Here is a 56,603-nt window from a genome sequence, read left to right as displayed (position 1 = left end):
GGCGGCCTGGACGGCGAGCAGCCACCACGCCCTGATCCGCAACAGGTAGACGACCTGCACCCCGAACACCGCCACCGCGATCGGCGCACCCGCGACAACGTAGACGCTCGCGAGCGCGGCCAGCACAACGACGACGATCATCCGCGCCAGACGCACTCAGATCCCTTCTGCAAACGATTACCGATCCGGCGTCGCGCGGCACCACGCAGCGGCGCCTGCTCTCCGATGCCTCTACCTGGTCAGGAGACGACGAAGGCGGTCACGACCAGGGCGACCGCGGCGGCGACGGCCGCCAGGGCGGACGGCGACCAGGTGACGCGCGTCTCGCCGGAGGAGCTCTCCCGGCGTGACCGGCTCATCTCGGTGAGCTGGTCGGCCACCCAGTCGGCGTGGGTGCGGGCGCCGACGGCCTCCGCCGCCGCCCGCTCGGCCCGGTTCGACGACCTCGCCGCCTTGGCGGCCCGCCCCGCGGCCTTGACCCGTTCGCGGGCCGTCGCCTGGGGCGTCCAGCAGCGCACGGTGGTGTCACCCGACTCGATCACGATGGCGTTGGTCACGGACACGTCGTCCACACCGCCCCAGGGGACGTAGGCGTTCTTCAGCACGTTGCGCACGCGGACGCCGCCCTCCTCCAGGACGACGGCGGGCCGCAGCGCCATCACGAAAACCAGTGCCGTGATGACGCCGAGCACCGCGCCCGCGATCAGCGCGCTGGGAATGCTGCCGTGAGCGGTCAAATCCCAGACGTTCCAGGCGGCGAACAGCATCCAGGCCCAGCCGAACAGCCAGGCCGCCTTCGACCGGTAGACCCGCGGCTTCACGCGCGCCACTTCATCTGCGCGTAGCCGGGTTTGATCACGCCGTTGATCAGCGCGAGCCGTTCGTCGAACGGGATGAAGGCCGACTTCATCGCGTTGACCGTGAACCACTGCAGGTCGTCCCAGTCGTAGCCGAACGCGTCGACCAGCTTGGCGAACTCCTGCGACACGCTCGTCCCGCTCATCAGCCGGTTGTCGGTGTTGACCGTCACCCGGAAGTAGAGGCGGCGCAGCAGGCCGATCGGGTGCTCGGCGATCGACGGGGCCGCCCCCGTCTGCAGGTTCGACGTGGGGCACATCTCCAGCGGGATGCGCTTGTCGCGGACGTACGCCGCCAGCCTGCCGAGCTTGGTCTCGCCGTCGTCCGGCACCGTGATGTCGTCGATGATCCGCACTCCGTGACCCAGCCGGTCGGCGCCGCACCACTGGATGGCCTGCCAGATCGACGGCAGCCCGAAGCCCTCCCCCGCGTGGATCGTGAAGTGGGCGTTCTCCCGCTGGAGGTACTCGAACGCGTCCAGGTGCCGGGTGGGCGGGTAGCCGGCCTCGGCCCCTGCGATGTCGAACCCGACCACGCCGAGGTCCCGGTAGCGCACGGCGAGCTCGGCGATCTCCATCGAGCGGGCCTGGTGGCGCATGGCCGTCAGCAGGGTGCCCACCCGGATCCGCGGCCTGCCGTCGGGCCCGGCCGAGCCCAGCCGGAAGCCCTCGAGCACGGCCTCCACGACCTGGTCCAGCGACAGGCCCTGGGAGGTGTGCTGCTCCGGGGCGTACCGGACCTCGGCGTACATCACGCCGTCGTCCGCCAGGTCCTCGGCGCACTCCGCGGCCACTCTGACCAGTGCCTCGCGGGTCTGCATCACCCCGACGGTGTGCGAGAACGTCTCCAGGTAGCGCTCCAGCGAACCGGAGTCCGCCGCCTCCCTGAACCAGACCGCCAGCTCGGCGGGGTCGTACGTGGGCAGCGTGTGGCCGCAGTCGCGGGCGAGGTCGACGATCGTTCCGGGGCGCAGGCCGCCATCGAGATGGTCGTGCAGAAGCACCTTGGGCGCCCTGCGGATCTGCTCCAGGCTGGGCCTGCTCATGCGCCCTCCTCGCCGCGGTCGTTCACCTGGCAATCCTAGCCGTGGACCGGACGGGGGCGGATTCCCAGGACCTGCCGATCGTCACTCCTCGCGGTTGGCGGTATCCGGGGAGAACGCGGGCAGGCAGACGGCCACGTACTCCGCGCCGGACGGCCCGGAGCTGTAGCGGATCTTCTCCCCGGGCTCGCTGACGAACGCCTGGCCCGCCTCGACCACGGTCGTGCCGCCCGCGTGCTCCACCACGACCGACCCCTTGAGCACCAGCGTGTACTCGGCGAACCCGGGGGTCTGGGCGGGCTCCTCCCAGCCGGCCGGGGCCACCATGTGCGCGATGGAGACCTGCTCGTCGCCGCTGTTGACGCGGCCGACGTACTCGTCAATGACCTTGCCGCCCGGCACCGGGATGCGGGTGGGGCCCTCGATCCTCCTGACCATGCCGACCAGTGTGGCAGTTGATCAAAAATCCCGTTATATGGGCACATCCGCACTACGCTTGAGCAGCCGCAGAGGCGAGAGAAACCGCCGCGCCGGGGGTGGACACGTGAACCAGACACGACACGCGCCTCGTCGCCGTACGGGCGAGGAGCCACGGTGAGAGATCTGCCCGGCTTCGACGCCTTCGCCGTCGACCAGGCCAAGCCGCTCGCCCGCACAGCCCTGTCGCTGACGGGAGACCCGGCGGCCGCCCGCGCGCTCGTGGTGACCGCGCTCGCGGCCGTGGCGGCCAAGTGGAGCACCGCACGCTGGTCGTTTCCGGCCCATGCCGCCCGCCAGGCGATGTATCGGGCGTACCTGAAGCGCTCGCGGGCCCGCGGCTCCACACGTGGGCCCGGCCCGCATGCGATCGTCACCCACGGCACGGACACGGCGGCCCTCGCGCAGGCGCTGACCGGGCTGACGCCGCGACGGCGCGCCCTGGTCGTGGCCTGTTTCCACGACGGGCACACCACAGGGCAGGCGGCCGACCTGTGCCGCATGGACGCGCCCACTGCCGGCACCGAGATCGTGCTCGCCGTCGCCGAACTGCGAAACCGCCTTCCCGCCTCGTTCGTCTCGGGCACGGCGCGGGAGGCCGGGCAGTCCCCGTCCGCGCCGGAGAACGAGGACGCGGACACAAACAACCCGAACGCAACCGACGCGGACACGAGCGGCGCGGACACAAGCAGGGCGGACACAAGCAGGGCGGACACGAGCAGGGCGGACACGAGCGGCCCGGACACAAACAGCGCGGACACAAACAGGGCGGACACGAGCGGCCCGGAAACGAGCGGCGCGGCGACCGATCCCTCGCCCGCCCCGGGGGCGTCCCCGGCAGTGGCGGCCCGCTCCTCGCACGCCCCCTGGGCCTCGCCGTCGGAGGCGGGCCCGCAGAGCTCCTGGGCGTCGCCGTCCGAGGCGGCCACGCAAAGCCCCTGGGCCGCGCCGTCGGAGGCGGCCGCCCCCTCCCGTGTCCCCTGGATCTCCCCCCACGAGATGAGCCCGGCCGCCGGACCGTCAGCCGAGCCCGCCGCCTTCGCCCTCGCATCGGGCCGGACGGCGCCGTATCACGCCACTCCCTCCTTCGGCCCACCGGAGGCCGCGCCTGCCGCGGCGCCGTTCGCCGTCTCCGCCTCTCCCGCCTTCCCCGGCGCACGCACCGGCGCGGACGGCCGGGGCGACGGCCCGTGGGAGGCGGCGCTGCGCAGGGAGCTGGCCGCGCTGTCGGCGGCGACGCCCGCGCCCGACCCCCTCCCGCTCGCCGCCGAGGCCGCGCGGACCGGCCGGCAGCACGGCACACGTCGTCGCGCCGTGGTCACCGGCATGAGCGTCACGCTCGCCGCACTGGTCGTCGTCCCCCTCGCCTTCGCAGCGGCGGGCCTGGCCGGGCGCGTGGGGCGGAGCACGGCCGGCACCCCCGGAGCCCCTGACATGAGCGCCGCGAGTCCCGCGCCGCTGCCCGCCTCCCTGCCCGCCCCCGTACGCTTCGCCTACCAGGGGTATTGCACACGGCGCGACTGGGACCCGGTCACCGAGGAGTTCGCGGACGGCTGCGACCAGTGGCGGGTGGTGACGACCACGGGTGAGCAGTGGCGACTGGCGGACCCGGTCCCCGACCTCAGCGACGGCTGGCAGCCCCTTGTGGCGATCAGCAGGGACGGCGACCGCATGGCCTTCTTCAGCGAGGCGTCGTCCGATTTCGCCGTTTTCGACCGGCATGACACCACGGCGAAGAGGACCGGAATGGTCCCACTCCTTGACGAGGTGTCGCCGGAGGACATCCACCTGGCCCTCTCCCCCAACGGCCGGTGGATGGCCGCCGACTTCGGCCCGGACGCCGGCGCGGTCTCTCCACGTGTGCAGAACCTCACCAGCTATCGCGTCCGGACGTTGCCCCGGCGGATGCGGGTCCTGGCGGTCGCGGACGACGGCACGGTGACGGGCACGGCCACGTGGGACACCAACGCCGTTCCCGGCCGGGTCAGCACGACCGTCCTGCTGCGGGTGCGGCCGGACGGGCGGACGCTGAGCCGTGCGCCGATCGACCCGGCGCTGTTCGAGGCCGGCGCCGCCGTCTCCCCGGACGGGCGTGCCGTCGCCGTGACGGCCGAGCGCTCCCACCCGGCCGAGGGCGACCACGGCCTGCTGGTCACCCTCGACTCGGTCACCGGGCGCGTGCTCACCCGGCGCGAGGCGGCGCTTCCCGAGGGCGCCCACATCATCGGCGTACGCGGCTGGGCGGGTGACCACGAGGTGATCGTCGAGGCCGCGCGTCCCGGCGAGGACGACGACGAGGACTACTCGGTCCACGCCGTCGACGTGCGCACCGGCGCCGCCCGGCAGATCAATCTGGACGAGGCGGGCGGTGTGCCCGGCCTCTGGGCCCCAGGCGCGCTGCGCTGACCCCCACGACCGCTGCTAAGGCCACCGATCCGTACAGCCACTGATCCGTACAGCCACTGTGATCCGTGCGACGCCGGCCCGCGCGGTGACGCCGACGGCGGAGAGGAGAGCCCTCTCCGCCGACGACGACACGGAACCGGCGGACGATCAAACCGCCTCCAGCACCGGTTCCTCCCGCGCCCCCTCGACCGGCTCGGCCGGCTGCCGCCCGAACCGCAGCCCGGTGAGGGCGACGACCAGGCCGACAAGGGCGAACCCGGCCGAGACCACGATCGCGGCGCGGAAGCGGGCGATCGGGTCGCCGCCGTCCGCCCCCGAGGTCAGGACGGCGGTGACGATCGCCAGCACCACGGCTCCGCCGACCTGGCCGGAGGTGTTCAACAGGCCCGAGGCGAGCCCCTGCTCCTCGTCGCCGACCCCGGCGGTCGCCTGGATGTTGAGCGAGGGGAACGACAGCGCGAACGCGATGCCCAGCAGGACCATGCCCGGCAGCACCATCGTGAGCAGGCTGGGGTGGAGGTCCACCCGCAGGAAGACCGCGTACCCCGCGAGCAGCGCCACCGAGCCCACCACGATCAGCCGCGCGGTGCCGAAGCGGTCGGCGAACCCGCCCATCTTGGTCGAGCTGATCGCGACCAGCAGCCCGGACGGCAGGAACGCGAGGGCGGTCTCCAGGGCACTCCAGCCCAGCAGATTCTGGAAGTACTGCATCGCCACGAACTGGAAGCCGACGTACGAGCCGAACAGGATGACCAGTCCGAAGTTGGCCCGGGCGAGCGGCGCGGAGCGCAGGATGCCGAGGCGGACCAGCGGGTGCCGCACCCGGCGCTCCAGCCAGACGAACAGGCCGATCAGGGCGGCGGCCGCGGCGAGCGACAGCACGGTACGCACCACGCTCACCTTGGGTGCCTCCACCACGGCGAAGACCAGGAGCAGCATGGCCGCGGTGATGGTCGCGGCGCCGAGGAGGTCCTGTCCGCCCTCGCCGCGCTCCTCACCCCGCTGGAGCAGCCGCGTCCCGGCCACCAGAGCGATGATCGCGACGGGCACCGGCATGAGGAACGTCCAGCGCCAGCCGATCTCGGTGAGCACGCCGGACAGGACCAGCCCGAGCGAGAACCCGCTGGCGCCGCAGGCGGTGAAGATGCTCAGGGCCCGGTTGCGTGCGGGGCCCTCGGCGAAGGTCGTGGTGATGATGGACAGCGCGGCGGGCGCGGTGAACGCGGCGCTGACGCCCTTCACGAACCGGGCCGCGATCAGCAGCGTCCCGTCGCTCATCAGCCCGCCGAGCAGCGAGGCGACCGCGAAGACGGCCAGGGCGGTCAGGAAGACCCGGCGGCGGCCGAGCAGGTCGGCGGTCCGGCCCCCGAGCAACAGCAGACCGCCGTACCCCAGCACGTAGCCGCTCACCACCCACTGCAGTGAGGAGGTGGACATCCCGAGATCGGCCTGGATGGACGGAAGCGCCACCCCGACCATCGACACGTCAAGGGCGTCGAGGAACACGACGGCGCAGAGGACGGTGAGGGCACCCCACAGGCGGGCCCCCCAGCGCTCGTCCTGAATGGAGGAAGACATGGCACTGGAACTTACATGCACATGCATTCAATGCACAAGCAATTAATGCGTTTGCATCTAATGTGTGCGCATGGTATGGTCGCGCCAGAAAGGCGGTCTCGCATGAACGACATCGACACCGGCTTCGTGGTCATGGCCTGGCGCGAACTGCTCGCCCGGCACGCGCAGGTGTCGTGCGCGCTGGAGCGGGAGCTGAGCGACAAGCACGGGCTCGGTGTGAGCGAGTTCGAGGTGCTGGAGCGCCTGGTGGAGGCGCAGTCGACCTGCGCGGATCCGGGGGCGGTCAAGTTCCGCGTGCAGGAGCTCGCCGACCAGGTTCACCTGAGCCAGAGCGCGCTTTCGCGCCTCATCGCCCGGCTGGAGCGTGAGGGACTGGTCGCCCGCGCGATGTGCGAAGCGGACAGGCGCGGCGTGTTCGTGCACGTCACCGAGGAAGGGCGGCGGCGGCACGCGGAGGCCACCCCCACTCACCGGGCCGTCCTGTCCGCGCACCTGTTCCCGCACCTCGTGAACGCCGGTTTCGCGCCTCCCGCCCCGGACGAGGCGGCTCGCCCCGCCTGACCGCATCCATCGCCCGCCTGACCTGGCTCGCCTGACCGCGACCACCCCACCCCCGCCCGCTCGGCCTGGTCCGATCCGCCCGGCCGAGCGCGCCGCTTCGCCGGGACCCGCACGACGATGCCGCTTGACGGTGCCGCACGACGGTGCCGCTTGTTGCGGTCGGTGACGGCGGGCGGTCCGGAGAGGGGGGCCGGCGCCGCGTACCGCTCGGCGTCCGCGCGCCGGCGGACCACCGCGATGCTCCCTCGCGGATCACTGCGGCGCGGGTTGGGCACCCCTCCCCGATAACGGCATCACCACAATGGCCGCAAATCTCGACCTTTACCCACTTTTCCGAGCACCCTGAGACCAGGCAGGAACGTGAAAGCGGGGGCGCGATGGCGTGGGCAGCCCGTGCGGCCGCCGTCGCCATGGCGGTGGTGTCCGCGGTGCTCGTGGTCGCGGCGCTGTCGGCCCTCGCGGAGCTCCCGCCGGAGTGGCGGGTATCGGAGACGGTCACGCCGATGATGCCGGCGGGGGTGACCTTCCCTGCGGTCGGCGCGTTCCTCATCGCCTACCGGCCCCGGCTCACGCTGGCCTGGCTGATGTGCGCGGGCGGGCTCGCCGGCGCCGTCTACGACTTCTGCCAGCTCACGATGCTCGCGTCGATGGCGCGCGGGAACACCGGGGTGGCGGAGCTCCTGAGATTCCCCGCACAGGTCGGCTGGGCGGTGAGCGGCATCACGCTGGAGACGCTCCTGCCGTTGTACTCCCCGGACGGCAGGCTGCCCTCGCCGCGCTGGCGGGGGGTGGTGCTGCTCGGGGTGGCGTCCGTCGGAACCAGGTTGGCATGCCAGTTCGTGCGGCCGGACCCGCCCCTCGAGGGCTACCCGCTCCCCGCGGTCATCCACAATCCGCTGCAGATCCCGGCCCTGGCGCCGTACATGGCGGCGACAGAGATAGCGGTCTGGACGGCGATCGCCGTGTCGCTGGCGCTGGCGGCGCTGTCGCTGCTGCTGCGTTTCCGCCGGGCCGATCCGGTCGGCAGGCGACAGATCGGCTGGCCGCTGTTCGCGTTCGCGGGATACGTCGCCTTCTCGCTCGTGGGCGTGGCCGCGCCGGAACTGTACTGGCTGTCGGTCGTCTGGGCGGCGTTCATCCCCGTCGCGTTGGTGTTCTCGGTGACGCGCCACCGGCTGTACGGCATCGACACCGTCATCAGCCGGGCCTTCGTCGCCGCGGGACTGCTGACGGTGGTCGGCGGGGTCTACTTCGGTGTGGCCGCGCTGTCGAGCCTGATCGTGTCCGGGTACGACCAGGTCGCCGGGCTCGTCTCCGCTCTGCTCACAGGCGCGTTCTTCCGGCCGTTGCGCCGGATGCTGCAAAGGGCCGTCGACCGTCTGCTCTACGGTCCGGTGGGCGACCCGCGCCTGCTCGCCGAGCGGCTGGTTCAGGAGGTGCGCCAGGGCGATCCGGCGCAGGCGCTGGAGTCGGTGATCGGCGTGCTGCGTGAGGGCCTCGCGGTGCAGGGCGTCGCGGTGGAGGTGACCGAAGACGAGCAGGGGCGCGCGGTCAGCGTGATGAGCACGGTCAGCGGCCGGGTGGGCGACTCTCCACGTGAGGTGCCGCTGGTCTGGCACGGCGAGCGGGTGGGACGGCTGCTGGTCGGCCCACCCGCCCCACGGCGCTTCCCCGCCGCACACGACGAGCGGGTGCTGGCCACGCTGGCCCCCTACGCGGCGGACGTTGCGCACGCGGCGCGGATGGCGGCGGACCTGCAGCGCTCCCGGGAGCGCATCCTGGCCGCCCGGGAGGAGGAACGGCGGCGGCTTCGCCGCGACCTGCACGACGGTCTGGGCCAGACGCTCGGCGCGATGGCCATGACCGTCGCCATGGCCCGGGTCAGCCTCGAGACCTCTCCGGAGACCGCGGACCGGCTGTTGCGCGAGTTGCGTTCCGGCATGGACGCGGTCACGAGCGACGTCCGGCAGCTCGTGTACGGCCTGCGCCCGCCCGCCCTGGACGATCTGGGCCTGGCCGCCGCCGTACAGTCGCTGGCCGGGCCGGACGCTCCCGAGGGCCCGGCCACGGTGGTGAGCGTCGAGGGTGAGCTGAGCGATCTGCCCGCCGCCGTCGAAGTGGCCGTCTACCGGATCGCGCAGGAGGCGCTGACCAACGTCCGGCGCCACGCGCGCGCCACCCGTGTCCGGGTCGAGCTGCGCCGCGAGCCCGCGACGCTGCGCCTGCTGATCAGCGACGACGGCGTGGGCCTGCCGCCGGAGCGCCGCCGCCCGGGCGTCGGCCTGGCCTCCATGCGCGAGCGGACGGCGGAGCTGGGCGGGGTCTGCCTCGTCACCGGCGAACCGGGAGCGGGCACCACGGTGGAGGTCGTGCTCCCCATTCCGGCGACCGGCACGCACACGGCCCCCTGAGAAGCGCGATCAGAAGACAGCGGGATCACCGGGCAGAGGAGCCACAGAGCGCAGGACAGGTGTCACAGCACAGCGGGGTGTCACAGGGGCGCGAGGGGCACGCCGTCGGGGTCGACGAGCAGACCGTCCGCCGCGACCCGCGCACCGGCGGCCACCAGCCGCCCGGCCTCCTTCTCCGGGTCCTCGACGGCGACGGCGAGGTGGCGGAACCCGTGCCGGCACGGATCGGGGGCCCACGGACTCGCCGTCGTGGGAACGGCGAAGGTGAACACCTCCAGAACCGCGTCACCCGCCAGCAGATACGTGATCAGGAAGCCTCGTGGGTCCTGGTCCTGCACGATCTGGCCGATCACCTCGTACCCGAGGGTGTCCCGGTAGAAGGCCAGCGCCGCGTCGAGATCGGCGGACGTGACCGCCACGTGGTCGAAGACCGGCGGCGCCGTGCGCGGTCTGCTCAGGGCGGCCAGCCTTTCCCTCTCGGCCAGTTCGGGCGAGGCGACGCGGTGATACCGGAGGTGGTTGTCGGTGATCTCCAGGTGCGTGCCGTCCGGGTCCTGGAAGAACGCGATGCGCACGCCGCCGACCGCGTCGAGCGGCGGCAGCGTGAAGGGCACCCCGGCGTCGCGCACGCGCTCGGCCCGCAGATCGACGTCGCCGACCTTGAAGCCGATGTGCCGGATGCCGCGCTGGAGGTCGTCGTTCACCCAGCCGCCGAGATCGCCGCCGCCCGTCTCGACCAGTTTGAGCAGCACGGATCCCGCCGCCAGCCATGCGACACCCGGGCTCCCGGCCGACCCCTCGGCCGGGGTGAGATCCAGCAGATCGCGGTAGAAGTCGATCGAGCGGGTCAGATCGGCGACACCGATCTCGACATGCCGGATGCCTCGGTGATCGGCCATGGTTCTCCCCTCTGCGCGTCCGGCCGGGTCCGGTACGGCAGGACCAACCCTGACACAGCGACCCTCGATGACGGCGATCAGGCCGCCCTCCCCGCAGGTGCGGCGGCGCGGACCTCCGGGGCCGCACCGGCCCGCAGACCGGGTGCCAGCGCGAGGGTGACCGCGACGGAGGCCACCGCCATCACGCCCATGGCGGCCGGAGCCGAGGCGACCTGGGCCACCGCCCCCGCGATCGCCGCGCCGACCCCCTGCATGGTGAGCACACCTGACGACTGCAGCCCGAGCGCCTGCCCGCTCATCTCCTCGGGCGTGACGGCCATGAGGCGTTCCTGGAGCAGCAGGCTGGCCGAGTATCCGGCTGAGGCGAGCACGACGGCGGCGACCGCGACCGGCAGGGCCGGGTCCAGGAGGAAGACCAGGTACGGCACGGCGAGCAGCAGCCGCAGCGGAGCGCCCAGCCGCTCGCGCCACCGCGTGGGGATGAACCGCCCCATCAGCGTGTCGCCGGTGAGCATGCCGGCGGCGGCGCAGGCGAACAGCAGCCCGGCATGCCGGGAGTCGTAGGCGACGTACAACGACTCACAACCGACGATGAGGCCGTTCGGCACCCACAGGGCCAGATACAGGCGGCGCCGCGCCCCCGACGACCAGAGCGTGCGGTTGACCCGCCAGGTCTGCGCGGGCGACGGCCGTCCGTGGGCGCGCGGCGGGCGGGCGGTCAGCCCCCACCGGGCGACGAACGCCGCGACGAGGTACAGCCCCGCCCCGGCGAGCAAAGTGCCACGCGGGGACAGCGCGGTCATGAGCACGCCCCCGGCGGCGAAGCCGACGATCTGCTGCACGCCGACCGACATGCTGAGCACCGAACGGCCGAGCAGGTAGCCGTCTTTGGGCAGGATCTCGTTGAGCAGCCCGAACCGGACCCCACCGCCGAGGGAGGCCGCGAGCCCCTGACCGAGGACGACGGCGAACAACGCCCACAGCGGCAGGCCGGGCAGGGCGAGCGCGACCGTGCCCGCGCAGAAGACCAGCGCGAGGCCCGTCATCGCGGCGCGCGGGGGCAGCCGGTCGGCGGCCGACAGCAGCACCGTCGCCCCGAGCACCTGGGCGAAGGACGCGCCGAACATGCTCAGGGCCGACAGCAGCGGCGACCGCGTCGCCCCGTACACGAGCGTGCCGAGCGCCAGGCCGCTCACGGTCGAGGCGGCCACCTGCGCGGACGCGACGGTGAACAGCGGCGTGAACTCGGGGGTGCGAAACAGTTCCCGATATGTACGCATGACGGGAGCCTCGATCACCGGCGCGCTCCGCCGTTATTGTTTCGCGTGGAGGCGAAACATGGGGTGGTGGCTGGTCAACGCCGACACGCTCGCGGAGAGCAGGTTCGTGATCTCCCCGCTGGCCGAGGCCACCGCCTGCCTGTTCACCCTGGAGCGGGCGTCGGCCGCGCACCCGGGCGAGCGGGAGTGGCTCGACGCCCACCTGCCCGCCTACCGGTCCCGCCTGGCCGGCGACCCGATCACGGCGCTGCTGCTGAGGGCCGCGCGGGGGCGCAACTGGACCGCCGACTTCCTCACACTCGCTCCGACCGGCGAGGGCGAGGCCGCATTCGAGGAGGAACTGGCCCGCGTTCGCGCGACCCCGCCCGAGACCGCGCACGCCGACATCGAGGTGGCGCTGCGCGGCCCGTTGCCGGAGCCGCTGCGCCGTCCCGACCTGCCGGAACGCGCGGCCGACACGCTGGAGTGGGTGTGGACGCACACCGTGCTGCCCGACTGGCCGCGCCGGCGGCGGATCATGGAGGCCGACATCGTCGCCCGTGTGGGCCATGTGAGCCGGGGAGGCTGGGCCGCCGCTCTGAACGACATGCGCCAGGGAATGCGCTGGCTCGGCGGCAACCGGCTGCAGATCAACACCTATGACTACCCGCCGAGGCAGATCGGCGGGGCCAGGCTGATGTTCGTCCCGGTCACGCCCCACCAGGCGTGGACCGCCTGGACGGCGGGCCGGCACTACGCCCTGGTCTATCCCTGCTCGGGAACGCTGGCCGAGCCGGACCGGGCGCCCGTGCCCGAGGCGCTCGGCGGGCTGCTCGGCCCGGCGCGGGCGCGGGTGCTCGTGCTGCTCGCCGCCCCGAAGAGCACGACCCACCTCGTGGCGCTGACCGGCCAGGGGCTGGGATCGGTGGGCCGCCATCTCAAGGTGCTCCTCGACGCCGGTCTCGTACGGCGCCGCAGGGCCGGGCGGTCGGTCCTGTACTACCGCACGCCCCTCGGCGACGCCCTCGCAGCCATGGAGGATCGTTCGGTAAAGTGAACGTATGGTTCCCTTGAAGATGCCCTCATGAGTGGTGCGGCTGCGGCGATCGGCGCGCAGATCCGGCTGCGCCGGCGGCAGCGCGGAATGACCGCGGCCGAGCTCGCCCGCCGGGCCGGTCTCGGCAAGGCGACGCTGTCCAGCCTGGAGGCGGGCACCGGCAATCCGACGATCGAGACGCTGGAAGCCGTCGCCCTGGCGCTGCACATCCCGCTGACCGACCTGCTGACCAGGGACACCGACGCCGGTCCCGTCCACCTGCCCTCGATGCCCGCGGCCGCCGGCGGCCCGACACGCGAACTGCTGCGCAGGATCGGCAGCGGGCACAGCCTGGAGCTGTGGCGGCTGCGCATGCCCCCGCACACCGACCTCGACGGCATCCCCCACGCGCCCGGCACCGTCGAACACCTGCTGGTCGCCGCGGGCGAGGTCACGGCCGGCCCGGACGACGACCCGCGACACCTCGGGCCGGGAGACCTGCTGGCCTTCGCGGGCGACCGCCCGCACCGCTACCGCACCGGCGACGGCCCCGCGGACGTCACGGTGGTCATCGCCTCGCCCGTGACCGGCTGAGCCCCACCCACCGCCGAACCGGGTCACAGCCCGCCCGGAAACCCGCCCATGGCCGCCGGAACCGGCCAGGAAGGACCCGCCCATGTCGTGGTTGCCGCTGCTCCCCCTGCTCGGTGTCTGGATCCTGGTGGTCATGAGCCCGGGTCCCGACTTCCTCATCGTGCTCAGACACTCGGCCGGCGGGTCGCGGCGCAGCGGCGTACGCGCGGCCGCGGGCGTGGTCACCGGCATCGGCGTGTGGGCGGTCGCCGGTCTGTTCGGCGTCACCGTGCTCGTCCAGCGGTTCGAGTGGCTCTACCTCGCCGCCCGCGTCGCCGGCGCCCTGTTCCTCATCGCGTTCGGGGTGGCGACCATCCGCGCCGCCCGCGGGCAGGCGTCCCCGTCCGGCGACGACCCGGCGCCGGACGTCGCCGCGCACCGTCCGGGCAGGCTGCGCGAGTGGCGCGCCGGGCTGCTGACCAACCTCGCCAACCCGAAGGCGCTCGTCTTCTTCGGCGCCCTGTTCGCCAGCCTGCTCCCGCACCGTACGGACCTCGTCATGCGGGCGGTCACGCTCGGCACGATGCTGGCCGTCGCGTTCGCCTGGTTCTCCGCCGTCGCCTTCCTGGCCGGTAGCCCCTGGATCACCAGGGGCTACCGGCGGCTGCGCAAGAGGCTCGACCTGCTCACCGGCGGCCTGTTCGTCGGCATGGGCGCGTTGCTCCTCCCCCGCTGACCCCCCGCTGCCCCCCCGGCGGCTATCCCGGCGGCTATCCCGGTGGCGCGGAGGTCCGCGTCGACGGCGGCGGAGGTTCGCCGGTGAGGCGCGTCAGCCGTTCGAGGAGGTCCCGGCCCCGGCTGTCCACGGGGTTGTAGACGACCAGGCGGGCTCCGGGCTGATCCGCCAGCCAGAGCGTGGTGGACGCGAGGCGCAGACGACCGACCAGGGGATGGCGGAAGTCCTTGATCTTCGAGGAGTTCGAGGCGACGTCGTGCCGGTCCCACAGCCGGCGGAACTCCTCGGAGCGCTCGTACAGCTCGTCGACCAGCGCCCGCCAGGCGGGGTCGCCGATGTGCGCGGCGAAGTTCCGGCGGAACCTGGCCACGCACTGCGTTCCGGTCTCGGTGTCGTAGCCGCCCACCCGCTCGCGTAACGACCGCTCTGCGAACAGCAGCCACAGCATGTTGCGGCGATGTGGAGGCAGCCGGGCGAAGTCTCCCATCAGCGTTGCACAGGAACGATTCCACGCCAGGAGGTCATATCGGGCGGAGACGGCGTAGGCGGGCAGCGGATCGAGGCCGTCGAGGATGGCCGACAGCGACGCGGCGATGACCTCCTCCTCGCTTACGACGGTGGGTGCGGGCAGCCCCGCCAGGGTGAACAGGTGGGCGATCTCGTCGTCGTCCAGCCGCAGCGCCCGGGCGACCGCGCCGATCACCTGGGCCGAGACGTTGATCGGCCGCCCCTGCTCCAGCCAGGTGTACCAGGTCACACCGACGCCGGCGAGCTGTGCGACCTCCTCCCTGCGCAGGCCGGGCGCCCTGCGGCGGCCCACGGACGGCAGGCCCACCGCCTCGGGCGCGAGCCGGTCCCGCCGCGACCGCAGGAAGGCGCCGAGCTCCTGCCGCCGCGCGGTGTCGGCACCGCGCCGCACCCCCTTTCTGATCGCGCCGCCTTGCGCCCCCGCCGCGCCGCCTTGCGCCCCCGCCGCGCCGCCTTGCGCCCCCGCCGCGCCGCGTTGTGCGCCTGTCTCGGTGCCGGGAATCGTGACCGTCACCACGCCAGCATGCCGTCGCGGGCGATCCGGAGCCAGGGTTGTGCCAGTACCAGGATCACCCGGCTCCTGGCACCAGGTTGGCGAGCCCTGCACGGTGCACACATGGCAGTTACCGTCCCGGCTTCGGCCGGCCAGGTCGTGCGGCCGGGCCGCCGGCTTCTCCCCGTCATCCTGCTGGGATACGTCCTCAACATCGTCGACGTGTTCGTCGTCAACGTCGCGCTGCCGACGTTGTCCCGCACTCTCGGCGCCGGTCCGGCCGAGCTGGAGCTCGTGGTCGCCGTCTACACCGTCGCCTACGCCTGCCTCCTGGTCCTCGGCGGGCGGCTCGGTGACGCCTTCGGACGCCGGAGGCTGTTCATCACGGGGATGGCGGGCTTCACCGTCGCCTCGGCGATCTGCGGGCTCGCGCCGGACGCCGCGCTGCTGATCGTCGCCCGGGTGCTCCAGGGCGGCACCGCCGCCCTCATGGTGCCGCAGGTGCTGGCCACCATCCAGGTCTTCTACCAGGGCGCGGCACGCCGGCGGGCCATCGGGGTCTTCGGCGCGACGCTGGGCGTCTCCGCGGCCGCCGGGCAGATCCTCGGCGGACTGGTGGTGTCCGCCGACCTCTTCGGCCTGTCCTGGCGGCCGATCTTCCTCGTCAACGTCCCGCTCGGCCTTCTGGGCATCCTCGCCGCCCGTCGCGCCGTCCCGGAGAGCCGCGCGCCCAAGGCCCCGTCCGTCGACTGGCCGGGCACCGCCCTGCTCGCCGCCACCGTCCTGCTGCTCATGCTGCCCCTGACCCTCGGCCGCGACGAGAACTGGCCCCTGTGGTGCCAGCTTCTCCTGGCCGCGGCGCCGTTCGCCGCGGCCGGTTTCGCCGTCGTGCAGTCGCGTGAGGAGCGTCGCGGCAGGACGCCGCTGCTGCCTCCGTCACTGCTGCGCGCCCCGAGCATGCGGCGCGGCCTGCTGACGACGCTGGCCTTCTTCCCCGCTTTCGGCGGCATGATCCTGACGACCACGATCTCCCTGCAGTACGGCATGCACCTGGGGCCCTTGCAGTCGGGCCTCACCTACATCCCCTACGCCGTCGCCTTTCTGACCGCCTCGCTGCTGTGCCCCCGGCTGGTCCCCAGGTTCGGCACGTACGTGACCGTGGCCGGCGCTCTCCTGCTCGCCGCGGGTTTCGCGATCACGGCCCTGCAGGCCTGGTCGGACTACGACGGCATGACACCGCTGTCGCTGGCGCCCGCGCTGGTAGTGACCGGCTTCGGTCAGGGGCTGATCGCGATCCCCCTGACCGGCCTGGTCCTCATCGGCGTCCCCGCGGAGCGTGCCGGGGTGGCGAGCGGCGTGCTGACCACCACCCAGCAGACCGCGACGGCGCTGGGCGTCGCGGCCATCGGCACCCTGTTCTTCTCCGTTGCCGCCGGGCACGGGTTCGGCCCCGCCACGGTCGTCGCGGCCCTGGTCGAGGCCGTACTCGCGCTGGTCACCGCGGCGGTGGCCTGCACCCTGCCGAAGCGCCACCCGTAGGGGTCGTCAGGCCGTGATGCGGTCGATGACCAGGGGGAGCAGCTCCGCGCCGCCGTCCTCGCCGATCTCGTACGCGCCCTCAAGCGCCTGGAGGGCCCGGTCGAACCTGGCGGCCTCGTCGGCGTACAGGGTCATCAGCGGGGCTCCGGCGCGGACCGTCTTGCCCGGCTTGGCGTGCAGGACGATCCCGGCGCCGGCCGACACCGGGTCCTCCTTGCGGGCCCGTCCTGCCCCGAGCCGCCAGGCGGCCAGGCCGACCTTGAGCGCGTCGAGCGTGCGCAGCGTGCCCGAGGCGGGGGCGGTGACCACGGCCGACTCGGCGGCCGCAGGCAGCGGCGCGTCCGGGTCGCCGCCCTGGGCGACGATCATGCGCCGCCAGGCGTCCATCGCCGAGCCGTCCTTGAGCGCCTCCTCGGGGTCTTTGGCGCCCGGGACCGCGGCGGCCTCCAGCATCTCCCTGGCCAGCCGTACGGTGAGCTCGACCACGTCGGCGGGGCCGCCGCCGGCGAGCACCTCGACGGCCTCCTCGACCTCCAGCGCGTTGCCGATCTTCAGGCCCAGCGGCCGGTCCATCGCGGTCAGCAGGGCGACCGTGTGCACTCCGGCGTCGGTGCCGAGCTCGACCATCGTCCGGGCCAGCTCGCGGGCGTCGTCCACGTTCTTCATGAACGCGCCCGAGCCGGCCTTCACGTCGAGCACGAGCGACCCCGTGCCCTCGGCGATCTTCTTGGACATGATCGAGGAGGCGATCAGCGGGATCGACTCGACCGTGCCGGTGACGTCGCGCAGCGCGTAGAGCTTCTTGTCGGCCGGCGCGAGGCCCGCGCCCGCCGCGCAGACGACCGCCCCGGCCGAGCGGATCACGGCGAGCATCTCGTCGTTCGACAGCGACGCCCGCCAGCCGGGGATCGACTCCAGCTTGTCCAGCGTGCCGCCGGTGTGCCCGAGACCACGGCCCGACAGCTGCGGCACGTACGCGCCGCAGGCGGCCACCAGCGGCGCCAGCGGCAGGGTGATCTTGTCGCCGACCCCTCCGGTGGAGTGCTTGTCGGCGGTGGGCCGGTCGAGGGAGGACCAGTCCATCCGCTCCCCCGACCTGATCATGGCCTGGGTCCAGTCCGCGATCTCCCTGCGGTTCATGCCGTTGAGCAGGATCGCCATCAGCAGCGCCGACATCTGCTCGTCGGCCACCTCGCCCCGCGTGTACGCGTCGATCACCCAGTCGATCTGGGCGGTCGGCAGCTCGCCCCGGTCGCGCTTGACGGTGATGACCTCGATCGCGTCGAACCCCACGCTTCCCCCTCTATCGCGACAGATCGTCGGGCCCGAAGGCGAACGGCAGGAAGTCGGCCATCCGCGACGGCCCGTCGGGCGTCTCCACCAGCAGCTCGGCGCCGCCGTGCTCGAACAGCAGCTGACGGCAGCGGCCGCACGGCATCAGCAGCTCGCCGTGGCCGTCCACACAGGTGAAGGCCACCAGCCGGCCGCCGCCGCTCGCGTGCAGCGCCGAGACCAGCCCGCACTCGGCGCACAGCCCCACGCCGTACGATGCGTTCTCCACGTTGCAGCCGGTCACGATCCGGCCGTCGTCGACGAGCGCCGCCGCCCCCACGGGAAACTTCGAGTACGGCGCGTACGCGTGGGTCATGGCCTCGCGGGCCGCGACCCGCAGCGCCTCCCAGTCGATGCTCATTTCGCCTGCCCCCTTCGATACGGGACGCCGTCGGCCGCCGGCATGCGCAGGCGTTGTGAGGCCAGCGACAGCACCAGCAGCGTGGTCAGGTGGGGGGTGAACGAGGTGAACTGCTCCGGCACGGTGTCCGTCACGGCGAACACCATGAACACCACGATCGCCACGACCCCGGTGATCAGTGCCGCGCCGCCGCGCCGTTGCCGTACGAGCTGGTAGACCGCCACGGCGACGAGCAGCAGCGCGACGACGAGCAGCAGCGCGTGCACCGAGACGCCGCCCTGCCGCAGCTGGAGCGCGTCGGTGTATCCGAACAGCGCCGCGCCTCCGGCGAGCCCGCCCGGACGCCAGTTACCGAAGATCATCGCGGCGAGGCCGATGTAGCCGCGCCCGCCCGTCTGCCCGTCGCGGTAGATGCCCGCGGCCACGAGCGACAGGAACGCGCCGCCGAGCCCGGCGAGCACGCCGGAGACGATCACGGCGGCCCACTTGTACAGGTAGACGTTGACTCCCAGCGACTCCGCCGCGAGAGGGCGCTCGCCGCACGCCCGCAGGCGCAGGCCGAAGGCCGTACGCCACAGGACGTAGAACGACAGCGGCACCAGCACGATCGCCAGGATCGTGAACCACGACACGTCCTGGGTGATGCCCCGCAGCACCCCGGCGAAGTCCGACACCACGAACCAGTGTTTCGCCTCGACGGTCCGCAACGGGTCGTTCAGGAACGACAGGCTGACCGTGCCCATCTTGGGCAGCTGCGGGGAGTTCTTGGTGCCGCCGCCCGGCATGTCCGTGAAGACCAGCTGGGACAGGTACTCGGTGAAGCCGACGCCGACGATGTTGATCGCCACACCGGAGATGATGTGGTCGACGCCGAAGGTCACCGTCGCCACGGCGTGGATCGCCGCGCCCAGCGCGCCGCCGACCGCGCCCGCGAGCACGCCGGCCCACGGGCTGTGGAACTGGAGCGCGCCCCAGGCGCCGAACCAGGTGCCGAGCACCATCATGCCCTCGAGGCCGATGTTGACCACGCCGGCCCGCTCCGACCACAGGCCGCCGAGGCCGGCGAGGCCGATCGGCACGGCGAGGCCGAGCGCGGCGCTGACCGTTCCGGCCGAGGTGATGTCGTTGGCCCCGGTGATCACACGAGCCAGCGACAGCACCACGACCAGCCCCGCGAGGCCGAGCAGCAACACCGGCCCGGAGAGCCGGAACCGCTGTGCCGCGGGTGTCCCGACCGGGCGGTCCACCGAAACGTCCGTCGCCGTCATGCCGTCTCCTCGACTGCCTGCCGCCCGCTCACGTCCCCGTTCCGGCCGTTCCCGCCGCCGGGACCGTCGGACCCGGCCAGCTGGCGGCCGACCCGGCGCTGGTCGGCGACGACCCGGTACCGGTGGACCAGCTCGTACGCGATGATCACGGAGAGCACGATGACGCCCTGCATGATCTGGACGATCTCCTTGGAGATGTCGATCAGCTGGAGCTGGTTGGACGAGTTGTCCAGGAAGCTCCACAGCAACGCGCCCACCGCCATGCCGACGGGGTGGTTGCGGCCGAGCAGTGCGATCGCGATCCCGGTGAAGCCGAGGCCGGTCGGGAAGTTGTTGCTGTACTTGTAGCTGGCGCCGAGCAGCTCCGGCAGGCCGATCAGGCCGGCGACCGCGCCCGACATGACCATCGTGACGACGATCATCTTCTTCACGCTGACGCCGCTGGCCACCGCCGCCGTCTCGGACTTGCCGGTCGCCCGCAGCTCGAAGCCGAACCGGGTGCGGCTCAGCAGGACGTAGTACGCGACGCCGAGCACGACCGCGAGCACGAGCAGGCCGTTGACCAGCAACGGCGTGCCCGCGACCAGCGGCATGCCGGGGATCCTGGCGCCCTCCGGGATCGGCCGGGTGCCGAGGTCGTTGCCGGTCAGCACGCCGAAGTGCTCCTGCAGCAGCCACGACCCGATGCCGGTGGCGATCGCGTTCAGCATGATGGTCGAGATGACCTCGCTGACGCCCCGGGTCACCCGCAGCAGTCCGGCGATCGCGGCCCACAGGGCGCCGACGACCATCGCGATGACGATCACGAGGACGGTGTTCAGCACGCCGGGGACCAGCGCGGCGCCGCCGAACGCCGCGGCGACCAGGGCGGCTATCCGATACTGGCCGTCGACGCCGATGTTGAACAGATTCATCCGGAAGCCGACGGCCACCGCGAGCGCCGAGATGTAGTACATGACGCCGCTGTTGAGGATCAGGACCATCGTGCGCGGCTGGGTGCCGTAGTCCGCGAGCGTGGTGAACGCCTCGACCGGAGGCTTGCCCGCGACGAGCAGCACGACCGAGGTGATCAGCACGGCGAAGACGATCGCGAGGACCGGCGCGGCGACGGCGAGCCAGCCGCCGAGCCGCACCCGGCCGAACAGGCGATCGAGGAAGCCGGTCATTCGCCCTCCCCGGCGCCGGTCATGGCCGAGCCCAGTTGCTCGGGGGTCACGTTCGCGGGATCGACGTCGGCCACGATCCTGCCGCGCAGGATCACCTTGAGCGTGTCGGACAACCCGATCAGCTCGTCGAGGTCCGCGGAGATCAGCAACACGGCCAGCCCGGCCGCGCGTGCGGTGCGCAGGTGGTCCCAGATCGCGGCCTGCGCACCGATGTCGACGCCTCGGGTGGGGTGGCTGGCGATCAGCAGCACCGGGTCGCCGCTCATCTCGCGCCCGACGATCAGCTTCTGCTGGTTGCCGCCGGACAGCGTGGCCGCGTCCACGTCGATGCCGGGGGTGCGCACGTCGTACTCCTCGACGATGCGCCGCGTGTCGGCCCGCGCGCCCGCGCGGTCGATCCAGGGGCCCTTGACGTTGGGCCGCCGGGTCTGGTGGCCGAGGATGCGGTTCTCCCAGAGCGGCGACTCCAGCAGCAGACCGTGCCGGTGGCGGTCCTCGGGGATGTAGCCGATCCCGCCCGCGCGCCGCTTCAGCGTCGACCAGCGCGAGATGTCGGCGCCGCCGAGCGTGAGCGTCCCGACCGTGCAGGGCCGCATCCCCATGATCGCCTCGACCAGTTCGGCCTGGCCGTTGCCCTCGACGCCGGCGATGCCGAGCACCTCGCCCTTGTGGATGTCGAAGCTCACGCCGTCGACCACCGCCCGCCCGTCGCCGCTGCGCACGGTCAGGTCCCGTACGGACAGGGCGACGACGTCGGTGACGGTCGACTCGCGGGTCTCCGGGCTGGGCAGCTCGCTGCCCACCATGAGCTCGGCGAGTTTGCGCGAGGTGACGTCCTTGGGATCCACGGTGGCGACCGTGGTCCCGCGCCGGATGACGGTGATCGCGTCGGCGACGCGCAGCACCTCGTCCAGCTTGTGGGAGATGAACAGGATCGTGAGCCCCTCGCGGACCAGGCCGCGCAGGTTCTCGAACAGCTCGTCCACCTCGTGCGGCACGAGCACGGCGGTCGGCTCGTCCAGGATCAGGATGCGGGCGCCCCGATAGAGGACCTTGAGGATCTCCACCCGCTGCCGGTCGCCGACACCCAGCTCCTCCACCGTCGCGTCCGGGCGGATGCCCAGGCCGTACGCGTCGGAGATCTCCTTGATCTTGCGGCGGGCCCCGGCGAAGTCGAGCGCGACGCCGCGGCGGGGCTCGCTGCCGAGCACCACGTTCTCCAGCACGGTCAGGTTGTCGGCCAGCATGAAGTGCTGGTGGACCATGCCGATGCCGGCGGCGATCGCGTCGGCGGGGGTGTGGAAGCCCACGGGCGATCCGTCGATGCGGATCTCGCCCTCGTCCGGACGCTGCATCCCGTAAAGAATCTTCATCAGCGTGGACTTGCCCGCGCCGTTCTCGCCGACGAGAGCGTGGATCTGCCCCCTGGCGACGCGGAGGTGGATGTCGCTGTTGGCGACGACTCCCGGGAACCTCTTGGTGATTCCGGTGAGCTCTACTGCGGGTTCCGTAACGGTCGCGGCGGTAATGTCGGCCTCCTCACGGCGGAGTGCCCGGTGACGGTCAAGTGCTAGTGAGAGTAGAGCAAAGGGCCCGGGGCGGGTGCCCCCGGGCCCCTCGATTACGCAGGTCAGGACGTCGGGACCGTGATCTCGCCGTTGACGATCTTCTGCTTGTACTCGTCGATCTTCGACTTGATGTCGTCGATCTTGCCGCCGGTCGTGGAGTAGTCCACGCCGCCCGCCTTGAGGTCGTACACCGAGGCGCCGGACTTGACCGTGCCCGTGGTGTAGTTCTTGAGGAAGTCGAAGACCGCGACGTCGACCTTCTTGAGCATCGACGTGATGATCACGTCCTTGAAGTTCGCGTACGCCGGGAGGGCCGCCTGGTCGGAGTCGACGCCGATGGCCATGGCGCCCGCGGCCTTGGCCGCCTCGAACACGCCGGAACCGGAACCGCCCGCCGCGTGGTAGACGACGTCCGCGCCCGCGTCGTACATGCCCTGCGCGACGGTCTTGCCCTTGGCCGGGTCGTTGAAGCCGCCGAAGTCCGGCGGCTGGGTGAGGTACTTCGCCTGGATCTTGATGTCCGACTTGACCGCCTTGGCACCGGCCGTGAAGCCCGCCTCGAACTTCTTGATCAGCGGAGTCTCCACACCGCCGATGAACCCGACACTGCCCTTCTCGGACTTGAGCGCGGCCGCGACACCGACGAGGAACGACCCCTGCTCCTCGGCGAACAACAGGTTGGTGATGTTGTCGCCCTTGGCGTCGGCGTCGTCGACGATGGCGAACTTGACCTCGGGATACTCGGGCGCGACCTTGGCCACGGAACCGGAGTACGCGAAGCCCACCGCGATGACCGGGTTGTACCCGCCCTGGGCGAGCAGCCGCAGCCGCTCCTCCTTCTGCGCGTCGGTCTCTCCCGCGGTCGCCTCCAGCTCCTTCTTCTCGACCTTGAGCTCCGACACGGCCTGGTCGAGGCCGCGGCCGGCCGCGTCGTTGAAGGAGCCGTCGCCGCGGCCACCGATGTCGTACGCCAGGCCGACCTTGACCTGCGCGGCGGCGGGCGCGGAGGACGCGCCTGCCGAGGTCTCGGTCGTGGTCGTGCTGTCGCTACCCCCACACGCGGCGGCGGCCATGAGCAAGGCGCCCCCAGCGGTGGTGGCGACCAGTCTGCTAACTCGATTGCGGAGCAAGGTCGTGACTCCCCTTCCGTTCCCCGCCGTCTGACTCTCGTCGCACGCACGCAGGAACGCACGGCAACCCTGCACGGAAGATAGTTGTTTGACCTGCATAGACCAAACCCGCACACCAGTCCGCAACATGTCCGTTATTGAGCCCAGGCCACACCGTGACCGGGGCGTCAGCCTGGGGAAACCTTGACCCGGCCGTAGATGATCTCCTGCTTGAGCTGTTCCAGACGCGGTTGGATGTCCGTGATGTGGCCGCCGGTGAGGGTGTAGTCGACGCCGCCGAGCCTCAGGTCGTACACGATCCGGCCGCTGGTGACGGTCCGGTCGGCGACGTCGGCGATGTAGTCGTAGACGGCGACGTCGATTCTTTTGATCATCGAGGTCAGGATCACGTCGCGCACGTCGGGAGGAGCGCTCTTCGCCTGGTCGTAGTCGACGCCGATGGCCCACGCCCCGGCCTGTTTCGCGGCGTGGAACACTCCTATCCCCGAGGCCCCGGCCACCTGGTAGACCACGTCGGAGCCCGCCCGGTACATGCGCCGCGCGGCCTCATGCGCCTTCTCCGGCCGATCGAAGCCGCTCAGATCGTGCGCACCGGTGAGATAGGCGATCCTGATCCGCGCCCGCGGGTTGACGTGCTTCACGCCCTGCACGTAGCCGACCTCGAACTTCCTGACCAGCGGCGACCGGTTGCCGCCGACGAAGCCGACGTCGTTGGTGCGCGACTTCATCGCCGCCGCCGCGCCCATCAGAAACGACCCCTGCTCCTCGGCGAACAGCAGGTTCGTGATGTTGGGGCCGGACACCGTCGGCTCGTCCACGATCGCGAAGCGCGTCCTGGGAAACCGCGGGGCCACTCGCGTCAACGCCGGTGCGTACGAGTAGCCGACGACGATGATCGGGTCGTAGCCCGCCTTCGCGAGCGCCCGCACCCGTTCCACCTTGCGGACGGCGGGCTCTCCCGGCGCGGCCTCCACCTCCTTCGCCCGCAGGCCGCTCAGGTTGCGTCTGGCCTCGTCGAGCCCGGCCGCCGCCGCGTCGTTGTACGACCTGTCGCCCCGTCCGCCGATGTCGTAGGCGAGCCCGACCCGCAGCGGGCCGGCGCGTGGCGGTGCGGCGTCCACCCCGCCTCCGCATCCCACGGCGGCGGTCACGGCGACGGCGACGGCCCCCGCCTTCGCCGCCAGGAACGCCCGCAATCGGACCTCCAAAAAACCAAAGTGGCCCTGTCGCGATACCCCCGTGATGACCGAAAGAACGCGCCACACACACTCTCTGACAGGGTTATCCCATCTGAGTCAATTTGTGCGACTAAGAGATCCCGAGTATCGGGTGGCCTGTTCTCCCTCGCGCGTCACCTCGAAGTCGGCCGCGCCCTCGCCCCGCCAGGTGATCGAGACGCTTCCCGGATGACAGGCGTCGCCCTTCACCTGGTCGAGGGTCAGCACGAGCACGTCGCCCGATTCGCTCGCCGGGGTCAGACGGCCGGAGCAGTGCAGGTCGGCGCCCCACCTCATCCCCGCCGGATCGCCCAGACGGATTTCGACGGGGAAGACCCGTCCGGCCGCCGGATAGCGGGCGACGCCCGTCCACGTGCCGTCGAAACGCCCGGGTTCGCGGGCCGTCAGCACCCGCGCGACGCCCAGCACGAGGCCCAGCACGACGAGAACGGCGAGCGAGGCGACCACCGCGACCCGGCGTGCCCGACGCGGTCCACCGGCCCTGGCGTGCTCCCCCCGATCACGCTCCGTCAGCCGGTCGTCCGTACCCGGCGCGGTCGAATCAGGCGCGGTCGAATCAGGCGCGGTCGAATCAGGCACGGCCGGATCAGGCGCGGTCGGATCAGGCACGGCCGAATCAGGCACGGCCGGGCCCGCGTGTCCCTGACCGCGGTCGAGCAGCGCGCTCAGCACCTGTCCGGCGTCCGGCCGCTCGTCCGGATCCGCGGCCAGGCACGCCACGACGAGGTCTTTGAGCAGGCCGGAGAGGGGCCCGAGGTCGGGCCTGCCGTACAGGATGCGGGCCATGACGGCCGCGTGCGTGTCACCGCTGTAGGCGTGCCGGCCGCTCGACGCGTAGACGAGTGTGAGCGCCCAGCAGAACATGTCCGCCGCCGGCCCGGCCGGCCGCCCTTCGAGCTGCTCCGGAGCGATGTAGGCCGGGGTGCCGACGGGATGCCCGGTCGTCGCGGTGGCGTCGGCCAGGCGGGAGATGCCGAAGTCGACGACCCGCAGCCCGTCCGAGCCGAGGAGCACGTTGCCCGGCTTGAAGTCGCGGTGGACGACCCCCGCCCGGTGGATCGCGGCCAGCGCGGTGGCCGTTCCCACGGCGACCCGATCGAGGTCGCCGCCGGTCCGCGGGCCCGCCGCCCGCACGTGCTCGTGCAGGGACGGACCGTCGACGTACTCGCTCACGAGGTACGGCCGGTCGCCGTCCAGGTCGGCGTCGAGGACCTGGGCGGTGCAGAAGGGCGCGACCCTGCGCACGGCCTCGATCTCCCGGGCGAAGCCACGCCGGGCGGAGGCGTCGTCGAGCCGCGCGTGCAGGAGCTTCACGGCCACCGGCCCGCCCGACACGCCGGCGCCGAGGAAGACCACCCCCTGGCCGCCCGCACCCAGGCGGCCGTTCAGGCGGTAGTTTCCGAGGCGCCGGGGATCCTCCGGACGCAGGGGGGAGACGTCGGGCACGGCGGCGTAAGGCTGGCAGGCTCGGCCGGTCGGTGGACTCGGCTCAGCGGGCGCCGCCCCACAGCGCGGTCAGCGCGGTGGCGGCGAGGACCTTGACGCCGATCCCGATGGCCCGCTCGTCCACGTCGAACAGCGGCCGGTGGATGTCGACCTCGTCGACGGCCCCCGGCGGCCGGGTGCCCAGCCGGGCGAGCGCGCCGGGCACCGACTCGAGGTACCAGGAGAAGTCCTCGCCACCGAGGCTCTGCGGCGTCGGCACGGCCGCTCCGTCGCCGATGATCTGGGTGACCGCGTCGTGCAGCATCTGGATGCTGGTGGCCTCGTTCACCGTGGGCGGCGTGCCGCGCCGGTAGTCGATCTCGGCGTCCACGCCGTACGCGCCCGCGACCGAGTCGAGCAGTGCCTTGACCAGGTCGGGGGCCTGGTGCCAGGCCTCCTCGTCGAGCGACCTGACCGTGCCCTGGGCGACCCCGACGTCCGGGATCGCGTTGGCCACCGAGCCGGCCGAGATCTGGCCCCATACGAGGCTGAGGCTGGAGCGGGGGTCCACGCGCCGCGACAGCGCGGCCGGCAGCTCGGTGACGATCTTGCTGAGCGCGTAGACGAGGTCCACGGTCAGGTGTGGCCTTGCGGTGTGCCCGCCCGGACCCGCGACGCGGATGCGCAGGCTGTCGCACGACCCGGTGATCGGGCCGGTCCGCAGGCCGACGCGACCGACGTCGAGGCGCGGGTCGCAGTGCAGCGCGAAGATGCGGTCGACCTCGTTCAGGCCGCCGTCGCGCATGACCTCCAGCGCGCCGCCCGCGACCTCCTCACCCGGCTGGAAAATCAGCCGTACCCGGCCGGGGAGGGCTCCCGCGTCGGCCTGCGACGCCAGGAACAGCCCCGCGCCGAGGACGATCGCCGTGTGCACGTCATGACCGCAGGCGTGGCACGCGTTCGGGTTGGTGGAGCGGTAGGGAACGTCCTTCTCGTCCTCCATCGGCAGCGCGTCGATGTCCGCGCGCAGGGCGACCGTGGGACCCTCGTCCCGCCCGAAGTCCACCCACAGGCCGGTCCCGCGCGACAGCGGGTGCGGGGTGAGCCCGGCGTCCGTCAGCCGCTCAGCGATCTTCTCGGTCGTGCGATGCTCGCTGAAGGCGATCTCCGGGTGCGCGTGTACGTCGCGCCGGAACTCGATCAGCTCATCGTTGTGCTCGCGAAGGAATTCCGTCAGCTGCCCTGCCAGGTCGATACTTCCCGGCACGGCCGCGTCCGGCGTTGCGAGCTTCGATGAGGTGCCCACGGGTCTTCCCTTCTCCGGCGAGCCGTCCCGCCACGGAGCACCGGATCGTCTATATGATCACAAAAAGTCATGAAAAAGCCCAAAGAGGGTCAAGCGGGCATGTCTCGCCACCACTGACCCTCCATTCACAATCCTTCCATGCCGCAGCCCTCCGATACGGCGGATTGCCCAGTATTTACGCCAGACTCCGCACGTAGTCAGAACTGAGGCGCTGTTACCGGACATATCAGGCCTACCCATCAGGTCGCTGATTGCCCGATCTCGCGGTTGGGGTTCGAGGTGACGAACCTGTCCTCGGCGAGCTCGATGACCGTGGCGTCGACCACGTCCTGGAGGGTCCCTCCGTCGGCGAGGATCGCCCGCTGGCGCTCGGATGAGCTCCCCTGCTCCAGCACCTCGGTCACGACCGCCAGTTCGTCCGCGCAGCCGAGCCGCTCGGCGACCGGTTCGAGTTCCCGCTGGAGTTCATACAATACGTCGCGCACCGGCGCCGTGGACCCATGGTCGTCGGTGATGACGTCCGCGTCGAGGCCGTACCGCGTGGCGCGCCACTTGTTGTCGCGCACCACCCACGCGGCCGGATGCGGCAGTTTGTAACCCCGGTCGAGCTGCTGGTCGAACTGCTGGACGAGGCACTGGGACAAGGCGGCCACCATCCCCACCTCGCGCGGCGTCGGGATGCCGTCGAACATCCGGATCTCGATCGTGCCGAAGTCGGGATGCGGCCGGATGTCCCACCACACCTCCTTGATGCTGCGGATCGTGCCCGCCCGCAGCAGCGTGTCCATGTACTCCTCGAACTCCGCCCAGTCGGCCAGCAGGTGCGGCGGGCCCGCCGTGGGCAGCGAGCCGAAGACGATGGCCCGGCTCGACGCCAGTCCGGTGTCCTGCCCGCCCCAGTAGGGGCTGGAGGAGGTGAGCGCGAGGAAGTGCGGCAGGTACGCCGCGAGGGCGTTGACGATCGGAATGACCTTGTCCCGCTCCTTGACGCCCACGTGGACGTGCACACCGAACGTCTGGATCCGCCAGGCGAGCCACTGCATCTCCTCGACCAGCTCCACATAGCGCTGGTGGGGCGCGTAGACCGCGTCGCGCCAGTCGCTGATCGCGTGGGTCCCCGTGCAGGCGAGCGCGATGCCGCGCGGCTCGACGGCCTCGGTCAGCCGCCCGATGCTCTTCTTCAGGTCCTGCACCGCCTCCGCCACCGTGTGACAGACGTCGGTGACGATCTCGATCTGCGACTGCATGAGCTCGTGCATGGCCTTGGGTCGCTGGCCCTCACTGAGGTCGGGAACCGCGGCGAGCACCTCCTTGGCGTCCTGGCGGAGATGACGCGTGTGCCTGTCGACGAGCTGAAGCTCCCACTCGACGCCGAGCGTCGCGCCACGCGAGGGGTTGAAGTCGATCGCCAAAGCCTGCCTCCATCACGTTCGGTCCCCCGCGACACTCAGGTCACATCGGACATGGTCGTTTCCCGGTCAGCCCTACCCCTCATCCATCCCCGCACGCCGACGGCCCCGAGCACCAGTGCCAGGATGATGTTCACCGCGATGAGCACGCCGTGGACGACATAGAAGGACGTTTCGTGCCCGTCGGCGAGGTTGAAGCCGAGGTTGATCCACTCGAAGATCATGAAAGCGGCGAGTGCCACGAGAAAAATCGATACGCGCCTTGTCATGACTCACAGTATCGGCGGCCTCCCGCGTGGCCCTGTGGCTTATGGGGCATATGTCGCTTCATGCGAAGGCAGTCGAGGCTAGGCTGAGCCATCTATGCGGACGAACCATCGGGTCCTTGCCGCGACCGCGACGACGGCGGGGGTGCTGGCGACGGCGCTGCTCGGCACCCCTCCCGCCGCGGGCGCGCGGGCCGTACCGGAACTGGCGTCGCGGGCTACCGGCACGGCCGTGACCGGGAACGGCACGGGGAACGGCACCATCGGCGGGGACCTGCTCGCCGGCCACGGGATCATCGCACCCGCCGGGGTCAAACCCCCGCCCAAGACCGAGGCCTCGTCGTACGTGATCGCCGACGCCGACACCGGCCAGGTGCTCGCGGCCAAGGACCCGCACGGACGGTACCTGCCCGCCAGCACGCTCAAGACCCTGACGGCCGTGACGCTGATCCCCAGGCTCGACAAGAACCGCAAGGTCAAGCCGAGCGAGGAGGCCTGCAACGTGGAGGGCAGCGCCGTCGGCATCGTCCCTGAGCCGATCTACAAGGTCGACGACCTCATGCGGGCGCTCCTCATGGTCTCCGGCAACGACGCGGCGGTCGCGCTCGCCGAGGCGAACGGCGGCCTGAAAAAAACGCTCGCGGACATGAACAAGGAAGCCCACAGGCTCCAGGCGAACGACACGGTGGCCAAGACGCCGAACGGCCTGGACGCCCCCGGCCAGCGCAGCTCGGCCTACGATCTCGCCCTGATCGCGCGGGCCGGGCTGGCGCTCCCCGACTTCCGTGAGTACATCAGCACGAAGGTCGCGAAGTTCCCCGCGCCCAAGGACGACCCCAAGAAGAAAAAGAAGAAGCGCCGCGACGATTCCGACGCCAGCGAGTCGCCCCGGCCCGCCTACTACGAGATGGCCAACCACAACCGGCTCCTGGGCCGCTACAAGGGCATGCTCGGCGTCAAGAACGGCTGGACCTCCAAGGCCCTGGGCAGCTTCGTGGGCGCGGCCAAGCGCGACGGTCACACGGTCATCGTGGTGATCATGCATCACCCCGGCGGTTTCTGGGAGGAGGTCTCCAAGCTGCTCGACTGGGGCTTCGCCGCGAGAGGCAAGGCGGCCCCGGTGGGCCGGCTGGTCGGGCCCGTGCCCGACCCCAAGCCCTCATCCTCCCCCCTGGCCGTGAGGCCCTCCCCGGCGGCGAGCGCGGACGGAGTGGGCGCGGCCCGGGCACGCGGGGAGGACCCCGCCTCGAAGGGCTCGGGCCCGACCACCCCCCTGCTGATCGGCGGCGGCGCCCTCGTGGTCCTCGCCCTCGGCGCGTACGGCCTGCGCCGGCGCCGTAAGACCACCGGCGACACCGCCGACTAGACAGCGCCCGTGAGACAGCGCCATCAGACGGCCATCAGACGGCGGGAGGGGCGGGGATGGCGTGTTCGGCGGCGCGGCTGACCTCCTCCCAGCGGGCCCAGGTCTCCATTCGCCGGCGTGAGACGTCGAAGGCCAGGTCGTAGGCCGTGCCGCCCAGCAGCAGCCGCAGCGGCGGCTCGTCGCTGCCCACGAGCCGCAGCACGGCCTCGGCGGCCAGCCGGGGGTCGCTGTCCACCGACCCCTCGGCCCACTGCTTCTCGAGCTCCGCCCGCAGGGGTGCGTAGCCGGGGATCGGCGTGGTCGCGGTCATGCCGCTGTAGAGATCGGTCCAGTAGCCGCCGGGCTCGACGATGGTGAGCCTGACCCCGAACCGCGCGGCCTCCATCGCCAGGGCCTCGCTCATGCCCTCCAAAGCGAACTTGCTCGCGCTGTACAGCCCCGTGGTGGGGAAGCCGTCGAGCGCTCCGATGCTGGAGATCTGCACGATGTGCCCGGACCCCTGGGCGCGCAGCCAGGGCAGGACGGCCTGACTGACCCACAACGCGCCGAAGAAGTTGGTCTCCATCTGGGCCCGGGCCTCGGCTTCGGTGAACTCCTCGATCATCCCCATGGACATGATCCCGGCGTTGTTCACCACGACATCGAGCCGGCCGAAGTGTTCGGCCGCCCGGGCGACCGCGGCGAAGACCGCCGCGCGGTCGGTGACGTCCAGAGGGAGCACGAGCAGCCTGTCCTCGTGTTCGGCGGCCAGGTCCTCCAGTGGCGCGACGGTCCGGGTCGCGGCCACCACCCGGTCGCCGTTGCCGAGCGCGGCCCGGGTGAACGCCCGGCCGAGGCCCCGCCCCGCACCGGTGATGAACCAGACCCGTCCCGAATCGGCGGTCGTCGTACGCATGGCGGCTCCAATCGGGTTGCCATTACTGAACGAGACGTCTCGTCTCGCGTTGTGCGGCAATCATGGCGTCGGCGACGCGCCTATGTCAAGACGGATCGTCTCGTCTCGTTTTTGGTAGGTTCGGCGGCATGACGGCACAGCACGGCACGACCCCCGGCACGAGACGCCGCAGCGAGGCGTCACGACGGGCCATCCTCACCGCGGCGTTCGAACTCGTCGGCGAGGTCGGCTACGCGAAGCTGAGCATCGAGGGGATCGCCGCCCGGGCCGGGGTCGGCAAGCAGACCATCTACCGCTGGTGGCCCTCCAAGGGAGCGGTGCTCTTCGACGCGTTCCTCATGCTCACCGAGGGCGAGGGCGATTCGCCGGCGCTGCCCGACACCGGCGACCTGGAGGCCGACCTGAAGACGGTCCTGCGCGCCACGGTCGCCGAGCTGAACGACCCGCGGTACGACGAGCCGATGCGCGCGCTCAACACGGAGATCCTGCACGACCCCGAGCTCGCCGCGGCCTACGCCGAACGACTCGACGGGCCGATGAAGGAGCTGAAGAAGCAGCGGCTGCGCAGCGCGCAGCGGGACGGGCAGTTGTCCGGCGACCTCGACCTGGACGTCGCGATCGAGATGCTGTGGGGACCGCTGCTCAACCGGTGGCTCCAGCGCAGCGGCCCGCTCACTCCCCAGTACGCCGACGCGGTCGTGGAGACCGCGCTCAACGGGTTGCGCCCGCGATAGAGGCGCGCGGTCAGGCGGGACCGGTCGTGGGGGTGGTCGCCGGTGACGGAAGCGGGGTGGGCTCCGGCGGCGGGCCGAGCATGGCCGTCGCCGTCCACGCGGCGGCGTAGAGGATCACCCGGGCCGACAGGTTGATCCACAGCAGCAGTCCCACAACCACCGCGAACGTGCCGTACACCGGATTGCGCAGGGTGCCGGACAGGATCAGCGCCGCGAGCTGCTTCAGCACCCCGAAGCCGACCGCGCCCAGCAGCGCGCCCTTGAGCACGACCAGGAACGGCTGTGACGGCTTGGCCAGCCAGCCGAGGATGACCAGGAAGAGCAGCAGGTCGGCGACGAGGCTCGCGGCGACCCCGGCGGCCCAGACCCCGAATCCGGCCAGTGGTGAGGAGCCCAGGCCGAGCCAGCCGGCGACCGTGCTCGTGGCCCCGGTGGCGAACCCGCTCGCGATCGCCGAGACCAGCATGGCCAGGCCCATGAGCACGAGCGCGACGAGGTCGCGAAGCTTGCCGACGAAGTAGTTGAGCGGCGGCTCGCACGTCATCCAGATGGTGCGCAGGGCCCCGCGCAGGGCGTCCATCGCGCCCAGCCCTGCGTACAGCAGGCCGAGCAGGCCGATCAGCCCGGCCCGGGCGCGGGCCCCGGCGAGCTGGTCGATGTGGAGCTGCCCGGCGAGTCCGGGCAGTTGGCTGTTGATCGCCTCGGTGAGCGTGGCGAGCGCGTCCGGGCGGATCGTCACGACGTAGCCGAACAGGGCGAACGCCAGCGCGATCAGCGGGAAGAACGACAGGAACGCGAAGTAGGTGAAGGCGCCCGCCAGCCGGTCCCCCGCCTGCACCTGGTAGCGCTGCACCGTCCGGATGAGGTGGTCGAGCCAGGGGAAGCGGATCCGGTCGCGCTCGACCCGCATCCGGCCCCATGCCCTGACCTCGTCGACACGCCGCGTGACCCGGTCGACCACAGCCATCCCCATCGGCATGGTGTACCCGGAGAAGACGTGTCGATGCCTGCCGCGAACGCGACCTCACGGCCTCGCCGCAGCGGGCTCCGAGACCGGCGCGGCCGTGCGGCGACCACTACCCTCGGCTCAGGCGCGGTTCAGTCGATGCGCGGCGCGGGGAGAAGACCGAGGCGCTCGCGGACCTGCTCCATCGTCTCGCGGGCCACCGCGCGGGCGCGGGCGGCGCCCGCGACCAGCATCCGGTCGAGCTCGGCCTCGTCGGCCAGCAGCTTCTCCGTACGCTCCCTGATCGGGGAGAACGTCTCGATGACCGCCTCGGCGACCTCCTTCTTGAAGGTGCCGTAGCCCTGACCGGCGAACCGCGTCTCCAACTCGGGGATCGGCGTGCCGGTCAGCGCGGACAGGATCCGCAGCAGGTTGGTGACGCCCGGCTTGTTCTCCTCGTCGGCGACGACATCGCTGCCGGTGTCGGTCACCGCGCGCATGATCTTCTTGCGCAGGGCGTTCGGCTCCTCCAGCACGTCGAGGATGCCCTGCGGGCTCGACGACGACTTGGACATCTTCGCGGTCGGGTCCTGAAGGTCGGTGATCTTCTCGACCTCCTTGAGGATGTACGGGCTCGGCACCTTGAACGTCTGGCCGTAGCGGCTGTTGAAGCGCTGGGCGAGGTCGCGGCTGAGCTCCAGGTGCTGCTTCTGGTCCACCCCGACAGGCACCTGGTCGGCCTGATAGATCAGGATGTCGGCCGCCTGAAGGATCGGGTAGGTGAACAGGCCGACGCTGGCCGAGCTCTCGCCGTACCGCGCGGACTTGTCCTTGAACTGGGTCATCCGCCCGGCCTCGCCCATGCCGGTCTGGCAGATGAGATACCAGGCGAGCTCGCTGTGCTCGCGCACCTGGCTCTGCGCGAAGACCGCGGCGCGCTCCGGGTCGAGCCCCGCGCCGAACAGCTGGGCGGCGGCGACCCTGGTGCGCCGGCGCAGCTCCTCGGGCTTGGGTGCGACGGTCAGCGCGTGCAGGTCGGCGATGAAGAAGAATGCCTCATGGGTGTCCTGCAGCGCGACGTACTGACGGATGGCGCCGAGATAGTTGCCCAGGTGAAACGAGTCGGCGGTGGGCTGTATACCGGACAGCACGCGAGCAAGAGCCATACGGCAATTCTGTCAGCAGTCACGGGCTGCCCGCGACAGACGCGGCGGGACGGACGGCTCGCCCCGGCGAGGGGGATCTGTCCGGGCAAGCGGCATGAGAACCCCGCGCGGGTGTCTCGCGACGCCCCGCCGATGGGCCACCGCGCAGACACGCCCTCGGCGCACGCCGCCACTCAGCCGGTCGCCGCTCAGCCGGTCGCCGCTCAGCCGGTCGCCGCGGTGGCCGCGTCTTCCGGGGGATTGCGGGTGACGCGGACGCGGGAGACGCGGCGGCCGTCCATCTCCGTCACGGTCAGCGTGACGCCCGGCGCCTCGGCGACCTCGCCGCGCTGGGGCAGGTGGCCGAGGAAGGCCATGACGTAACCGCCCAGCGTCTCGTACGGCCCGCTGGGCAGTCGCACGCCCGTCTGCGCGTGGAACTCGTCCAGATTGACCAGCCCCTCGACCTCCACGTCACCGGCGATCACGCGTACGGCGTCGCCGCTCTCGTCGTACTCGTCGCGGATGTCGCCCACGAGCTCCTCGACCAGGTCCTCCAGCGTCACGATGCCGTCGGTGCCGCCGTACTCGTCCACGACGATGGCGAGATGGTGGCCCTCGTCGCGCATCTCGGCCAGGGTGGCGAGGACCCGCTTGCTCGCCGGAACGAGCTTGACCGGGCGGATCGGCACGACCTCGCTGATCGGCTCCAGCCGCCCTGTGCGTACCGGGTCGAGCAGGTCCCGCACGTGGACGAAGCCGATGACGTCGTCATAAGAGTCGCGGTAGACGGGGAACCGGGAGTGCGGCATGGCCGCGGCGAGCACGGCCGCCTCGGCGAGCGGGGTGTCCGCCGCCATGAACTCGACCTCCGTGCGGGGCAGCATGACCTCCCTGAGCTGCCGCTTGCCGGCCGCGAACACCTCGGCGATCACGTCGCGCTCGTCCTGGGTGAGCTCCGTGTGGCCCACCACCATGTCGCGCAGCTCCTCGGTGGTCATGGCCGCCCTGTCGGCGGAGGGGTTGCCGCCGAGCAGCCGTACGACGCCGTTGGTCGACCTGGACAGCAGCCAGATCACCGGCCTCGACAGCGTCGCGATCCGGTCGAGCAGCGGGGCGGTCATGAGCGACAGGCTCTCCGCCCGCTGCCGGCCGAGCCGCTTGGGAGCCAGCTCGCCGAGCACCAGGGTCACGTACGAGATGGCCAGCGTGACGGCCACGAACGCGACGGGCGCGGCCACGCTCGGCCGCAGGCCCCACTGCTCCAGCACCGGGGCGAACCGCGGGCCCAGCGCGTCGGCGCCGAGCGCGGCCGACAGCACGGTGGCCACGGTCACCCCGACCTGGATGGCCGACAGGAAGCGGTTCGGGTCGCGGGCGAGCTTCTGCACACGCGCGCCGCGGCGTCCCTCGTCGCGGCTCAGGCGGCGGATCTGGCTCTCCCGCAGCGAGACCATCGCCATCTCGGCCGCGGCGAAGAATCCGCCGATCAGGATGAATATCAGGACCAGGGCGATGGTCACCGCGACGTTGCTCACGTCATCTGTCCGTTCGGGTGTCAGGCAGGCCAGGCCGGTCGTCGCAATCCCTGCGACTCGCTGAGATTGCGGTACTGGTGGCATTTAACCCGCTCCTCAGGGGAAGCGCGTAAGCTAGGCCCTGTACATACATAATTCAACAGTTTTGAACAGGAGCAAACAGTGAAGCTGCTGGTTACTGGTGGAGCCGGGTACATCGGCAGCGTCGTGGCGGCGCAACTGCTGGAGGAGGGGCACGAGGTCACGGTGCTCGACGACCTGTCGACCGGGCACGCCGACGCGGTTCCGTCCGGGGCGTCGTTCGTGCAGGCGTCGGTCACCGAGGCGGGCGGCGTGCTGTCCGAGGGGTTCGACGCCGTGCTGCACTTCGCGGCCAAGTCGCTGGTGGGCGAGTCGGTCGAGAAGCCGGGGCTGTACTGGTCGCACAATCTCGGCGGCACGCTGGCGCTGCTCGACGCCATGCGGCAGGCCGGGGTGAACCGGATCGTGTTCTCCTCCACCGCCGCCACGTACGGCGAGCCGGAGCGCACACCCATCCTGGAGACCGACCCGACCCGCCCGGGCAACCCCTACGGCGCGTCCAAGCTCGCCGTGGACACCGCACTCACCGCCTTCGCCGGGCTGTACGGCCTCGGCGCGGTCAGCCTGCGCTACTTCAACGTGGCCGGGGCCTACGGCGAGTTCCGCGAGCGGCACACGGTCGAGACCCATCTGATCCCCAACGTCCTGAAGGTGGCCCTGGGCGAGCGCGAGTCGGTCAGCGTCTTCGGCACCGACTACCCCACTCCGGACGGCACCTGCGTCCGCGACTACGTCCACGTCGCCGACCTCGCCCGCGCGCACCTGCTCGCCCTGGACGCCTGCACCCCGGGCGAGCACCGGATCTACAACCTCGGCAGCGGCACGGGCTTCTCCGTCAAGGAGGTCGTGGACGTCTGCCGCGAGGTGACCGGGCACCCCATCCCGACCACCGTCGCGCCGCGCCGTCCCGGCGATCCGGCCGTCCTGGTGGCGTCGTCGGAGAAGATCCGGCGGGAGCTCGGCTGGAAGCCGGTCCACACCACGCTGCGGGACATGGTCGCCGACGCCTGGACCGCCGGCACGAAGTCCGCCTGACTTCGAACCCGCCGGGCCCCCTACCCGCCGTGACGTGACGCCGGTGTGAACGGGCGGCCCGGCAGGTGCGGCATCGCCAGGTCAGGCGCGGCGCAGGGCCACCCGCACGCTCGCCTTGTTGTTGGCCGGGCGGCGGTCGCCGTAGCGGCGCGAGTAGACGGTGGCCATCGTCGCCACGGCGTGCGAGGCCCGCGACGGCACCCGGAACACGAGTTCGAGCAGCCCGCGCGACCCCGACCTGATCGGCGGCAGCGAGCACCCCACGAACTGGCGGTTCCCCCGGCAGCGCCCGCCTCTGGCGGACAACAGCCGGGCCTCGCGCGGCTGGAAGAACACGTAGGCGTCCCGCACGACGCGCGGTCCCCGGTTGCGCACCTCCGCCCTGACCGAGAACCAGTTCCCCGGCCGGACGAACCTGGCCGAGGAGCGGAACCGCATCGCCAGGTCGGCCCCCTCGTCGACCCTGGTGACGGCCTCGGCCGTGTTGTCGGTGACGTCGCCGTCGAGCACCTCGGAGGTCAGGTCGGCCCGCGCCCGCAACGGGCCGTGCGCGCCCGGCGCGATCACCCCCGTGATCGTCATGTCGCCCGAACCGCCGGCCAGGACGTCGTCGGACGAGCGGCAGACGACCTGGTTGCGCGCCCGGCCGGGCTCGCACTCCGCCACGCCGACGTTGACGACCTGGAAGTCCTTGGGCAGCCTGACCCGCAGCGTCGGCAGCACGGCGTCCCCCGGGCCCTTGTTGTGCACGGTGACGTGATAGGTCAGCGGCTGCCCCGGCTGCGCCACCTTCGGCGAGGCGCTGATGGCGACCGCGAGGTCGGCCGTGCCCCACGGATTCTCCAACGGTTCCTTCACCGGCACCGGCCGGGGCGCCTCCCCGGTGAAGGCGAGCGCCGGTTGCGGCACTCCGGCGACGAACACACAGACCAAACCCGTGACGACCCTACGACCCACTGCCGCTCCCCCGAACGCTTGAGATCAATTCAACCGTGCCGGGCGGGCCCCGCGCACCGTCCGACACGCCGCGCGGAGCGTCGCCGAACCGCCGTCCCGCCCCGTCTCACGCCCGTCCCACGCTCGCCTCACGCTCGTCTCACGCCGCGACGAGGTCCTGTTGCGGCGCCGGCCTGTCGAGCCGCACGCCACCCCGGGGCAGCAGGGCGAGCGCGAGGAGGGCGACGACCGCGCCCACGACCCCCAGCCAGGGGATGACGGTCGCGGTCGCGGCGGCGTGAGCCGCGGGCAGGCCGTGCACGGGCGCCTCCCGCGTCACCACCGACGTGTACGCCGTGCCCGCGACCGCCAGCGCGACCGAGCCGCCGATCTGTCGGAAGAACGTCAGGTTCGCGCTGGCCGTGCCGATGTAACGCGGCGGTACGGCGGTCTGGATCGCCACGGTGAGACCGGACAGCATGGGCCCCATTCCGAGGCCGATCAACGCCATCCAGGTGACGAGCAGCGGGGTCGAGGTGCCGGCCTCGAGGTTCGCGCACAGCGCCGTACCCGCGACGAGGAAGAACGGCGCGATCACCAGCCAGGGCTTGTATCGGCGGGTACGCGAGATGAGGGCGCCGGTCACCGCGCTGCCCACGACCATCGCGAGCATCAGCGGGTAGATGTGCAGCCCCGACGAGGTCGCGCTCAGGCCGTGCGCCTCCTGGAAGTAGCGCGGCAGGAACACCACCCCGGCGTACATGCAGAACGCCGTGAAGAACGACGCGACGTTGACCAGCGAGTACGTGCCGTTCGCGAACAGGTGGAGCGGCACGATCGGCTCCGCGGCCCGCCGCTCGACGAGGACGAACACCACCAGCAGCGCGAGCGCCGCGCCGATCGGCCCGGCCACCGGCCCGCTCGTCCAGGTGTGGCCGTCGATTCCCTTCTCGGTCAGGCCGACGAGCAGGGCGCTGATCGCGGCGCTGAAGACGGCGATGCCGAGATAGTCGGGCCGCGCCCCGCCGTGCCCCGGCCGGTGCGGCAGCCGCCACACGATGATGGCCACGAGGACGGCGCCGATCGGGACGTTCACGTAGAAGGCCCAGCGCCAGCTCGCGTGGTCGGTGAACAGGCCGCCGAGGAACGGGCCCGCGATGTAACTCAACGCCATCACACCGCCGAGGGCGCCCTGCACCCGCCCGCTGCGCTCCGGCGGGAACAGGTCGATCACCAGCGCCAGCGACAACGGCAGCAGCGCGCCCGCGCCGAGCCCCTGCACGCCGCGGAAGGCGATGAGCTGCCCCATGCTCTGCGCCGCCCCGGACAGGATCGAGCCGAGCAGGAACAGGACCACCCCGACCAGCAGGAGCGGCTTTCGCCCGTACGCGTCGGAGAGCCGGCCGTAGAGCGGGACCGTGACGGTCGAGGTGAGGAGATAGGCGGTCACCACCCAGGTGTAGAGGCCGGTGCCGCCCAGTTCGGCGGTGATCCGCGGCAGCGCGGTGCCGACGATCGTCTGGTCGAGCATCGCCAGGAACATGCCGCCGAGCACGGCGAACAGAAGGAGTCCGTTTCTGGATCGCATATGTCGAAGGTGACATGTAAGAGCAGACATGTCAATCCAGAGGTATAGTGACGGACATGTCCCTGCGGATCGCTCTTCTCGGCCTGCTCCAGGCCTACGGCTCGGCGAGCGGCTACGACCTGGCCAAACGCTTCGAAAGGTCGGTGGCCCACGTCTGGCAGGCCGGGCACAGCCAGATCTATCCCGAGCTGTCGAAGATGGCCGCCGACGCCCTGGTGACGGTGGAGGCGGAGGGCGTACGGGGGCGCAAGATCTACTCGATCACCCCGGAGGGCCACGCGGAGTTGCGCGCCTGGCTGCTCGGACACGACCCCACGGGGCCGGCGCGCAGCGAGATGGCGCTGCAGGCGTTCCTCGTCCCGCTGCTCGGGCGCGAGGAGGCGCTGGTCGTCCTCAAGCGGATGCGCGAGCACGGGGAACGCAAGCTCGCCGAGTTGGAGGCCCTCCGGGCCGCCAAGCACGCGTCGTCCGTCCCCACGGGGACGGGCAGGGTCAGGTTCGGCGACCTCGCCCTGGATCTCGGCATCCGGCAGACCCGCACGGCACTCGAGTGGGCCGACGACGCGATCGCCGAGATCGAACGTCAGACCTGACTCTCGCCGCCCTGACTCTCGCCGCCCTGACTCTCGCCGCCCTGACTCTCGCCGCCCTGACTCTCGCCGCCCGGCCGCGTCACGACCGCGACGAGGGCCTCCGGAATCAGCGCGCCGGAATCAGCAGGGCGCGGCAGGGGAACCCGGAGCGCCCAGGCCGACAGAGACCGGCGGGGGCTCAGCGGCGGGGCTCGGCGGCATGCCTCGGGGGCGGGGCTCAGTCGCGGAGCTGGGCGGCGGGGCTCGGAGGCGGGCTCAGCGGCAGGCGAGCTTGGGCGGAGTGTCCCGCTCGGGGTCGAAGTCGACGTTGCCGAAGTGCTTGCGCAGCAGGTTTTGCATCGTGCCGTCGTCGTACATGCGGCTGATCGCGTCCTCCACCGCCCGGCAGGTCCGCGTGTCCTTACTGGGCAGGCCGACGGCATAGCGCTGATCGGTCAGCCGCAGGCCGAGCACCGACAGCTTCAGGCTCGCCACCCGGTTGGCGAAACCGGCGATGATGAGGTCGTCCCCCGGGACGGCGTCGACTTCGCCTCGCGTCAGCAGGTTCATGCACTGGGCGTAGTCGCCCACCGGGAACTGCTCGACGTCCACCTTGCCGGCGACGAACCGGGCGGTGGTGCTGCCGGCGGGCGCGCACATCCGGCGCCCGGCCAGGTCCTTCAGCTTCTTGATCCGCGAACCGGCGAGCACCAGCAGGTCGGCGTGCGCCGTGTAGTACGGCCCGGCGAAGGTGACGGCGTCGTCGCGGTTGTCGTCGTAGGAGTACGTCGCCACGACCATGTCCACCTCGCGGTCGGTGAGCGCGCGCACACGGTCGTTGACGCCGACCCTGCGGAAGGTGATCCCTGCCGCCGGGACATTGAGGCTCCTCGCGATGGACGTCGCGACGTCCACGTCGAACCCGCTGAACCCGCTCGCCTGCTCCAGACCGACCCCGGGCACGTCCCACCGCACGCCGATCGTCAGCCGCTTTGTCCGCAGCGCCTTCTCGTACACGGAGGCGTACGTCGTCGTCGACCGCGGGGAGCGCCCCGATGAGACGACGTCGCCGGTGCCGCCGTCCGCGGGCGCGCCACCGAACGCGAAGCCGGTTTTGGTGGCGATGATCGCGCCCGCGGCGGCCAGGACGGCGAGCACGGCGGCGAGCACGCCGACGAGAGGACCCTTCCGGCGGCGCCACAGCGGGCCCGGCCCGGACTCCGACGGCACATGCCCTGCCCCACCGTGGCCGGCAACACCGTGGCCGGCAACACCTGGCCCCGCCACACCCTGGCCAGGCCCAGACCCCGACGGCACATGCCCTGCCCCACCATGGCCGGCAACACCGTGGCCGGCAACACCGGGGCCGGCAACACCTGGCCCCGCCACACCCTGCCCTGGCCCGGGCCCCGCCACACCCTGGCCGGGCATACCGCGCCCCGCCGCATCCTGCCGAGGCGCCCCGGGCCCTCCGACGCCGGTGCGGGTCGCATGGGCCCTTACGGCGCCGTGACCGCCGTGGCCCGCACCGTGGAAAGGAACGCCACCAGACCTCGGGTCGGTGGGGCCGGAGGACGACGATGCCGCCCGGGACACCCCGGTCGGCGCCTCGTTTCCGGTCTGCCCGGCTGTCCCGGCCAGAGCCCCGGTCCCGGTTGCCATGCCGGTTCCGGTTGCCATGCCGGCCCCGGTTGCCATGCCGGTTCCGGTGCCTCCACGCGTCCCGCCCGCCGCCCCGGCGCCTCCACCGGTCCCGGTTGCCATGCCGCTCCCGGTGCGCGAGGAGCCCTCGCCCGGCACCCCGACACGGCGCGGACCCGTGCGGGTGAGGCGCGTGGCGTCCGGGTCGGCCGCGTGCGCGGCGCCCTCCGACAGCACGACCGTCGACGCGTCGCCCGACGCCACGCGGCCCAGCAGGCGCAGCAGGATCTGGTCGGCGGTCGGCCGCTCGTCCGGCGACTTGCGCAGGCACGCCCGGACCACCCCGCCGAGCGGTTCCGGCAGCATCCCGGTGTCGATGTCGTGATTGAGGATGCGGTTGAGCACGACCGCGATCGAGTTCCCGCCGAACACGACGGTGCCGGTCGCGGCGTACGCGATCGTGGAGGCCCAGGAGAACACGTCGGCCGGGGGTCCGACCTTGCCGCCGGAGATCTGTTCGGGCGCCATGTAGGCGGGTGTGCCGATCGCCCGGCTGGTGATCGTCGCGGTCGAGTCGAGGATGCGGGCGATGCCGAAATCCACCACCCGGGGGCCGTCCACGGCCAGCAGCACGTTGTCCGGCTTGAAGTCGCGGTGGACGATGCCCGCCTGGTGGATCGCGGTGAGCGCGGTGGCCGTGCCGACCGCCAGGCGCTCCAGATCCGCCCCGGTCAGCGGCCCGTTCTCCTCGACGGCCTCGCGCAACGACCGCCCGTCGATGAACTCGCTCGCGATGTACGGCGTGTCGCCTTCCAGGTCGGCAGCCAGGACCCGGACCGTGCAGAAGCTCGCCACCCGCTGGGCGGCGCGCAGTTCCCGTGCGAAGCGGGACCTGGCCGTCGCGTCGCCGGAGAACTTGACGTGCAGCAGCTTGACCGCCGCCCGCTCGCCGGCCTGATCCTGGCCGAAGTAGACCACGCCCTGTCCGCCCTCGCCGAGACGGCCGGACAGCACGAAGGGACCGAGCCTGGTCGGATCCCCCGGTTGCAACGGCGCGATCTGCGGCATCCCGTTCCCCACGATTCGGCAAAGTATCGGCCAGCAGAACTTTACGGCCCCCACGCAGCGGTTCCACGGCCCGATACAACGCCGTGACGTCAGGAAAGCGTGACAAAGCGACGAGCGGTCCCTACCGCGAGGTAACGGGAAAGGGGCCGCCCGGAACGTCTCCGGGGGCCCCTGCCGGGTGAAGCGGCGTTACAGCGCCATCTTCTTCTTGAGGTTCTCGTCGAGCGCCGCGAGGAAGTCCTGCGTGGTCAGCCACTCGGCGTCGCCGCCGACCAGGAGCGCGAGGTCCTTGGTCATCTGGCCGCCCTCGACGGTCTCGATGCAGACCTGCTCCAGCTTCTCGGCGAAGCCGATGACCTCGGGCTGGTTGTCGAGCTTGCCGCGGTGCTGCAGACCGCGGGTCCACGCGAAGATCGAGGCGATCGGGTTGGTGGACGTCGGCTTGCCCTGCTGGTGCTGGCGGTAGTGCCGGGTCACCGTGCCGTGCGCCGCCTCGGCCTCCACCGTACGGCCGTCGGGAGTCATGAGCACGCTGGTCATGAGGCCGAGCGAGCCGAAGCCCTGCGCCACCGTGTCCGACTGGACGTCGCCGTCGTAGTTCTTGCAGGCCCACACGTATCCGCCCTCCCACTTGAGGGAGGCGGCCACCATGTCGTCGATCAGGCGGTGCTCGTAGGTGATCCCGGCGGCCTCGAAGTCGGCCTTGAACTCGCTCTCGTACACCTCGGCGAAGATGTCCTTGAACCGGCCGTCGTACGCCTTGAGGATCGTGTTCTTGGTCGACAGGTAGACCGGGTAGCCGCGGCTGAGGCCGTACCGCATGGAGGCGCGGGCGAAGTCGCGGATCGACTCGTCCAGGTTGTACATCGCCAGGGCGACGCCGGCACCGGGGAAGTCGAAGACGTTGAGCTCGATCGGCTCGCTGCCGTCCTTCGGCGTGAACGTCAGCGTCAGCGTGCCCTCGCCGGGGATCTTCAGGTCGGTGGCGCGGTACTGGTCGCCGAAAGCGTGACGGCCGACGACGATCGGCTTGGTCCAGCCGGGCACGAGCCGCGGGATGTTCGACATGATGATCGGCTCGCGGAAGATGACGCCGCCGAGGATGTTACGGATCGTCCCGTTCGGGGACTTCCACATCTTCTTCAGGCCGAACTCCTCGACCCGGGCCTCGTCCGGCGTGATCGTCGCACACTTCACGCCCACGCCGTACTGCTTGATGGCGTTGGCGGCGTCGATCGTGACCTGGTCGTCGGTGGCGTCGCGGTGCTCAATGCCGAGGTCGTAGTACTTCAGGTCGACGTCGAGGTAGGGAAGGATCAGCTGGTCCTTGATGAACTGCCAGATGATCCGGGTCATCTCGTCGCCGTCGAGCTCGACGACCGGGCCCGCTACCTTGATCTTGGGCATGCGTGGGGTTCCCCTTCTGATTTAACTGGCCAGCACGTCCTTTTTGAGGCTTACTGGCCGTTGAGGCTATCGGACGGGTGTGGTAAGTCCGCGACGAGGTCGTGTCCCTACGAGTCGTGCAGCCGCAGCAGCATGAGCAGCGAGCCGATGACGAGCGCCGCGCCGAACGCCGCCAGCGTGAGCGCGTCCATCCGCCTGCTGCGCACCGCGAGCGCGCCCGCCCGCCGTTCGGAAACCGTCACCCGGACCAGGGATCCGGCGAGAAATCCGAATCCCATGATCGCACCGCCCGCGGGCGCCGGCACACCCAGGCCGATCGCGCACAGCCCGGCGGCGGCGACCACCGTCACCAGCAGGTACGGCCCCCAGGCCGTGCTCTCGCTCGTTCTCACATCTCTCCCAAACCTGCCACTGCGATACGCGGTGCGTTCCTTCCTGGTGCCCTTCCCGCCGATCCTTGCCCCGGGCAAAGCTCGTCGGTCGCCGCACTGTCACCGCTCGTCGATGGGCACCCACTTCTGGTCGCGCTCGCCGATGTACTCGCTGTCCGGCCGGATCAGCCGGTTGTCGGCGTGTTGCTCGATCACATGGGCGGTCCACCCGGACATCCGGCTGACCGAGAACACGGGCGTGAACAGGTCCGTCGGAATACCGAGATAGTGGTAGACGGTCGCCGCGTAGAAGTCCACGTTCGGATACAGGTGCTTGTCCGCGAAGACGACCTCCTCCATCTCCCGGGACATCCGGAAGTAGGTGTCGTCACCCGATGCCTCGGCGAGCTCCTGCGACATCCGCCGCAGGTGTGTCGCCCGGGGGTCCTCCGTCTTGTAGACGCGGTGCCCGAATCCCATGATCTTCTCGCCCGCCGCCAGCTTCTCCCGTACGGCCTGCGCGACACCGCGTGGGTCCAGCGCTTCCAGCGTACGCATGACCTGCTCGTTCGCACCTCCGTGGAGGGGGCCCTTGAGGGTGCCGACGGCGGCCACGATCGCCGAGTGCATGTCGGACAGCGTCGCCGCGCACACGCGGGCGGCGAAGGTGGAGGCGTTCATCGTGTGGTCGGCGTGCAGCACCAGGCAGGTGTCGAAGATCTCGACTTCGCGCCGCTCGGGGCGGCGGCCGGTTATCTGCAGCAGGAAGTTCGCCGCGGTGCTCAGCTCGGGATCCGGCTCGGGGATGTCCGCTCCCGTCCTGGCCGCGTGGTAGCGGGCGACGAGGACCGGCTGCTGCGCCGTGAGCCTGGCGGCCTTGCGGCGGTTGGCGTCGGCGGCGTTGGACTCCTTGTCCGGGTCGTCGGCGCCGGCCAGCGAGACCAGCGTGCGCAGCGCCTCCATTGGCGCCTGCTTCGCGGCGATCTCCAAGATGTGACTCTCGACGAGCGCGCCCAGCGTGCGGCCTTCGGTCAGTTCCGCGCCGTAGTCGGCGAGCTGCTCGCGGGTCGGCAGTGCACCACGCTGGAGCAGGTGGGCCACCTCTTCGAAGGTGACATGGCCGGCGAGGTCGTGGATGTCGTATCCACGATAGAAGAGACGGCCGGCCCTGCCGTCGATGTCGCTGAGCGCTGTGGAGGCGGCGACGACGTCGGCGAGACCTTTGGCGGGCTTGTCCTCCCGGGGGGTTCCACCCCCCGAGTCCCCCACGCTCGAGGAAGTCTGCTTCATAGTGTTTCCTCCGCTTATCTCCGCCCGAAGTCTACCCGTGAGCAGGTAAAGCGCCCCTCAAAGGTCCAGACCAATTTCAGGTTTGATTCTGCTCGCGGCAAAGGCGATTCCCCCTCGCCACGGGTGGGTAAGCCGCAGCTATAGGGAAAGTAACGGCGGGCTACCTGGGGAGGAACTGCCGTGGAGGGGCCGTTCATTCGGATCGAGGACAGCGGCGAGGTGGTGCCGCTGCGCCCCGACGTCACCACGATCGGCCGCGGCCGAGGCGTGGACATCCGGCTGGCGGATCCGAGCGTGTCACGGCTGCACGCCGAATTCGTCCGTCGCGGGCCCTACTTGTACGTCGTGGACCTGGGCCTGTCGCGCAACGGCACACGGGTGAACGGCAGGCCGATCGCCAGGAGGGTGCTGGACGACGGTGACGTCGTCTCCTTCGGAGCCGCTCGGGCCCGGGTCGGCGGGATCCCGCGCGAGGACCTCGCCCCCGAGGTCGAGTTGCGCCGCGCCGCCGCGCCGGAGCTCACACGCCGGGAGGTCGACGTGCTCACGTCGCTCTGTCGTCCCGCGTTGTCCGACGAGGCGTTCGTGGCGCCCGCGACGGCCCGGGAGATCGCCGACGACCTCGTCGTCACCGAGGCGGCGGTCAAGCAGCACCTGCTGCGGCTGTACCAGAAGTTCCGCATTCCGGAGGGCACCAACCGGCGCACCCGGCTCGCCAACGAGGTCGTCGCCCTCGGCCTGGTGCGGCCCACACCGGTCGTGCCGCCGCAGCGGGCTCCCGGACCGGCCGAGCCCGAACCACAGCCGCAGCCGCGCCCCGCGGGTCGCCGGGCCTCCTGACGCCACGCCGAGGTTCGGGGCCGTCCGAGCCTCGGCCGTGGAATGGAGCGTTCCGAAACCCGGCGCCGCCGGGACGTTCTCCGCCACGTGCCCATGTCCCGGCGGAGACGACCGATCCGGCGGAGCACCCCACCCGGCGATGCCCTGGTGGGGTGCCGGGCGCGGCCCGACTCGGCATGTCTTGAGCGACGCCGTGTCGCGCCAGGTGCCTGATGGGAGCGGCAGTGCCGCGCCCTCCGGTCGGCACGGCCGCACTGGGCAGGCGCGGCAAAGAGTGCCATCCTGCCGATCGTCGTCATGCCTCAGCGAATCACTCGTGCCAGCGCGTCGAGGAAGGCCTGCGGATTCCGCACCGCCACCAGATAGTGCTCGCCGCCCCGCCCGCCGAGCTCGACGGCCAGCATCCCCATCGGGACGTCGTACCCACCGCCCAGCAGGCGGGGTCTGCGGCCCGTGGCCGGCGGCTGGAGCATGATGTCGGCGACGGGCAGCGTGTGACGGCCCACCCGCAATGTCCGGGACGTCAGGGTGATCGTGTTGTACCGGCGCTTGCTCAGCGAGACCAGCCCGGGGATGGAGGCGATGCCGAAGAACAGCGGAGTCAGGACGGCCAGGGCATCGATGGACAGCTCCTCGTCACCCACGAACTCGTCCCAGAAGGACCAGATCAGGAGAGCGGCGCACATCGCCCAGGGCACCCCGAACCACAACTTCGGCTTCCCGGGACGATCGATATACACGATGTCGGCGTCAGACAACAGAAACCCTTCAAATCAGTGAGCGGCACCGTCGGCAACCCGCCAGTGGCCTCCGGCCGACACAAGGCATCAGGGATCGAGATGCAGTCGCATGTCCGAGGGCGGTTCACGACCGTGACAGCGTCACCCGTTGCCTTTCGAACCGTTCAGGAACGACATGACCCCAGAGAAGATCGCTCCGCCTACGGTCAGCCCGAGCGTGTTGGCGCCTTGCAGGAGAATGCCCAAGGCCAGATCGGTGGCGTCGGCGCCCGGCAGCACGACAATCCTGATCGCCGATTCAGCGCCGAACCCATCCTCCCGCACCACCGGGCCACGTGCGCTGTCACGCAACTCCTCCCGCCCCGCGTCGGTACACACGTAGGTGTAGTCGCGATCCCCCAGCCTGATCTCGATGCCTCGATCCTCTTTGCTCAAGGCACGCCGGTTCTGAGTGAGCCTTGCGGCTACTCCGCCCACCTCCAGTCGCGTCCGCGCGTCGACCGGGATGAAACCATACGAGGAATCCGGATGAGAGATCGACGCCTCCGGCAATCCCTGCGCGACGAGCGTGGCCTCCCGGGGGTAGTTGGTGATTCTCAGGCTCACCTCCCCGTACGGTCCCGCCGTGCCGACCATGAGACGAAAGGTTGCCTTTTCTCACGGCGGTTCATGGGCTTTTGCGGCAAGAGTTCGAACGTGAAACCCGACATGTCACCTCACCGTCCCACGGGCGCAGGGAGTTGATCGGCGCTGGGCAGAAGCTCGGTGATCAGATTCCAGACGCGTGGCATCTCGGTGAAGACCAATCGGAGTTCGCTGCCGGGCGTGACCGTCCCCGGCATGATCGGCTCGGCGGGGCGCTGCGCTACGAGTTCCACCGATAAACCAGAGATGTCACATCACCCTTTCGAAGCGAGCGAACAACTGATCCGCAAAGACGTGCCCCAGAGCCGAGGAGCGGACAAAAGCCGACACCAAAAGGTGGACGGCCTCCGCTCCCTGTGGATGACAGATGCTCCCGCCAGCAGCGGCGTCACACGTTGCCCTGCCCATTGTTGAATATCGACATGACGCTGGAGACGATCATTCCTGGCACAGTCAATTGAGTGGTGTCGGCAGCTTGCAGGACGATAGCCAGGGCCAGGTCGGTGGCGTCGGCTGCCGGCAGCGCGGCCATGACGATCCGCGACCCGCGGTATGGACCTCGTTGCCGCACTACCGCTCCACGTTCACTTTCTCGGAGTTCCTCCTCTCCGGCGTCCAGGCGGAGGTAGGTGTAATGTCGATCTCCCAAGCTGATGCCGTATCCACGGTCTTCCTTGCGCAACGCACGCCGTTTCTGACTGATGATGGCCCCAACTCCGCCGATAGTCAGTCGCGTCTGCACATCGACGGCGATCAATCCTTCCCCGGGATTGTCAGGATGAGAGATGGACCCTTGCGGCAGCCCCTCAGCGATGAGCGTCGCTTCCTCGGGATACCTGGTGATCCTCAACAGCACGTCCCCGTACGGTCCCGCCGTACCCGCGAGGAGCAGGAAGACGGTTTTCCGTTCGGCACCGGGCGGATTCTGGGGCACGAGTTCGAACGTGAAACCCGACATGTCACCTCACCGTCCCACAGGCGCAAAGAGTTGATCGGCGCCGGGCAGAAGCTCGCTGATCAGTTCCCATACGCGTGGCATCTCGGTGAAGACCAATCGGAGTTCGCTGCCGGGCGTGACCGTCCCCGGCATGATCGGCTCGGCGGGACGCTCACGTAGCCAGTAGCCGAGGGGACCGCAATCCAGCACCGTGATGCCGCGGATGTCGGTGCCCCTGCCCTCCCGGTTGTTCCATGCCACGGTCATCCGCCAGTTGCCGTTGAGCTGAAGCAGCAGGTGCGTGAAGACCGTCAACTCGGGGTCGGCGAGCCCACCCTCTGCGGCCAGCACCGCACGCAAGTGCTCGGCGGCCTCCCCCACGTCGTCGGTGCCCACTTCGGCGAGCGTCACGAACCCGGCGTCCATGACCCCGATCGTCGTGGTGACGACCGGAGCCACGGGCGGCTTGGCCTCCCTGTCGCGCAGGCCCACGGCCCGCGCCAGCGACCACACCAACGTTCTCAGGTCAGTACGGACGTACTCCGACTCGATCTCACCCGGCCACCCCTCGTACACGTAACAGGCGTCGTTGCCGATGACCGCACCATGGTTCGTCATCCCCTGGCCGCCGGTCATCTCGATTTGGACGAGCACGATCGGCTCGGCAAGGGCGTTCGCCAGGTCGGCGAGTTCGGGAATGACGGCATTGTCCTCATTGATCAGGCCAGCGGCCTGTAACTCGTTTCGAGCATCGATCAAATCGGCTGTGACCGGCGCGCCCTCATAGAAACAGCCCAGGACACCCAGATGTGCGGGACCGAGCCGAAATCGGTTACGTGCACTGTCGAAGGACGGCAATACTCGATCTCCCTGCGCTAGTCGAGCGGATTGAGGCTGGAAAAGACCTTCTTGGCTCCGTCACCGATCGCGTTGCCCACCTTCTTCGCACCGGCTTCGATATCGTCCCAATGTTCGACGACCTTCGCGCCGAGATAGACGGAACCCGTGATGACCGTAGCGCCGATGGTGACGGGATTAGGGCAGATCATCGCGGCAGTGAGAGAGGCGTTGAAACCCACCTCCGCGACATCCGCGATATAACCGGCGCCGTTCCGGCTGAAGGCGTCTCTGGGATCACCCTGCGAGATGACGTTCGCCGCACTGTAGCCCGTGGCGAAGACCTGTCCCGCGATGCCGGCCGTCCTCAGATAACCAGCGGTCCGGACGACAGTTCCCATCCGGGTCAGCGAGCCGGGCTCCACATTCAAGATTTTTGCAGCGGCCTCCATGTTCTTGGGATCCGCGGTGGCCTTCCAGACCTTGAGCAGGTTTGCCTCGCCGGATACTCGCACCTCGACGCCCGCATGAGTTGTGCCACCCAGCAGCTTCGCGAGCCGACTGTCACCAAAGGCGAGGTTGAGATGGTTGTTCAGGCGAGCGCCGGCGAGGGCCCTACCCGTTGTCACCACCTTGGCCGCGCCGTCCATCTCCATCTGATGAGGCAGGAGGGACACGAAATCGTGGTAGAGCCTGCTCTTCATGAAGAGCCGTTGGGTGAGACCAGCGAGGCCTGTCCCGGGTGCTGCGACCGATCTTGTGCGCGGCACTAGTTCTTTCGCCAGGGCGGTCGCCTTGCCGGGCAAAGTCCCACCCGACAGAGCGTTCTCCCCAGCCGGTACGGCTGCGTCAAGCATCGTGACGAGCGCTGGACGCAGCACGTGATTGTTGAACAGCACGCGACTTAGAGATATGGCCTGGGCGGTGACCACGGGGGCGGTCGCGGCGGCTCCTCGGACATCTCCCACGATCTTGAGGACATTGGCGACGGTCGCCTCGTGCGGCGTGAGGGCCGGGATGGCCTTGCTGATCGCGGCGGCTTCGAGTCGCTTCAAGTAGTCGTCCAGCGACTCACCGGGCTTGCGATGGAAATCTGTATTTCCCATTCGGTTGGCCCAGTCTGCGATCGAGTTGACGGAGATGAGAGTGCCGGGGTCGAGCTTGTCGCCATTCGCGGCGACTTCCAATGGGGGAAATCCCGCCCACACGAGCCCGGCGAACGGGTCACCGGTCTGCAATCGCCCGATCGCCGCCCGTTGCCGCAGGTCCTTGGCAGTGTCGCTGCCCCAGGTGGGCATTTCCCGCAGTGGAGTCACTATTTGGGACGCCTGCAAGGGCCAGGCACGCTTAAAAACCTCATCCGTCGACCGATTAAGGGCGTCCATAAGACCGGCCAGGCGCTCAAGTTCTTCGGGTTTGAATCTCCGCGCGATGCCTTCCCCCATGCGGCGCGAGCTTACCCGCAAGTTATGCTCCTATAAAGACTGAGGAAGGAGATAACGTGCCACCTCCGCCCGAAGTGCAGGAACTCGAGAACAGGGCCGCCAAACTCCAGGAATTAGCCGATGACGTGGAGAAACTGGCCGACCCGGTGCACGGCATGGCGGCGAAAATGGAGTGGTCGGGCCCGTTGACCGACCGGGTACGCGGCCAGATCGGCACCTGGAAGGGACGCTGTGGCACGGTGGCGGCCAACCTCCGCGAAGAGGCCGATCGACTGCGGCGCGAGGCCCGCGATCTGGCGAGCAAGCACAGCTGACTCTCGGCCCCGGTGACGCAGCGAGCCCGGCACGGGTTCGCGAACCGATAGCCGCCTCGGCCCCGCCGGAAGCCGTGAACCCGGAGGCCGTGAACAGCGCGTGGCCGCCGGGCCGTACGGGTCCGCGCGGTGATTCACGCCGAACCAAATCCGCGATCACCCACTCAAACGATACGTCCGGCAATCGACGAGGGGCGTTCCAATGCGCAAGGTTCTGATCACACTGGCAGCGGCGGCGGCGGTGAGCATCACCGCCGGAGGGCAGGCGATGGCGGCCACGACCGCCCTGCCCAAGGGCTTCCTGCTGGACGAGGCCAAGGTGGACGGCCCGCGCAGGCCCTGGGAGCACCTGAAGCTCACCGACAGCCGGAACAAGCCCCTCGAGGTGAACCCGTGCGATCGCAGAACCGCCCGCGACGGCCGCAGCGCGAGCCGTACGTTCACCTACACGGCGGAGACCGTCTACCGCAGCGAGCAGGTCGTGCTCTACCCGTCGGAGCGGGCCGCGAAGGCCGCGATGAGGTCCGTACGCGCCGATCTGGCCAAGTGCGGCACGGGAGGCAGCGGCCCGAGCCGTTACTCGTACAAGTGGAAGAGCACCGACGTCGGTGACGAGGCCCTCCGGGTCGGCGGCTTCTTCTTCGAGAACACCACCCGCTCCGTCATCGTCCGCAGGGGCAGCGCGGTGGCGGTCTACGTCAGGACCGGCGGGGCGACCAAGAGCCTCCCGGTCTCCCGGTTCCTTCCGCTCATCAAGGACGCCGAGACGATGGCCGCCAAGCTCTGCGACCTCCCCGGCGTCTGCCGGTAGGCCCGGCGCCCGCGCACGGGCAGGACCCGGCCGGGCGCGGGTCAGGCCGTTCTGCGGCTCCCCGGTCCACCGTCCGGCCCGGTGCTGTCGCCGGGGCCGCTGTCCGGCCCGGCGCTGCCGGCCACGACCGCGCCGGGCAGAGGACGGGGAACGGGGGCCCGCCGGCGGCGCCGCCGGAGCAGGGCGCTTCGCCAGCCGATGCTCGGCAGCGTGAGGAACGCCTCCGCCTGGAGCGCGGAGACACCGATGCGCGGCAGGTCGCGAGTGTTCGGGTAGACCAGGAACCTCGGCTCCCACATCGGCCGGAACTTGGCGTTGAAGCGGTACAGCGACTCGATCTGGAACCAGCGGGACAGGAAGACGAGGACGGCGCGCCAGGCGCGCAGCACCGGCCCCGCCCCGAGCCGCTCCCCCCGCGCCAGCGCGGAGCGGAACATCGCGAAGTTCAGCGACACCCTGGTCACGCCGAAGTCCGGCGCGGCCTGCAGCGCCCTGACGATCAGCAGTTCGTTGAGCCCGGGGTCGGCCTCGCGGTCGCGCCGCATGAGGTCGAGCGAGATGCCGTCGCGCCCCCAGGGCACGAAGTGCAGGACGGCCCGGATGTCCCCGCCCGACTGGTCGTCACCCTCCGGTGCCGCCGCCCGATGGGCCGTCACCACGAGGCAGTCGGCGTCGGCGGGGTCGCCGAACCGGCCGAGCGCCATGGAGAAGCCGCGCTCGGTCTCGGTGCCGCGCCAGTGGTCGGCGGCGGTGCGGATGCGCTCGCGCTCCGCCTCGCTCATGTCGCCGGCCCGCCGCACCCGGCAGGTGTAGCCGAGCCGCTCCACCCGGTTGACCATCTGGCGCACGTTGCGCATGGCCCGGCCCTCCAGCGTGAAGCCGGCCACCTCCACGACGGCCTCGTCGCCGATCTCCAGGGCGTCCAGGTCGCCCTCCCTGGTCCACACCTCGCCGCCGGTCTCGCTGCACCCGATGACGGCCGGGACCCACGCGTGCCGCCCGGCCTCCTCCAGGAACCGCCCGATCGCGCCGGGCCAGGCCTCCGGGTCGCCGATCGGGTCGCCGCTGGCCAGCATCACCCCCGCGACGACGCGGTAGGCCACGGCGGCCTTGCCGCTGGGTGAGAAGATCACGCTCTTGTCGCGACGGAGTGCGAAGTATCCGAGCGAGTCCTGCCGGCCGTACCGGTCGAGCAACCCGCGCAGGCGCTCCTCGTCGTCCTCGCTGAGCGCGGCGGCCGGTCGTTCCGGCCGCAGGGCGAGGTAGATCGTGGTCACGGCGGTGAGCACGCCGAGCCCGGCGAGCGAGAAGGACACCAGGTCGGCGACTCGCTCGGAGGTGTACGCCACCGGGCCGTCCAGGCCGACCAGGCCGAACACGACGTGCTGCATCTGGTCGCCGAAGCCCGGGTCGCCGACGACGGTCCTGGGGTGCGAGTCGACGATGACCCAGCCGAGGACCAGGTCGAACGCGCCGAGCACGAGCAGGTTCCACAGCGCGCGCCAGCGGGAGCGCGGGTCCGACAGGGCGTAGAACTCCCGCCGGTTGACGAGCAGCACCACGAACAGGAGCAGCGACACCGACGCGGCGATCGGGTGCCCCCAGCGCAGCCCCTCCAGCGCGGTGCCCACCGGCAGCAGCACCACGACCGCACGCCAGGCGCGAACCTTACGCCGCCTGAGGGCGTGGGCCAGCATGATCAGCAGGATTCCCACCACCAGCGACGCCGACAGGGCGAGCGTGGTGACGCTGCCCGGCAGGACGCTCGCGATCTCGCTGATCCGGCTTACCCGGAAACGCGGGAAAACGCCCTTGACGATGTCCAGAATCCCGATAAGCAGGGCGGCGTACGCTGCCGCTGCCGGAACCCATGGACGCGCCATTCCCCTGGGGGCGGTATCTGTCCGACGGCTCACGGAAGCAGACCTTAAATGGTGATATCAACTTCCGGAGCCAAGATTCCCATCCTTAACCCCGACCTTACGTCTGTCGAGTACTTTTACATGGCCGACGCCACGGGGAACGTCAGGAAGAGGCCGGGGTGGAACTGACAGCGACAAAAGTGCAGGTCCTATTCGTCGCGCTCGCCCTCGCCGGACTGGTCGCGACGGTCTGGCTGTGGCCCCGGTTGAGCGGTCCGTCCTGGCGTTCGATCGCCGCACGGACGGGCGTGCTGGTCGCGGACCAGGCCCTGCTGCTGCTCGCGGTCGCCGTCGTGATCAACGCGTACTTCGGGTTCTTCGGGTCGTGGGGCGACCTGCTGGGCACGAACGCGGCCGACGCGCCGGCGATCACCGCGGGTACGGCGGCCGGCGGGGCGGGCCTCGTCCGGGTGCTCGACAGCAGGCGGGTCGAGGTCACCCGGCCCAAGCCCGGCCTGCCCGCGGGTCGTCTGGAGCAGGTGACGATCACCGGGGCCCGGACCGGACTGAGCTCATCGGCGTATGTGTACCTGCCACCGCAGTATTTCGACAAGAAGTACGCCGGCCGGCGCTTTCCCGTCATCCTCGGGCTGACCGGCTATCCGGGCGACGCGGAGAACCTGGTCACCCGGCTCAACCTGCCCACGCTCACGGCGAGCTCGATCCTCAACCACGAGATCGGCCCGACCGTTCTGGTGCTCATGCGTCCCACCGTCGCACCGCCGCGGGACACCGAGTGCGTGGACGTGCCGGGTGGCCCGCAGGTCGAGACTTACTTCACCTCGGACGTGCCGAAAGCGATGGCCGCGACGTACCGCGTCGGCTCCGGCGCCGCCAACTGGGGAGTGCTCGGCGGGTCCACCGGAGGCTACTGCGCGCTCAAGATGACCATGCGTCACCCCGAGGCGTTCTCGGCCGCGGTGTCCCTGTCCGGTTATTTCCACGCCCTCACGGACATGACGACGGGCGACCTGTTCGGCGGGAACCGAAGGCTTCAGGACGAGAACGACCTGATGTGGCGGCTGGCCAACCTGCCTGCCCCTCCCGTGTCGGTGCTGGTGACGAGCAGTCGTCAGGGCGAGTCGGACTACCAGGCGACCGAGCGGTTCCTGTCGGCCGTGAAGCCGCCCATGCGGGCGTCCTCGCTGATCCTGCCGAGCGGAGGGCACAACTTCGCCACCTGGAACAGGGAGCTTCCCCAGGCCCTGCCCTGGCTCGCCCAGCAACTGCACGCGCCCGCGCAGACGTCGTCGCGGCCGGCGCAGACGCCGTCGCGGCCCACGAGCGCGGAGGGTCCCAGGCACCTCGCCCGCGAAGCACCGCGACGCCCCGCTCGGCGCCCTCACCCTGGCCATCACGCTCCCGCGCACAAAGTCGCGAAGAAGCGGTAGCCGGGGGGAGGACGTGAGGGCGCCGCGGAATCCGCCTGGCGACGGACGCGAGATCAAGGACAGCTTTGACGACCGCGGCGGGGTGCCGCTTTTACTGTCCGACCCATGATTTTCACTACGAACGCGTTCCGCCGCGCAGCCGCGGGCGCCGCTCTCGTCCTGTCCGCTCTCGCCGTTCCCGCCACCACGGCGCAGGCGGCCACCCCGCCCGCCGCCACCGCGACCGCCTCGGCCGTCTTGGGCCCCTATTCGGACCTGCGCTGGTGCTCGCCCCTGATGAACACCTACAAGGGCTCGTACTGCTTCCTGCGGAACGGCCGCTGGTATCTGTACGTCCCGTAACCTGCCGGCAGACGGGGCTTCCCGGCGCCGCCAAGCGGCGCCGGGGTGATCCCGCCGAGCGGCGGATCAGCGCCGCTCGGCGGCCTCGACGACGTTGGCCAGCAGCATGGCCCGGGTCATCGGCCCCACCCCGCCGGGGTTGGGGGCGACGAAGCCCGCCACCTCGCGTACGTCGGGGGCGACATCGCCGGCGAGCTTCCCGTCGACCCGGGAGACGCCCACGTCGAGCACGGCCGCGCCGGGCTTGACCATTTCCGCGGTGACGAGGTGGGGCACCCCCGCCGCGGCGACGACGATGTCCGCCCGGCGCACGTGGGACGCCAGATCCTGGGTGCCGGTGTGGCAGAGCGTGACGGTGGCGTTCTCCGCGCGGCGGGTGAGCAGCAGGCCCAGCGGACGGCCCACGGTGATGCCCCGGCCGACCACGACGACCTCGGCGCCCTTGAGCGGCACGCCGTACTCCTGGAGGAGGACCACGATGCCGCGCGGCGTGCACGGCAGCGGGGCGTCGACCATGTGGACGAGCCTGCCGAGGTTGACCGGGTGGAGACCGTCGGCGTCCTTGGCCGGGTCCATCCGCTCGATGAGCGCCTGGGTGTCCAGGTGGCGCGGCAGCGGCAGCTGGACGATGTAGCCGGTGCAGGCCGGGTCGGCGTTCAGCTCGTCGACCGCGGCCTCCACGTCCGCCTGGGTGGCGTCTTCCGGAAGGTCCTTGCGGATGGAGGTGATGCCGACCTCCGCGCAGTCGCGGTGCTTGCCCGCGACGTAGATCTGACTGCCCGGGTCGTCACCGACCAGGATCGTGCCCAGGCCGGGGGTGATGCCCCGGGCCGCCAGGGCCTTCACCCGCTCCGCCAGCTCACTCTTGATCTTGGCGGCGGTCGCCTTGCCGTCCAGAACC

General features: G+C 70.8%; 53 protein-coding genes (2 of these 53 only partly in view). 16 read left to right on the top strand and 37 right to left on the bottom strand.

The genetic code is table 11. From position 1 onward, the window contains the following. The 4 genes from ACQPZZ_RS06990 to ACQPZZ_RS06975 all read right to left on the bottom strand — a co-directional run. On the bottom strand, positions 1–141 hold the 5' end (the start) of the coding sequence (locus tag ACQPZZ_RS06990; RefSeq protein ID WP_432930000.1) for a sensor histidine kinase. 1,950 nt of this gene lie to the left of the window's left edge; the window shows 141 of its 2,091 coding nt (coding positions 1–141); it begins with the start codon at positions 139–141; its stop codon lies beyond the left edge, outside the window. A gap of 98 nt (positions 142–239) precedes the next feature. After that, a complete protein-coding gene (locus ACQPZZ_RS06985; RefSeq protein ID WP_432929998.1) occupies positions 240–821 on the bottom strand; it encodes a hypothetical protein in 582 nt (193 codons plus the stop codon). Continuing rightward, entirely contained in the window at positions 818–1,903 is a 1,086-nt protein-coding gene (locus tag ACQPZZ_RS06980) for an adenosine deaminase (protein ID WP_432929996.1), read from the bottom strand. Before ACQPZZ_RS06980 ends, ACQPZZ_RS06985 begins: the two co-directional genes overlap by 4 nt. 81 nt (positions 1,904–1,984) lie before the next feature. Further along, entirely contained in the window at positions 1,985–2,338 is a 354-nt protein-coding gene (locus ACQPZZ_RS06975; RefSeq protein ID WP_363639490.1) for a cupin domain-containing protein, read from the bottom strand. A 156-nt stretch (positions 2,339–2,494) separates the two neighbouring features. On the opposite strand from ACQPZZ_RS06975, the gene ACQPZZ_RS06970 reads away from it, so the two are divergent. Continuing rightward, positions 2,495–4,783: a hypothetical protein gene (locus ACQPZZ_RS06970; RefSeq protein WP_432929994.1), complete on the top strand. Its 2,289-nt coding sequence runs from the start codon at positions 2,495–2,497 to the stop codon at positions 4,781–4,783. A 147-nt stretch (positions 4,784–4,930) separates the two neighbouring features. Here the strand turns inward: ACQPZZ_RS06970 and ACQPZZ_RS06965 are convergent, their stop codons facing one another. Then, positions 4,931–6,361 (bottom strand): MFS transporter, encoded by a 1,431-nt coding sequence (locus ACQPZZ_RS06965; protein WP_432929992.1) that lies wholly within the window; start codon positions 6,359–6,361, stop codon positions 4,931–4,933. A gap of 102 nt (positions 6,362–6,463) precedes the next feature. Between ACQPZZ_RS06965 and ACQPZZ_RS06960 the strand changes: the two genes are divergently transcribed. After that, positions 6,464–6,922: a MarR family winged helix-turn-helix transcriptional regulator gene (locus ACQPZZ_RS06960; protein ID WP_432929990.1), complete on the top strand. Its 459-nt coding sequence runs from the start codon at positions 6,464–6,466 to the stop codon at positions 6,920–6,922. Between the two features lie 377 nt (positions 6,923–7,299). Continuing rightward, entirely contained in the window at positions 7,300–9,333 is a 2,034-nt protein-coding gene (locus tag ACQPZZ_RS06955) for a sensor histidine kinase (protein ID WP_432929988.1), read from the top strand. Between the two features lie 80 nt (positions 9,334–9,413). Here ACQPZZ_RS06955 and ACQPZZ_RS06950 read toward each other — a convergent pair whose 3' ends face one another. Beyond that, positions 9,414–10,232, bottom strand: a complete 819-nt coding sequence (locus tag ACQPZZ_RS06950) for a VOC family protein (protein WP_432929986.1) — start codon at positions 10,230–10,232, stop codon at positions 9,414–9,416. A gap of 77 nt (positions 10,233–10,309) precedes the next feature. Then, entirely contained in the window at positions 10,310–11,512 is a 1,203-nt protein-coding gene (locus ACQPZZ_RS06945) for an MFS transporter (RefSeq protein ID WP_432929984.1), read from the bottom strand. A gap of 58 nt (positions 11,513–11,570) precedes the next feature. Between ACQPZZ_RS06945 and ACQPZZ_RS06940 the strand changes: the two genes are divergently transcribed. The 3 genes from ACQPZZ_RS06940 to ACQPZZ_RS06930 all read left to right on the top strand — a co-directional run bounded on the left by ACQPZZ_RS06940 (position 11,571) and on the right by ACQPZZ_RS06930 (position 13,836). Beyond that, positions 11,571–12,548, top strand: a complete 978-nt coding sequence (locus ACQPZZ_RS06940; protein WP_432929982.1) for an ArsR/SmtB family transcription factor — start codon at positions 11,571–11,573, stop codon at positions 12,546–12,548. Positions 12,549–12,575: 27 nt separating this feature from the next. After that, positions 12,576–13,121 (top strand): helix-turn-helix domain-containing protein, encoded by a 546-nt coding sequence (locus ACQPZZ_RS06935; RefSeq protein ID WP_432929980.1) that lies wholly within the window; start codon positions 12,576–12,578, stop codon positions 13,119–13,121. Between the two features lie 82 nt (positions 13,122–13,203). Next, positions 13,204–13,836, top strand: coding sequence for a LysE family translocator (locus ACQPZZ_RS06930; protein WP_432929978.1), 633 nt, complete (start codon positions 13,204–13,206; stop codon positions 13,834–13,836). A gap of 34 nt (positions 13,837–13,870) precedes the next feature. Here the strand turns inward: ACQPZZ_RS06930 and ACQPZZ_RS06925 are convergent, their stop codons facing one another. Then, positions 13,871–14,878 (bottom strand): helix-turn-helix transcriptional regulator, encoded by a 1,008-nt coding sequence (locus ACQPZZ_RS06925; RefSeq protein WP_432929976.1) that lies wholly within the window; start codon positions 14,876–14,878, stop codon positions 13,871–13,873. 102 nt (positions 14,879–14,980) lie between these two features. Between ACQPZZ_RS06925 and ACQPZZ_RS06920 the strand changes: the two genes are divergently transcribed. Next, positions 14,981–16,396: an MFS transporter gene (locus tag ACQPZZ_RS06920; RefSeq protein WP_432929974.1), complete on the top strand. Its 1,416-nt coding sequence runs from the start codon at positions 14,981–14,983 to the stop codon at positions 16,394–16,396. A gap of 6 nt (positions 16,397–16,402) precedes the next feature. On the opposite strand, the gene ACQPZZ_RS06915 is transcribed toward ACQPZZ_RS06920, so the two are convergent. The 11 genes from ACQPZZ_RS06915 to ACQPZZ_RS06865 all read right to left on the bottom strand — a co-directional run bounded on the left by ACQPZZ_RS06915 (position 16,403) and on the right by ACQPZZ_RS06865 (position 28,868). Further along, the gene (locus tag ACQPZZ_RS06915; protein ID WP_432929972.1) at positions 16,403–17,689 is read right to left on the bottom strand and encodes a thymidine phosphorylase; all 1,287 of its coding nucleotides are present in this window, start codon (positions 17,687–17,689) and stop codon (positions 16,403–16,405) included. A 10-nt stretch (positions 17,690–17,699) separates the two neighbouring features. Continuing rightward, on the bottom strand, positions 17,700–18,089 hold the full coding sequence (locus ACQPZZ_RS06910; protein WP_432929970.1) for a cytidine deaminase: 390 nt from the start codon (positions 18,087–18,089) through the stop codon (positions 17,700–17,702). Beyond that, a complete protein-coding gene (locus ACQPZZ_RS06905) occupies positions 18,086–19,357 on the bottom strand; it encodes an ABC transporter permease (protein ID WP_432929969.1) in 1,272 nt (423 codons plus the stop codon). Before ACQPZZ_RS06905 ends, ACQPZZ_RS06910 begins: the two co-directional genes overlap by 4 nt. Next, the gene (locus tag ACQPZZ_RS06900; RefSeq protein WP_432929967.1) at positions 19,354–20,523 is read right to left on the bottom strand and encodes an ABC transporter permease; all 1,170 of its coding nucleotides are present in this window, start codon (positions 20,521–20,523) and stop codon (positions 19,354–19,356) included. Before ACQPZZ_RS06900 ends, ACQPZZ_RS06905 begins: the two co-directional genes overlap by 4 nt. Then, positions 20,520–22,052, bottom strand: a complete 1,533-nt coding sequence (locus ACQPZZ_RS06895; RefSeq protein ID WP_432934302.1) for an ABC transporter ATP-binding protein — start codon at positions 22,050–22,052, stop codon at positions 20,520–20,522. The genes ACQPZZ_RS06900 and ACQPZZ_RS06895 overlap by 4 nt, the downstream gene beginning before the upstream one ends. A 101-nt stretch (positions 22,053–22,153) precedes the next feature. After that, positions 22,154–23,164 carry a BMP family lipoprotein gene (locus tag ACQPZZ_RS06890; protein WP_432929965.1) on the bottom strand — a complete coding sequence of 337 codons (1,011 nt, stop codon included), beginning with the start codon at positions 23,162–23,164 and terminating at the stop codon, positions 22,154–22,156. A gap of 224 nt (positions 23,165–23,388) precedes the next feature. Then, positions 23,389–24,417: a BMP family lipoprotein gene (locus ACQPZZ_RS06885; RefSeq protein ID WP_432929963.1), complete on the bottom strand. Its 1,029-nt coding sequence runs from the start codon at positions 24,415–24,417 to the stop codon at positions 23,389–23,391. A gap of 99 nt (positions 24,418–24,516) precedes the next feature. Continuing rightward, positions 24,517–25,905 carry a protein kinase domain-containing protein gene (locus tag ACQPZZ_RS06880; RefSeq protein WP_432929961.1) on the bottom strand — a complete coding sequence of 463 codons (1,389 nt, stop codon included), beginning with the start codon at positions 25,903–25,905 and terminating at the stop codon, positions 24,517–24,519. Positions 25,906–25,948: 43 nt separating this feature from the next. Continuing rightward, positions 25,949–27,190 (bottom strand): amidohydrolase, encoded by a 1,242-nt coding sequence (locus ACQPZZ_RS06875; protein WP_432929959.1) that lies wholly within the window; start codon positions 27,188–27,190, stop codon positions 25,949–25,951. A 239-nt stretch (positions 27,191–27,429) separates the two neighbouring features. Further along, on the bottom strand, positions 27,430–28,602 hold the full coding sequence (locus ACQPZZ_RS06870; RefSeq protein ID WP_432929957.1) for a glutamate--cysteine ligase: 1,173 nt from the start codon (positions 28,600–28,602) through the stop codon (positions 27,430–27,432). A gap of 35 nt (positions 28,603–28,637) precedes the next feature. Further along, a complete protein-coding gene (locus ACQPZZ_RS06865; protein ID WP_432929955.1) occupies positions 28,638–28,868 on the bottom strand; it encodes an SCO4848 family membrane protein in 231 nt (76 codons plus the stop codon). Positions 28,869–28,962: 94 nt separating this feature from the next. On the opposite strand from ACQPZZ_RS06865, the gene ACQPZZ_RS06860 reads away from it, so the two are divergent. Next, positions 28,963–30,231: a D-alanyl-D-alanine carboxypeptidase family protein gene (locus tag ACQPZZ_RS06860; protein WP_432929953.1), complete on the top strand. Its 1,269-nt coding sequence runs from the start codon at positions 28,963–28,965 to the stop codon at positions 30,229–30,231. Between the two features lie 34 nt (positions 30,232–30,265). On the opposite strand, the gene ACQPZZ_RS06855 is transcribed toward ACQPZZ_RS06860, so the two are convergent. Further along, complete coding sequence (locus ACQPZZ_RS06855) at positions 30,266–31,126, bottom strand: SDR family oxidoreductase (protein WP_432929951.1); 861 nt, start codon at positions 31,124–31,126, stop codon at positions 30,266–30,268. 128 nt (positions 31,127–31,254) lie between these two features. On the opposite strand from ACQPZZ_RS06855, the gene ACQPZZ_RS06850 reads away from it, so the two are divergent. Beyond that, complete coding sequence (locus tag ACQPZZ_RS06850; protein WP_432929949.1) at positions 31,255–31,860, top strand: TetR/AcrR family transcriptional regulator; 606 nt, start codon at positions 31,255–31,257, stop codon at positions 31,858–31,860. A 10-nt stretch (positions 31,861–31,870) separates the two neighbouring features. On the opposite strand, the gene ACQPZZ_RS06845 is transcribed toward ACQPZZ_RS06850, so the two are convergent. The 3 genes from ACQPZZ_RS06845 to ACQPZZ_RS06835 all read right to left on the bottom strand — a co-directional run bounded on the left by ACQPZZ_RS06845 (position 31,871) and on the right by ACQPZZ_RS06835 (position 35,489). Then, positions 31,871–32,833, bottom strand: a complete 963-nt coding sequence (locus tag ACQPZZ_RS06845) for a YihY/virulence factor BrkB family protein (RefSeq protein WP_363639444.1) — start codon at positions 32,831–32,833, stop codon at positions 31,871–31,873. Positions 32,834–32,958: 125 nt separating this feature from the next. Further along, positions 32,959–33,972 carry a tryptophan--tRNA ligase gene (trpS, locus tag ACQPZZ_RS06840; protein ID WP_363639442.1) on the bottom strand — a complete coding sequence of 338 codons (1,014 nt, stop codon included), beginning with the start codon at positions 33,970–33,972 and terminating at the stop codon, positions 32,959–32,961. Positions 33,973–34,175: 203 nt separating this feature from the next. Further along, positions 34,176–35,489: a hemolysin family protein gene (locus tag ACQPZZ_RS06835; RefSeq protein WP_432929946.1), complete on the bottom strand. Its 1,314-nt coding sequence runs from the start codon at positions 35,487–35,489 to the stop codon at positions 34,176–34,178. Between the two features lie 162 nt (positions 35,490–35,651). Here ACQPZZ_RS06835 and galE point away from each other — a divergent pair, with 162 nt between their 5' ends. Beyond that, positions 35,652–36,605, top strand: a complete 954-nt coding sequence (gene galE, locus ACQPZZ_RS06830; RefSeq protein WP_432929944.1) for a UDP-glucose 4-epimerase GalE — start codon at positions 35,652–35,654, stop codon at positions 36,603–36,605. 81 nt (positions 36,606–36,686) lie between these two features. Here the strand turns inward: galE and ACQPZZ_RS06825 are convergent, their stop codons facing one another. Beyond that, complete coding sequence (locus ACQPZZ_RS06825; protein WP_363639436.1) at positions 36,687–37,562, bottom strand: CARDB domain-containing protein; 876 nt, start codon at positions 37,560–37,562, stop codon at positions 36,687–36,689. A gap of 139 nt (positions 37,563–37,701) precedes the next feature. Then, the gene (locus ACQPZZ_RS06820; RefSeq protein ID WP_432929942.1) at positions 37,702–39,129 is read right to left on the bottom strand and encodes an MDR family MFS transporter; all 1,428 of its coding nucleotides are present in this window, start codon (positions 39,127–39,129) and stop codon (positions 37,702–37,704) included. A 56-nt stretch (positions 39,130–39,185) separates the two neighbouring features. Between ACQPZZ_RS06820 and ACQPZZ_RS06815 the strand changes: the two genes are divergently transcribed. Further along, entirely contained in the window at positions 39,186–39,722 is a 537-nt protein-coding gene (locus ACQPZZ_RS06815; protein WP_432929940.1) for a PadR family transcriptional regulator, read from the top strand. A gap of 255 nt (positions 39,723–39,977) precedes the next feature. On the opposite strand, the gene ACQPZZ_RS06810 is transcribed toward ACQPZZ_RS06815, so the two are convergent. The 4 genes from ACQPZZ_RS06810 to ACQPZZ_RS06795 all read right to left on the bottom strand — a co-directional run bounded on the left by ACQPZZ_RS06810 (position 39,978) and on the right by ACQPZZ_RS06795 (position 45,478). Beyond that, on the bottom strand, positions 39,978–42,422 hold the full coding sequence (locus ACQPZZ_RS06810) for a serine/threonine-protein kinase (protein WP_432929938.1): 2,445 nt from the start codon (positions 42,420–42,422) through the stop codon (positions 39,978–39,980). A 177-nt stretch (positions 42,423–42,599) separates the two neighbouring features. Next, positions 42,600–43,817: an NADP-dependent isocitrate dehydrogenase gene (locus ACQPZZ_RS06805; protein ID WP_363639428.1), complete on the bottom strand. Its 1,218-nt coding sequence runs from the start codon at positions 43,815–43,817 to the stop codon at positions 42,600–42,602. A 107-nt stretch (positions 43,818–43,924) separates the two neighbouring features. Continuing rightward, on the bottom strand, positions 43,925–44,209 hold the full coding sequence (locus ACQPZZ_RS06800; protein ID WP_432929935.1) for a DUF3017 domain-containing protein: 285 nt from the start codon (positions 44,207–44,209) through the stop codon (positions 43,925–43,927). Positions 44,210–44,308: 99 nt separating this feature from the next. Then, positions 44,309–45,478: a citrate/2-methylcitrate synthase gene (locus tag ACQPZZ_RS06795; protein ID WP_432929933.1), complete on the bottom strand. Its 1,170-nt coding sequence runs from the start codon at positions 45,476–45,478 to the stop codon at positions 44,309–44,311. Positions 45,479–45,658: 180 nt separating this feature from the next. Between ACQPZZ_RS06795 and ACQPZZ_RS06790 the strand changes: the two genes are divergently transcribed. After that, positions 45,659–46,318, top strand: a complete 660-nt coding sequence (locus tag ACQPZZ_RS06790) for an FHA domain-containing protein (RefSeq protein WP_363639422.1) — start codon at positions 45,659–45,661, stop codon at positions 46,316–46,318. A 302-nt stretch (positions 46,319–46,620) separates the two neighbouring features. Here the strand turns inward: ACQPZZ_RS06790 and ACQPZZ_RS06785 are convergent, their stop codons facing one another. From ACQPZZ_RS06785 to ACQPZZ_RS06760, 6 genes are all read right to left on the bottom strand, one after another. Continuing rightward, positions 46,621–47,076 carry a hypothetical protein gene (locus ACQPZZ_RS06785; RefSeq protein ID WP_432929930.1) on the bottom strand — a complete coding sequence of 152 codons (456 nt, stop codon included), beginning with the start codon at positions 47,074–47,076 and terminating at the stop codon, positions 46,621–46,623. 123 nt (positions 47,077–47,199) lie between these two features. Beyond that, the gene (locus ACQPZZ_RS06780) at positions 47,200–47,694 is read right to left on the bottom strand and encodes a hypothetical protein (protein ID WP_432929928.1); all 495 of its coding nucleotides are present in this window, start codon (positions 47,692–47,694) and stop codon (positions 47,200–47,202) included. An 80-nt stretch (positions 47,695–47,774) separates the two neighbouring features. Beyond that, positions 47,775–47,936 carry a hypothetical protein gene (locus ACQPZZ_RS06775; protein WP_432929926.1) on the bottom strand — a complete coding sequence of 54 codons (162 nt, stop codon included), beginning with the start codon at positions 47,934–47,936 and terminating at the stop codon, positions 47,775–47,777. Positions 47,937–48,091: 155 nt separating this feature from the next. Continuing rightward, a complete protein-coding gene (locus ACQPZZ_RS06770) occupies positions 48,092–48,661 on the bottom strand; it encodes a hypothetical protein (RefSeq protein WP_432929923.1) in 570 nt (189 codons plus the stop codon). 6 nt (positions 48,662–48,667) lie between these two features. Next, positions 48,668–49,498: a hypothetical protein gene (locus ACQPZZ_RS06765; RefSeq protein WP_432929921.1), complete on the bottom strand. Its 831-nt coding sequence runs from the start codon at positions 49,496–49,498 to the stop codon at positions 48,668–48,670. Between the two features lie 17 nt (positions 49,499–49,515). Next, positions 49,516–50,922 (bottom strand): hypothetical protein, encoded by a 1,407-nt coding sequence (locus tag ACQPZZ_RS06760; RefSeq protein WP_432929919.1) that lies wholly within the window; start codon positions 50,920–50,922, stop codon positions 49,516–49,518. A 56-nt stretch (positions 50,923–50,978) separates the two neighbouring features. Here ACQPZZ_RS06760 and ACQPZZ_RS06755 point away from each other — a divergent pair, with 56 nt between their 5' ends. Both ACQPZZ_RS06755 and ACQPZZ_RS06750 read left to right on the top strand, forming a co-directional pair. Next, a complete protein-coding gene (locus tag ACQPZZ_RS06755) occupies positions 50,979–51,236 on the top strand; it encodes a hypothetical protein (protein ID WP_432929917.1) in 258 nt (85 codons plus the stop codon). Between the two features lie 202 nt (positions 51,237–51,438). Beyond that, positions 51,439–52,047, top strand: coding sequence for a hypothetical protein (locus tag ACQPZZ_RS06750; RefSeq protein ID WP_432929915.1), 609 nt, complete (start codon positions 51,439–51,441; stop codon positions 52,045–52,047). A 41-nt stretch (positions 52,048–52,088) separates the two neighbouring features. Here ACQPZZ_RS06750 and ACQPZZ_RS06745 read toward each other — a convergent pair whose 3' ends face one another. Continuing rightward, a complete protein-coding gene (locus tag ACQPZZ_RS06745) occupies positions 52,089–53,930 on the bottom strand; it encodes a phosphatidylglycerol lysyltransferase domain-containing protein (protein ID WP_432929913.1) in 1,842 nt (613 codons plus the stop codon). A gap of 158 nt (positions 53,931–54,088) precedes the next feature. Between ACQPZZ_RS06745 and ACQPZZ_RS06740 the strand changes: the two genes are divergently transcribed. Then, positions 54,089–55,360 (top strand): alpha/beta hydrolase, encoded by a 1,272-nt coding sequence (locus tag ACQPZZ_RS06740; RefSeq protein ID WP_432929910.1) that lies wholly within the window; start codon positions 54,089–54,091, stop codon positions 55,358–55,360. A gap of 105 nt (positions 55,361–55,465) precedes the next feature. Continuing rightward, positions 55,466–55,702 (top strand): hypothetical protein, encoded by a 237-nt coding sequence (locus tag ACQPZZ_RS06735; RefSeq protein WP_432929908.1) that lies wholly within the window; start codon positions 55,466–55,468, stop codon positions 55,700–55,702. A 66-nt stretch (positions 55,703–55,768) separates the two neighbouring features. On the opposite strand, the gene ACQPZZ_RS06730 is transcribed toward ACQPZZ_RS06735, so the two are convergent. Beyond that, a protein-coding gene (locus ACQPZZ_RS06730; protein WP_432929906.1) for a bifunctional methylenetetrahydrofolate dehydrogenase/methenyltetrahydrofolate cyclohydrolase crosses the window boundary here: on the bottom strand, positions 55,769–56,603 show its 3' portion. 11 nt of this gene lie beyond the right edge of the window; the window shows 835 of its 846 coding nt (coding positions 12–846); the start codon falls outside the window, past its right edge; it ends in the stop codon at positions 55,769–55,771.

The sequence above is a fragment of the Microbispora sp. CA-135349 genome (genome assembly GCF_050947365.1).
In the GTDB taxonomy this organism is placed as follows: domain Bacteria; phylum Actinomycetota; class Actinomycetes; order Streptosporangiales; family Streptosporangiaceae; genus Microbispora.
The sequence above is the reverse complement of the archived record's forward strand: the minus strand, read 5'-3'. Positions and strand labels throughout refer to the sequence as shown.

Excerpts from the sequence above, each read along its gene's own strand:
- ACQPZZ_RS06980 (WP_432929996.1), bottom strand. The coding sequence starts at position 1,903 with ATGAGCAGGCCCAGCCTGGAGCAGATCCGCAGGGCGCCCAAGGTGCTT.
- ACQPZZ_RS06975 (WP_363639490.1), bottom strand. The coding sequence starts at position 2,338 with ATGGTCAGGAGGATCGAGGGCCCCACCCGCATCCCGGTGCCGGGCGGC.
- ACQPZZ_RS06965 (WP_432929992.1), bottom strand. The coding sequence starts at position 6,361 with ATGTCTTCCTCCATTCAGGACGAGCGCTGGGGGGCCCGCCTGTGGGGT.
- ACQPZZ_RS06960 (WP_432929990.1), top strand. The coding sequence starts at position 6,464 with ATGAACGACATCGACACCGGCTTCGTGGTCATGGCCTGGCGCGAACTG.
- ACQPZZ_RS06955 (WP_432929988.1), top strand. The coding sequence starts at position 7,300 with ATGGCGTGGGCAGCCCGTGCGGCCGCCGTCGCCATGGCGGTGGTGTCC.
- ACQPZZ_RS06950 (WP_432929986.1), bottom strand. The coding sequence starts at position 10,232 with ATGGCCGATCACCGAGGCATCCGGCATGTCGAGATCGGTGTCGCCGAT.
- ACQPZZ_RS06945 (WP_432929984.1), bottom strand. The coding sequence starts at position 11,512 with ATGCGTACATATCGGGAACTGTTTCGCACCCCCGAGTTCACGCCGCTG.
- ACQPZZ_RS06940 (WP_432929982.1), top strand. The coding sequence starts at position 11,571 with ATGGGGTGGTGGCTGGTCAACGCCGACACGCTCGCGGAGAGCAGGTTC.
- ACQPZZ_RS06935 (WP_432929980.1), top strand. The coding sequence starts at position 12,576 with ATGAGTGGTGCGGCTGCGGCGATCGGCGCGCAGATCCGGCTGCGCCGG.
- ACQPZZ_RS06930 (WP_432929978.1), top strand. The coding sequence starts at position 13,204 with ATGTCGTGGTTGCCGCTGCTCCCCCTGCTCGGTGTCTGGATCCTGGTG.
- ACQPZZ_RS06920 (WP_432929974.1), top strand. The coding sequence starts at position 14,981 with ATGGCAGTTACCGTCCCGGCTTCGGCCGGCCAGGTCGTGCGGCCGGGC.
- ACQPZZ_RS06910 (WP_432929970.1), bottom strand. The coding sequence starts at position 18,089 with ATGAGCATCGACTGGGAGGCGCTGCGGGTCGCGGCCCGCGAGGCCATG.
- ACQPZZ_RS06905 (WP_432929969.1), bottom strand. The coding sequence starts at position 19,357 with ATGACGGCGACGGACGTTTCGGTGGACCGCCCGGTCGGGACACCCGCG.
- ACQPZZ_RS06900 (WP_432929967.1), bottom strand. The coding sequence starts at position 20,523 with ATGACCGGCTTCCTCGATCGCCTGTTCGGCCGGGTGCGGCTCGGCGGC.
- ACQPZZ_RS06890 (WP_432929965.1), bottom strand. The coding sequence starts at position 23,164 with ATGGCCGCCGCCGCGTGTGGGGGTAGCGACAGCACGACCACGACCGAG.
- ACQPZZ_RS06865 (WP_432929955.1), bottom strand. The coding sequence starts at position 28,868 with ATGACAAGGCGCGTATCGATTTTTCTCGTGGCACTCGCCGCTTTCATG.
- ACQPZZ_RS06860 (WP_432929953.1), top strand. The coding sequence starts at position 28,963 with ATGCGGACGAACCATCGGGTCCTTGCCGCGACCGCGACGACGGCGGGG.
- ACQPZZ_RS06855 (WP_432929951.1), bottom strand. The coding sequence starts at position 31,126 with ATGCGTACGACGACCGCCGATTCGGGACGGGTCTGGTTCATCACCGGT.
- ACQPZZ_RS06850 (WP_432929949.1), top strand. The coding sequence starts at position 31,255 with ATGACGGCACAGCACGGCACGACCCCCGGCACGAGACGCCGCAGCGAG.
- ACQPZZ_RS06845 (WP_363639444.1), bottom strand. The coding sequence starts at position 32,833 with ATGGGGATGGCTGTGGTCGACCGGGTCACGCGGCGTGTCGACGAGGTC.
- trpS (WP_363639442.1), bottom strand. The coding sequence starts at position 33,972 with ATGGCTCTTGCTCGCGTGCTGTCCGGTATACAGCCCACCGCCGACTCG.
- ACQPZZ_RS06820 (WP_432929942.1), bottom strand. The coding sequence starts at position 39,129 with ATGCGATCCAGAAACGGACTCCTTCTGTTCGCCGTGCTCGGCGGCATG.
- ACQPZZ_RS06815 (WP_432929940.1), top strand. The coding sequence starts at position 39,186 with ATGTCCCTGCGGATCGCTCTTCTCGGCCTGCTCCAGGCCTACGGCTCG.
- ACQPZZ_RS06805 (WP_363639428.1), bottom strand. The coding sequence starts at position 43,817 with ATGCCCAAGATCAAGGTAGCGGGCCCGGTCGTCGAGCTCGACGGCGAC.
- ACQPZZ_RS06795 (WP_432929933.1), bottom strand. The coding sequence starts at position 45,478 with ATGAAGCAGACTTCCTCGAGCGTGGGGGACTCGGGGGGTGGAACCCCC.
- ACQPZZ_RS06780 (WP_432929928.1), bottom strand. The coding sequence starts at position 47,694 with ATGGTCGGCACGGCGGGACCGTACGGGGAGGTGAGCCTGAGAATCACC.
- ACQPZZ_RS06770 (WP_432929923.1), bottom strand. The coding sequence starts at position 48,661 with ATGTCGGGTTTCACGTTCGAACTCGTGCCCCAGAATCCGCCCGGTGCC.
- ACQPZZ_RS06760 (WP_432929919.1), bottom strand. The coding sequence starts at position 50,922 with ATGGGGGAAGGCATCGCGCGGAGATTCAAACCCGAAGAACTTGAGCGC.
- ACQPZZ_RS06750 (WP_432929915.1), top strand. The coding sequence starts at position 51,439 with ATGCGCAAGGTTCTGATCACACTGGCAGCGGCGGCGGCGGTGAGCATC.
- ACQPZZ_RS06745 (WP_432929913.1), bottom strand. The coding sequence starts at position 53,930 with ATGGCGCGTCCATGGGTTCCGGCAGCGGCAGCGTACGCCGCCCTGCTT.
- ACQPZZ_RS06735 (WP_432929908.1), top strand. The coding sequence starts at position 55,466 with ATGATTTTCACTACGAACGCGTTCCGCCGCGCAGCCGCGGGCGCCGCT.